General features: G+C 69.2%; 54 protein-coding genes and 1 pseudogene (2 of these 55 running past the window's edge). 28 read left to right on the top strand and 27 right to left on the bottom strand.

What is annotated here, in order from left to right:
• From K8Z61_RS11555 to K8Z61_RS11570, 4 genes and pseudogenes are all read right to left on the bottom strand, one after another.
• Positions 1-263: pseudogene (locus tag K8Z61_RS11555) on the bottom strand (leucine zipper domain-containing protein) (its annotated part extends 5 nt beyond the left edge of the window); the annotation flags it as partial.
• Positions 247-1,488, bottom strand: coding sequence for a proline-rich domain-containing protein (locus K8Z61_RS11560; protein WP_224129647.1), 1,242 nt, complete (start codon positions 1,486-1,488; stop codon positions 247-249). The pseudogene K8Z61_RS11555 and the gene K8Z61_RS11560, both read right to left, overlap by 17 nt.
• A gap of 247 nt (positions 1,489-1,735) precedes the next feature.
• Positions 1,736-3,601 carry an asparagine synthase-related protein gene (locus K8Z61_RS11565; RefSeq protein WP_224129649.1) on the bottom strand — a complete coding sequence of 622 codons (1,866 nt, stop codon included), beginning with the start codon at positions 3,599-3,601 and terminating at the stop codon, positions 1,736-1,738.
• 128 nt (positions 3,602-3,729) lie between these two features.
• A protein-coding gene (locus K8Z61_RS11570) for an IS3 family transposase (protein ID WP_374227942.1) occupies positions 3,730-4,910 on the bottom strand; the annotation gives its coding sequence in 2 pieces (ribosomal slippage) (positions 3,730-4,644 and positions 4,647-4,910; 1,179 coding nt in all).
• A 146-nt stretch (positions 4,911-5,056) separates the two neighbouring features.
• Between K8Z61_RS11570 and K8Z61_RS11575 the strand changes: the two genes are divergently transcribed.
• Together K8Z61_RS11575 and K8Z61_RS11580 are read left to right on the top strand one after the other, a co-directional pair.
• Positions 5,057-6,088: a hypothetical protein gene (locus tag K8Z61_RS11575; RefSeq protein ID WP_224129650.1), complete on the top strand. Its 1,032-nt coding sequence runs from the start codon at positions 5,057-5,059 to the stop codon at positions 6,086-6,088.
• 157 nt (positions 6,089-6,245) lie between these two features.
• The gene (locus K8Z61_RS11580; RefSeq protein WP_224129652.1) at positions 6,246-6,821 is read left to right on the top strand and encodes a CYTH domain-containing protein; all 576 of its coding nucleotides are present in this window, start codon (positions 6,246-6,248) and stop codon (positions 6,819-6,821) included.
• A gap of 460 nt (positions 6,822-7,281) precedes the next feature.
• Here the strand turns inward: K8Z61_RS11580 and K8Z61_RS19325 are convergent, their stop codons facing one another.
• From K8Z61_RS19325 to K8Z61_RS11600, 4 genes are all read right to left on the bottom strand, one after another.
• Positions 7,282-7,974: a dCTP deaminase domain-containing protein gene (locus K8Z61_RS19325; RefSeq protein ID WP_224129654.1), complete on the bottom strand. Its 693-nt coding sequence runs from the start codon at positions 7,972-7,974 to the stop codon at positions 7,282-7,284.
• Positions 7,975-8,771: 797 nt separating this feature from the next.
• Positions 8,772-10,616 (bottom strand): hypothetical protein, encoded by a 1,845-nt coding sequence (locus K8Z61_RS11590; RefSeq protein WP_224129656.1) that lies wholly within the window; start codon positions 10,614-10,616, stop codon positions 8,772-8,774.
• Positions 10,609-13,116: a sensor histidine kinase gene (locus K8Z61_RS11595; protein ID WP_224129657.1), complete on the bottom strand. Its 2,508-nt coding sequence runs from the start codon at positions 13,114-13,116 to the stop codon at positions 10,609-10,611. The genes K8Z61_RS11590 and K8Z61_RS11595 overlap by 8 nt, the downstream gene beginning before the upstream one ends.
• 9 nt (positions 13,117-13,125) lie before the next feature.
• Positions 13,126-14,508, bottom strand: coding sequence for a site-specific DNA-methyltransferase (locus K8Z61_RS11600; RefSeq protein ID WP_224129659.1), 1,383 nt, complete (start codon positions 14,506-14,508; stop codon positions 13,126-13,128).
• 178 nt (positions 14,509-14,686) lie between these two features.
• Between K8Z61_RS11600 and K8Z61_RS11605 the strand changes: the two genes are divergently transcribed.
• Positions 14,687-15,187, top strand: a complete 501-nt coding sequence (locus K8Z61_RS11605) for a hypothetical protein (RefSeq protein WP_224129661.1) — start codon at positions 14,687-14,689, stop codon at positions 15,185-15,187.
• 9 nt (positions 15,188-15,196) lie between these two features.
• Here the strand turns inward: K8Z61_RS11605 and K8Z61_RS11610 are convergent, their stop codons facing one another.
• From K8Z61_RS11610 to K8Z61_RS11625, 4 genes are all read right to left on the bottom strand, one after another.
• A complete protein-coding gene (locus K8Z61_RS11610) occupies positions 15,197-15,388 on the bottom strand; it encodes a helix-turn-helix domain-containing protein (protein ID WP_224130048.1) in 192 nt (63 codons plus the stop codon).
• 151 nt (positions 15,389-15,539) lie between these two features.
• Complete coding sequence (locus tag K8Z61_RS11615; RefSeq protein WP_224129663.1) at positions 15,540-16,505, bottom strand: hypothetical protein; 966 nt, start codon at positions 16,503-16,505, stop codon at positions 15,540-15,542.
• 928 nt (positions 16,506-17,433) lie between these two features.
• Positions 17,434-17,655, bottom strand: a complete 222-nt coding sequence (locus K8Z61_RS11620) for a hypothetical protein (protein WP_224129664.1) — start codon at positions 17,653-17,655, stop codon at positions 17,434-17,436.
• 769 nt (positions 17,656-18,424) lie between these two features.
• Positions 18,425-18,853, bottom strand: coding sequence for a helix-turn-helix domain-containing protein (locus K8Z61_RS11625; RefSeq protein ID WP_374227943.1), 429 nt, complete (start codon positions 18,851-18,853; stop codon positions 18,425-18,427).
• A 270-nt stretch (positions 18,854-19,123) separates the two neighbouring features.
• Between K8Z61_RS11625 and K8Z61_RS11630 the strand changes: the two genes are divergently transcribed.
• Complete coding sequence (locus K8Z61_RS11630; RefSeq protein ID WP_224129668.1) at positions 19,124-20,488, top strand: nucleotidyl transferase AbiEii/AbiGii toxin family protein; 1,365 nt, start codon at positions 19,124-19,126, stop codon at positions 20,486-20,488.
• A gap of 15 nt (positions 20,489-20,503) precedes the next feature.
• Entirely contained in the window at positions 20,504-21,709 is a 1,206-nt protein-coding gene (locus K8Z61_RS11635) for a hypothetical protein (protein WP_224129670.1), read from the top strand.
• Positions 21,710-22,208: 499 nt separating this feature from the next.
• On the opposite strand, the gene K8Z61_RS11640 is transcribed toward K8Z61_RS11635, so the two are convergent.
• From K8Z61_RS11640 to K8Z61_RS11650, 3 genes are all read right to left on the bottom strand, one after another.
• Positions 22,209-22,553, bottom strand: coding sequence for a helix-turn-helix domain-containing protein (locus K8Z61_RS11640; protein WP_224129672.1), 345 nt, complete (start codon positions 22,551-22,553; stop codon positions 22,209-22,211).
• 92 nt (positions 22,554-22,645) lie between these two features.
• Positions 22,646-22,999, bottom strand: coding sequence for a hypothetical protein (locus K8Z61_RS11645; protein WP_224129673.1), 354 nt, complete (start codon positions 22,997-22,999; stop codon positions 22,646-22,648).
• 180 nt (positions 23,000-23,179) lie between these two features.
• The gene (locus K8Z61_RS11650) at positions 23,180-23,401 is read right to left on the bottom strand and encodes a hypothetical protein (RefSeq protein WP_224129675.1); all 222 of its coding nucleotides are present in this window, start codon (positions 23,399-23,401) and stop codon (positions 23,180-23,182) included.
• 217 nt (positions 23,402-23,618) lie between these two features.
• Between K8Z61_RS11650 and K8Z61_RS11655 the strand changes: the two genes are divergently transcribed.
• Complete coding sequence (locus K8Z61_RS11655) at positions 23,619-23,792, top strand: hypothetical protein (protein WP_224129677.1); 174 nt, start codon at positions 23,619-23,621, stop codon at positions 23,790-23,792.
• 50 nt (positions 23,793-23,842) lie between these two features.
• Here the strand turns inward: K8Z61_RS11655 and K8Z61_RS11660 are convergent, their stop codons facing one another.
• The gene (locus tag K8Z61_RS11660) at positions 23,843-26,623 is read right to left on the bottom strand and encodes a putative Ig domain-containing protein (protein ID WP_224129679.1); all 2,781 of its coding nucleotides are present in this window, start codon (positions 26,621-26,623) and stop codon (positions 23,843-23,845) included.
• A gap of 229 nt (positions 26,624-26,852) precedes the next feature.
• On the opposite strand from K8Z61_RS11660, the gene K8Z61_RS11665 reads away from it, so the two are divergent.
• Positions 26,853-27,290, top strand: coding sequence for an NUDIX domain-containing protein (locus K8Z61_RS11665; protein WP_224129681.1), 438 nt, complete (start codon positions 26,853-26,855; stop codon positions 27,288-27,290).
• A 48-nt stretch (positions 27,291-27,338) separates the two neighbouring features.
• On the opposite strand, the gene K8Z61_RS11670 is transcribed toward K8Z61_RS11665, so the two are convergent.
• The 4 genes from K8Z61_RS11670 to K8Z61_RS11685 are packed head-to-tail and all read right to left on the bottom strand — an operon-like array spanning position 27,339 to position 31,511.
• Entirely contained in the window at positions 27,339-28,310 is a 972-nt protein-coding gene (locus tag K8Z61_RS11670) for an ROK family protein (RefSeq protein WP_224129684.1), read from the bottom strand.
• Positions 28,307-29,578: a sugar ABC transporter permease gene (locus K8Z61_RS11675; RefSeq protein ID WP_224129686.1), complete on the bottom strand. Its 1,272-nt coding sequence runs from the start codon at positions 29,576-29,578 to the stop codon at positions 28,307-28,309. Before K8Z61_RS11675 ends, K8Z61_RS11670 begins: the two co-directional genes overlap by 4 nt.
• Positions 29,575-30,423, bottom strand: coding sequence for an ATP-binding cassette domain-containing protein (locus tag K8Z61_RS11680; RefSeq protein ID WP_224129688.1), 849 nt, complete (start codon positions 30,421-30,423; stop codon positions 29,575-29,577). Before K8Z61_RS11680 ends, K8Z61_RS11675 begins: the two co-directional genes overlap by 4 nt.
• Positions 30,420-31,511: a substrate-binding domain-containing protein gene (locus K8Z61_RS11685; RefSeq protein ID WP_224129690.1), complete on the bottom strand. Its 1,092-nt coding sequence runs from the start codon at positions 31,509-31,511 to the stop codon at positions 30,420-30,422. The genes K8Z61_RS11680 and K8Z61_RS11685 overlap by 4 nt, the downstream gene beginning before the upstream one ends.
• A 170-nt stretch (positions 31,512-31,681) precedes the next feature.
• Between K8Z61_RS11685 and K8Z61_RS11690 the strand changes: the two genes are divergently transcribed.
• Both K8Z61_RS11690 and K8Z61_RS11695 read left to right on the top strand, forming a co-directional pair.
• Positions 31,682-32,914 carry an ROK family transcriptional regulator gene (locus K8Z61_RS11690; RefSeq protein ID WP_224129692.1) on the top strand — a complete coding sequence of 411 codons (1,233 nt, stop codon included), beginning with the start codon at positions 31,682-31,684 and terminating at the stop codon, positions 32,912-32,914.
• A gap of 82 nt (positions 32,915-32,996) precedes the next feature.
• Entirely contained in the window at positions 32,997-33,776 is a 780-nt protein-coding gene (locus tag K8Z61_RS11695) for a M15 family metallopeptidase (RefSeq protein WP_224129694.1), read from the top strand.
• Between the two features lie 245 nt (positions 33,777-34,021).
• Here K8Z61_RS11695 and K8Z61_RS11700 read toward each other — a convergent pair whose 3' ends face one another.
• Entirely contained in the window at positions 34,022-35,218 is a 1,197-nt protein-coding gene (locus K8Z61_RS11700; protein WP_224129696.1) for a trans-acting enoyl reductase family protein, read from the bottom strand.
• A 48-nt stretch (positions 35,219-35,266) separates the two neighbouring features.
• Between K8Z61_RS11700 and K8Z61_RS11705 the strand changes: the two genes are divergently transcribed.
• Both K8Z61_RS11705 and K8Z61_RS11710 read left to right on the top strand, forming a co-directional pair.
• Positions 35,267-35,539: a DUF2277 domain-containing protein gene (locus tag K8Z61_RS11705; protein WP_224129698.1), complete on the top strand. Its 273-nt coding sequence runs from the start codon at positions 35,267-35,269 to the stop codon at positions 35,537-35,539.
• On the top strand, positions 35,536-36,432 hold the full coding sequence (locus K8Z61_RS11710) for a Sir2 family NAD-dependent protein deacetylase (protein ID WP_224129700.1): 897 nt from the start codon (positions 35,536-35,538) through the stop codon (positions 36,430-36,432). The genes K8Z61_RS11705 and K8Z61_RS11710 overlap by 4 nt, the downstream gene beginning before the upstream one ends.
• Before the next feature lie 18 nt (positions 36,433-36,450).
• Here the strand turns inward: K8Z61_RS11710 and K8Z61_RS11715 are convergent, their stop codons facing one another.
• A complete protein-coding gene (locus K8Z61_RS11715) occupies positions 36,451-36,795 on the bottom strand; it encodes a hypothetical protein (RefSeq protein WP_224129702.1) in 345 nt (114 codons plus the stop codon).
• 156 nt (positions 36,796-36,951) lie between these two features.
• Positions 36,952-37,638, bottom strand: a complete 687-nt coding sequence (locus K8Z61_RS11720; protein WP_224129704.1) for a metal-dependent transcriptional regulator — start codon at positions 37,636-37,638, stop codon at positions 36,952-36,954.
• A 103-nt stretch (positions 37,639-37,741) separates the two neighbouring features.
• Here K8Z61_RS11720 and K8Z61_RS11725 point away from each other — a divergent pair, with 103 nt between their 5' ends.
• Both K8Z61_RS11725 and K8Z61_RS11730 read left to right on the top strand, forming a co-directional pair.
• Positions 37,742-39,115, top strand: a complete 1,374-nt coding sequence (locus K8Z61_RS11725; RefSeq protein ID WP_224129705.1) for a deoxyribodipyrimidine photo-lyase — start codon at positions 37,742-37,744, stop codon at positions 39,113-39,115.
• 79 nt (positions 39,116-39,194) lie between these two features.
• Complete coding sequence (locus tag K8Z61_RS11730; protein WP_224129707.1) at positions 39,195-40,820, top strand: glycoside hydrolase family 13 protein; 1,626 nt, start codon at positions 39,195-39,197, stop codon at positions 40,818-40,820.
• Between the two features lie 31 nt (positions 40,821-40,851).
• Here the strand turns inward: K8Z61_RS11730 and K8Z61_RS11735 are convergent, their stop codons facing one another.
• The 3 genes from K8Z61_RS11735 to K8Z61_RS11745 all read right to left on the bottom strand — a co-directional run bounded on the left by K8Z61_RS11735 (position 40,852) and on the right by K8Z61_RS11745 (position 44,232).
• A complete protein-coding gene (locus tag K8Z61_RS11735; RefSeq protein ID WP_224129709.1) occupies positions 40,852-41,325 on the bottom strand; it encodes a MarR family winged helix-turn-helix transcriptional regulator in 474 nt (157 codons plus the stop codon).
• The gene (locus K8Z61_RS11740; RefSeq protein ID WP_308116776.1) at positions 41,322-43,037 is read right to left on the bottom strand and encodes an MDR family MFS transporter; all 1,716 of its coding nucleotides are present in this window, start codon (positions 43,035-43,037) and stop codon (positions 41,322-41,324) included. The genes K8Z61_RS11735 and K8Z61_RS11740 overlap by 4 nt, the downstream gene beginning before the upstream one ends.
• A 130-nt stretch (positions 43,038-43,167) precedes the next feature.
• Positions 43,168-44,232 (bottom strand): chemotaxis response regulator protein-glutamate methylesterase, encoded by a 1,065-nt coding sequence (locus K8Z61_RS11745; protein ID WP_224129711.1) that lies wholly within the window; start codon positions 44,230-44,232, stop codon positions 43,168-43,170.
• 115 nt (positions 44,233-44,347) lie between these two features.
• Here K8Z61_RS11745 and K8Z61_RS11750 point away from each other — a divergent pair, with 115 nt between their 5' ends.
• From K8Z61_RS11750 to K8Z61_RS11775, 6 genes are all read left to right on the top strand, one after another.
• Positions 44,348-45,241, top strand: a complete 894-nt coding sequence (locus tag K8Z61_RS11750; protein WP_224129713.1) for a protein-glutamate O-methyltransferase CheR — start codon at positions 44,348-44,350, stop codon at positions 45,239-45,241.
• A gap of 5 nt (positions 45,242-45,246) precedes the next feature.
• Positions 45,247-45,630 (top strand): response regulator, encoded by a 384-nt coding sequence (locus K8Z61_RS11755; RefSeq protein WP_224129714.1) that lies wholly within the window; start codon positions 45,247-45,249, stop codon positions 45,628-45,630.
• Complete coding sequence (locus K8Z61_RS11760; RefSeq protein ID WP_224129715.1) at positions 45,627-46,136, top strand: chemotaxis protein CheX; 510 nt, start codon at positions 45,627-45,629, stop codon at positions 46,134-46,136. Before K8Z61_RS11755 ends, K8Z61_RS11760 begins: the two co-directional genes overlap by 4 nt.
• 3 nt (positions 46,137-46,139) lie before the next feature.
• Positions 46,140-46,505, top strand: a complete 366-nt coding sequence (locus K8Z61_RS11765) for a response regulator (protein ID WP_224129716.1) — start codon at positions 46,140-46,142, stop codon at positions 46,503-46,505.
• A gap of 3 nt (positions 46,506-46,508) precedes the next feature.
• Complete coding sequence (locus K8Z61_RS11770) at positions 46,509-46,997, top strand: hypothetical protein (protein ID WP_224129717.1); 489 nt, start codon at positions 46,509-46,511, stop codon at positions 46,995-46,997.
• 364 nt (positions 46,998-47,361) lie between these two features.
• Entirely contained in the window at positions 47,362-48,675 is a 1,314-nt protein-coding gene (locus K8Z61_RS11775) for an HNH endonuclease signature motif containing protein (RefSeq protein WP_224129718.1), read from the top strand.
• A 70-nt stretch (positions 48,676-48,745) separates the two neighbouring features.
• Here K8Z61_RS11775 and K8Z61_RS11780 read toward each other — a convergent pair whose 3' ends face one another.
• Positions 48,746-49,537, bottom strand: coding sequence for a DM13 domain-containing protein (locus tag K8Z61_RS11780; protein ID WP_224129719.1), 792 nt, complete (start codon positions 49,535-49,537; stop codon positions 48,746-48,748).
• Positions 49,538-49,802: 265 nt separating this feature from the next.
• Here K8Z61_RS11780 and flgB point away from each other — a divergent pair, with 265 nt between their 5' ends.
• The 9 genes in view from flgB to K8Z61_RS11825 are tightly spaced (at most 3 nt apart) and all read left to right on the top strand, a layout consistent with a single transcriptional unit that may run on beyond the window.
• Positions 49,803-50,186, top strand: a complete 384-nt coding sequence (gene flgB, locus K8Z61_RS11785; protein ID WP_224129720.1) for a flagellar basal body rod protein FlgB — start codon at positions 49,803-49,805, stop codon at positions 50,184-50,186.
• Positions 50,186-50,581 (top strand): flagellar basal body rod protein FlgC, encoded by a 396-nt coding sequence (locus K8Z61_RS11790; protein WP_224129721.1) that lies wholly within the window; start codon positions 50,186-50,188, stop codon positions 50,579-50,581. Before flgB ends, K8Z61_RS11790 begins: the two co-directional genes overlap by 1 nt.
• Positions 50,578-50,931, top strand: a complete 354-nt coding sequence (fliE, locus tag K8Z61_RS11795) for a flagellar hook-basal body complex protein FliE (protein WP_224129723.1) — start codon at positions 50,578-50,580, stop codon at positions 50,929-50,931. The genes K8Z61_RS11790 and fliE overlap by 4 nt, the downstream gene beginning before the upstream one ends.
• A 2-nt stretch (positions 50,932-50,933) precedes the next feature.
• Positions 50,934-52,505 (top strand): flagellar basal-body MS-ring/collar protein FliF, encoded by a 1,572-nt coding sequence (gene fliF, locus K8Z61_RS11800; protein WP_224129725.1) that lies wholly within the window; start codon positions 50,934-50,936, stop codon positions 52,503-52,505.
• 3 nt (positions 52,506-52,508) lie between these two features.
• Positions 52,509-53,522: a flagellar motor switch protein FliG gene (gene fliG / locus K8Z61_RS11805; RefSeq protein WP_224129727.1), complete on the top strand. Its 1,014-nt coding sequence runs from the start codon at positions 52,509-52,511 to the stop codon at positions 53,520-53,522.
• Complete coding sequence (locus K8Z61_RS19330; RefSeq protein ID WP_224129729.1) at positions 53,506-54,225, top strand: FliH/SctL family protein; 720 nt, start codon at positions 53,506-53,508, stop codon at positions 54,223-54,225. Before fliG ends, K8Z61_RS19330 begins: the two co-directional genes overlap by 17 nt.
• Entirely contained in the window at positions 54,222-55,562 is a 1,341-nt protein-coding gene (locus K8Z61_RS11815; RefSeq protein ID WP_224129731.1) for a FliI/YscN family ATPase, read from the top strand. Before K8Z61_RS19330 ends, K8Z61_RS11815 begins: the two co-directional genes overlap by 4 nt.
• A complete protein-coding gene (locus tag K8Z61_RS11820; protein ID WP_224129733.1) occupies positions 55,559-56,005 on the top strand; it encodes a flagellar FliJ family protein in 447 nt (148 codons plus the stop codon). Before K8Z61_RS11815 ends, K8Z61_RS11820 begins: the two co-directional genes overlap by 4 nt.
• Positions 56,002-56,500: the beginning of a transglycosylase SLT domain-containing protein gene (locus K8Z61_RS11825; protein ID WP_224129735.1), read on the top strand. Its footprint extends 506 nt past the window's final position; only the first 499 of its 1,005 coding nucleotides appear in the window; its start codon is at positions 56,002-56,004; its stop codon lies beyond the right edge, outside the window. The genes K8Z61_RS11820 and K8Z61_RS11825 overlap by 4 nt, the downstream gene beginning before the upstream one ends.

Raw genomic sequence — 56,500 nt, forward strand, 5'->3', positions numbered from 1 at the left:
TGGCTGGTCCCCACCGGGCAGGGGACACGTAATCCGATCACGCGACGCTCAGCAAGCGTGGGTGTGCGATGCGGTGAGGTCTTGGGGCGCGAGGATCGGTCAATCATGCCGGCCCGGCCGAGGGTCCGATAGCGGTCGGCCCATCGCTTGGCCGTGGTCACCGAGCAGTTCCATCGTTCCGCGGCCCGTCGTAGCGTCCAACCCTTGTCGACGACGAACTGGGCCAGACGCAGGCGGCCGGCAGGGTTAGCGTGGGGCACCAAAGTCTCCGTTTGTGAGATTCGAATGCTTGATCGCTTCACACCTCACCCGGAGGCCTTCGTCATCGTCTAGCGGCACGCCGTACCTTACGTCCGTGGTCAGTACAGCTAGCGGACGATTTGCAGCAGGATCGTCAGCCGGTCGGCCGGGGCGTGCACGCGCATCGCAGCACCGGAGCGGTGGAGCACCTGGGAGCGCACCCAGAACTGCGAGGTGCAGCCCTTGCGGTGGTGGACCTTGATCCGCCCCCGGTTGAAGACCATGGCGTGGTGGATCGCCGGGGTCACCTTGCGGCTGCCCGTAGTCGACCTGACACGGTGCGCAGGCGTGGCCGCTGCGGGTGAGCTGCACGACGATGAGGCGGGTGCGCACGCGGGTGCCCTTGCGGCTGACGCGGCGGCCGCACAGGTCGCGGCCCTGGGTGGTGGAGTCCTTGCTTCCGCCGGGGGAGGAACAGGTGGTGACCTTGTGGTCGGCGAGGATCTGGAAGGAGCTGCCGGCGCCGATCCATACGCGGCGAGAGATCGTCGTCCAGCTGCGGCGGTGCTTGCTGAGGATCTTGGAGCGGGAGGTGTTGACCAGGGTCCGCGACCACAGGCCGAGGGGGCGGCTCATCGACAGGTAGGAGCCGTGCGAGACCTTCCAGGCGTTGCTGCGGTGGCTCCGCCAGTTCGGCCGCGGCCGCTTGCCGGTCGCCCGGACGGTGCAGGTGATGATGCCTGTACGCGGGGCGCGGTAGATGAACCGCGGCGTCATCAGGCTGCGGTGCTCACGCACTAAGTTCTGCGTCGAGCCGGCATTACCGACGCCGCCCGGACGCGGGTTGCATGTCACCGATACGCCAGCCATCAGCACTGGGTCCGAGGTCGAGCGCGGCTGTGCGGCGTAGATCTTGGCCGTGATGAGACGGCGCTCGCCCTTGCGAACGCGCACGCGCATCGCGAAGATCCGCACGGTCCGCTCAGGCTGCACCGAGGTGGCCAGCCGCGCCGCGACGGTGCGCGGCATCACCGAGGTCGGCGTGCGCGGCGCCGAGCGGACGCTGCTGCGCTGGGCGTCGCTCCGGACCTCGCCGGCGTGCGCTGGAGTGGCGAGACCGGCATCGGCGCTCAGCGCTGCCAGCGGTCCGACGATCACGGTCACTACCGCCGTCAGCAGCAGCGCTGCCCGACGCCGGATCCGTCCGTCCTTCGCGGCCACCGAGGCCGCACGCTCATGCCCGATCATGGCCCCCCCACGCGCGGGCATACCGTAGACAGGCCGCGGGCAGGATGTTAGACGAACTGCCGAACGAACTACGTGGGTTTCGATCAGCGTGCATCTTGGGGGAGCGCAATCCGGGATGACACCTGTAAAGGCGACTTCCTGTCCGAGATTCCACTCATGAAGACCTCGCACGGTCGGAGTCACGAGCAGACATTCAGGTTTCGGTTGTAGCGCTGCTTGTATGTCACCTGGCGTGCGATCGCCTGAACTAGCGACGTACGCGATCTCGGACCCGTCGCGCGAGACTGCGGAGTCGGTCACCCGAGGAGGGCGCGGCTGGAGGGAGTGCATTCGGAACTGGCGCCGTGAGCTCGCTGGTCGCTGGCAACAGACGTGAATCAGCGGATGCCCAGAAGTCATTACTGAGTGCTGCCGCGACGGTGGCAAGGTGCCAGGTCCGCATGACCTCCTGGCGGTTGCTCGGCCGCTCGGAGAGGACCATCTCCTCGACGCGTCGTCGATCCGCGATCTGCCAGAAAGCCGCGGGAGCGTCCATGACAACCGAGACAAGCTCGGCCCTGACCTCGGGCAGATCAAGACGCCAGTTGAAGGATGCCTGGTCACCGTGGGCGCCGATGACGGGAGCGCGAGCGTCCCAGGCTTCGCGCTGGCGCGGATCCAATGGCGCCGACTCGTCGAACTTCCAGCGCCGCCCGGCGAACCGCACATTGCGCAGCTGCGGCGCAAGGTCGTCGAGGAGTTCCGCGATGAGGCGCTCGCTCATTCGCTCCGCAAGTGAGACGGCTCGCACCGATCTGACAACCTCGTGGTCGAGGTACGGCCGCTGCGCCAGCGAACCAATGCTGGCAGAGCCCCGCGCCGCCCCGGTCCAGCGGCCGGTGCGCTGCACGACGTAAAAGTCCTCGAGCGCCGCTGCGCCCGTCCGCTCGGCGTCCGTCAACCACACCTGTGCGTCAGCCTCAAAGGCAGCCCTCGTGTCTCGCGTGAGCCGCTTCGCCGAGCCAAACAGTCGTCCCCGCATGTAAGTAAGCACCGCAGCCGGATCGCTCGGATCCTTGACCGCACCTGCGTAGTAACCACGCAGGATCTCCCCGCCGCTCCCGCCGAAGGGGTTCATGGCCGGCTTGTAGACGTCATCAATGCGGCCTACTCGGTCGTACCCAGTGAGCATGCCGTCCGCGAGGACCACCGCCTCCTTGAGTCGGCCCTGGACGTCGACAGTGACCTGGGACTCCGCGACGGTCGCGCCCATGGGGGGCGTGACACGGTGCGGTACGCCGAGGGCTGCTGCCACCTCGGTCGCGACAATGACGTCGGGGTCATCCGGTAGCCCAGAGGTGCGGGTGGAGACCGAGACGTCGGCGGCGCGCAGGAGCGCGACGATGAGCCGCGAGTCGCGGCCGCCCGTCAGACCGAGCTGGACCTGCTCGCCCGCAGCCCGGAGCGGTTCGACGCTCGCACGGAGCGCCTCTGCCAACGGCAGCGGCTCTGCTGCGAACTCGACGGGTGCCACGCTCAACCCGCCGGAGGGGGTCAAGCGCACTGCGGTCGCCGGGCGCAGTGCGCGAACGCCCTCGAAGGAAGACCGATCCGTCACCGCGTAGCCGGCGCTGATGATGCTCGCCAGTCCGACCGGATCGTGATGAGGGCCGGACGGATCTGCGACCAAATGAACAAGAAGCGCGCGATTGCCCACCACCAGAAGTTCAGGGGTCTCCGCATAGAAGACCGACTCTGCTCCGGACGCGCACGTGAGACTGACGACCCCTCCGTCGCTGCCCCCGATCGCCGACCACACGCCGCCCTGACGCCCGAGGGGCTCCCCACGGAGAAGCAACTCCGCGTCGAGCGGCTGCCCGATCGTGTAGCCGGAGAACCCGAAGACGGCCTTGTCCTCGCCCTGCCGCTGGAGAAGCGGCCTGTCCGGCTGCACAGGTTCGTTGCTCCAGGTGAAAACTTGGGCCTGACGATCACCGGAGGCCCAGGAGTCGACGCCGCCTCTGCCGTCAGCGAAGGGCAGACTTCGGCGGGCAGCGTCTTGCACCCGCTCGGAAATCTCGAGGCCCGATCGACGGACGACGACGCCCAAGAACACCCGCATCAGCCACTCCATTCGTCGGTCCGGAGGCTAGCGGATCATGGCCGACATGACGTAGCGGCCAGGGCCGAGTACGCCTACGACTACTCACGCCCGACCTATCGGGGGGGCGCGCTGCAGGAACTGGTGACAGTTCGGGTGGGTTAGGCAGCGGTCATCTTGGTCTCGTACTCGATGGGGGTCAATCGGCCTAGGCGGTCTTGGCGGAGGCGCCGGTGGTAGTCGCGTTCGATCCAGGTCACGATCGCCAGCCGGAGGTCTTGGCGTGTCTGCCAGGTGCGGCGGGTGTCGAGGACCTTGCGTTGAAGGATCGAGAAGAACGACTCCATCGCGGCGTTGTCTCCGGCCGAGCCGACCTTGCCCATCGAGCCGACCAGGTCATGGCGTCGCAGTGCCCGCAGGGCGGCGTGAGCTCTCATCTGAGAGCCCCGGTCGGAGTGCAGGATGCAGCCGGCGACGTCTGCGCCTTCCATCTGCCGGCGGGCGACCGCGTGCTCGATGGCGTCGACCACGATCCGGGCCTTCATCCGTGACTGGATGGAGTAGCCCACGATCCGGTTGGAGTAGACGTCCTTGATCGCGCAGCAGTACAGCTTGCCTTCCAACGTCTTGTGTTCGGTGATGTCCATCAGCCACAGCCTGTTCGGCTCGGCCGCGGTGAACATGCGCTTGACGTGGTCCTCGTGGGCCGGGAGGTCGCCCTTCTTGCGCTTCTTGCCGTTCTTCGGCGTGCCGTAGGAGGACCACAGCCCGTTGCTCGAGCACAGCCGCCACGCGGTCCGATACGCCATCGGGGCCCCAGCACGACGGGCGTCATCGGCCAAGACCCGGTAGCCGGCGGTCGGGTCATCGACATGCGCTGCGGTCAGAGCTGCGACGCGATGGGCGCGCAGCTGCGCGGCCGGGCCGACCGGACGAGCCGCCCACCGGTAGTAGGGCTGCCGGGCGAGCTTGAGCACGCGACACGAGACCGCGACAGGGACACCCGCTTCGGCAAGCTCAGCGACGAGCGGGTACTTCATTTTGGGGAGCCACCCAGTTTGAGATTCGCCTGCGAGAGATAGGCGGCTGCCCGGCGCAGGACCTCGTTCTCCTGTTCCAACAGCCGTACCCGCTTGCGCAGCTCGCGGGTCTCGGCCTGCTCCTCACGGCTGGTACCGGGACGCTCGCCGTCCTCGATGCGGGCTTGGCGCAGCCACTTCGACAACGTCATCGGGTGAACCCCGAAATCGGCCGCGATCTGCTCAAGGGTCACCCCCGGCTCACGGCCGCGAGCGATCGCCACGACGTCATCGCGGAACTCCTGCGGATACGGCTTCGGCACAACGACATCCTTCCAGGCCACCCCCTCGGGCAAGCCAGATCAGATGTCACCAGTTCCTGCACCGAGCCCGGGCATCTACGGTGGCCGATCGGCCAGATCGCGCCAATCTGTGCCCGGGGCTCAGGCCGGCGGGGTCGACTGATGTCGTGCACTCGCCGACAGTCACCGCCCGCTACCTCGCGATGTGGCTTGCCATCTTGGTGTTCACTCCCCTAGTTGGCGTTCCAGTCTCGATCTCTTCGGCATTCGCTGCGGTCGATGCGGACTCGGTCTCAGCGACCCTGACTCCATCCGCCCAGGTCCGGCGCAACGGCGAGAACCAGAAGCTCGGCTATCTGAAGATCAGTGCACCAGGCACCTACATGGCAACGCTGTCGGCGAACATCCGAGACGACAGCGTCGATCCGATCCAGATGGCGTCGATCTCGCTCATGTGCAAGGAGCGGACGAAGACCCTAGATAAGCTCGGGACCGCTGCGAACATCTTTCGCGGCGAGACCTTTCCGCTCACCGTTCGCGTCTACTTCACCATCAAAGAGCGTGGTGCGTGCTTCGGATACGGCGCGACCATGACACTCAGAGGATCGTCGGCATCGCTGAGCAGGCGGGCCGTTCGAGCGACGGCGCTACTCACGGTCGCGGGACCAGTGTCAGCAACGACCGTAGAGTCTCGAAGGTTCATCAACGATGATCCGGGCAGCGATCGGTACACCCATCGCTCGTTCCTCGCGCGTTCGCACCAGCAGACACATGCGGCGGGCCTGACGACCTCGGCAGCGCCGGGGACCTCGGCCCTGCTGACAGGGAGCGCCTACCTCACGAGCTGCGTCAGTGATGGAGGCTCGCGTGACGCCAGCACAGGCGGCCGAGAGCTGTGCGTGCCCTCTGTCATCAAGCACGGGCAAGACGGCTCGCTCATCCGTGTTCGACTGGTGGCCCGTCAGTACGCTGCGGACGGTGGAGCTTGCGCCACGACGGTCGTGCCGGGTACGACCCGCAGACTGCGAATCAGTGCGCGGCGCCACCATCTCCCTGTATCGCTGCAGGGCAACGTCACCTTGCCATCCAACGCAAGGTGCACCGAACGCGTGTCCACGTGGATTGAATTGACCGTGCTCTCGGGACCAGCGGTCGTAGTGCACTTCCCGAACACCGTGACTGCCTTCAGACCCCTATAACCGGGGGGCGGACCTGCCCGACCTCGCCATGAGGCCGATCCTGGTTGGTCCAGCCGACGTATTCGGCGACGTCGTTCTCGACGTCGGCCACTGAGATGCGCACGGATCTCGAGCTACAGCCGAGAAAGAACGACGCTTCGGTGATAAGATAGATACGATGGCAAGAGAAATAGAAGTCAAGATCACCCATGCCGACTTTGCATACGAAGAGTTAATCGTTGCAATCTCGTCGAGGTACGAGTTGAACTTCGCCACTCAGGTCGACGAAATTTTTGCAGCCACGCCGATTGACGTGCTCAATCCCACGGCTGGTACGGTCATTTGCCGCACGCGCACAGTCGGAGACGAGGCACCCATCCTGACCGTCAAGCGCCGACGCTCACACAACCTTGACCGCGACGAGGAGGAGGTTAAGGTTGAGTCGGTCCAGGCCATTACTCGCGTGCTGGCCCTTATGGGTTTCGGGCACGTCGCGCAAATTTCGAAACGTCGCGCATGGACTCGCCTGACTGACGAGCTAACGATCTGTATTGACTCTGTCGACGACCTCGGGGTCTTCGTTGAGATCGAGGCACTCATTCAGTCAACGTCGAGCGGTGGCTACTCAGCATCCGAAATCCAGCAAGCTCTCCGACTTGTAGATCCGAGGCTCGCAGATCTTATATATCGGCCGGGCTATTCGATTGTCGAAAAGGGATACGATACCTTGCTGCTAGAGATGAATAATTCCTAAAACTCGGCCCTACAATCGATCTCGTCGGCGACGACCTTGCGCAGATCGGAATATCGGTCGTCGCGGAAGAAATCCCCAGGAGTACCGGAAATCGGATTTATGTCAAATTGCCCCAGGACGCGTTGACCCACGGACTGTATGAGTCCTATCACCCGCGCCTCATGGTCCGCATCCGTCGGCATGTCCGTATCAAACTCGGATAACGCCACTCGAGGTACGTCGAGCGCAACTGCCAAGGCGCACCAATTTCCGGTGACTGGATCGTGGTGCACCTCATCCAGGACAAGCGGGAGATTCGCAGAGATATGAGTCTCAAGACGCTCGAGGCAGACGTCATCGAGTTGTGCGATTCCTCTCCGCAACGCGAGGTACCTTGGGTCAGAATCGGCAGTCAAATTTTTTTCAATCATGATTAATCCATAATGTCATATCGGAACAGATATCTCAACAACTACATGCACTAATGAATCGCGCTATTGATTACGTCAGGTATCCCGGTTGTGACCCACGCTACGGCAACGGTTGCCGCATATGGAGCTAGTTGCCTGATCCGCTCCTTCCACCGTGGCGTTTCCAGGGAACTTGTCGGCGTAACAACGCGCAGCAGGTCATCTGTCATAACCTCATCCAATCGGAGTAGCACGAGCGAGGCGAAGCCCGTGCCGACATCAAGCTTAATGGTTCGCTTGCTTGAGTTCATGACGGCAATTTCGGGCCGGCCGACGAACTGCGGATCGATTTTGATGCTTGCAACATTGAGTCCGTCGGCAGCGAGCGAAACTCGAGAGACAACCATACCCATGACACTTTTAGACAGTTGAACTTGTTCGCGGGTCCGAATTCGAATACATTCACCAGGCGACAATTGGATTTTTCCGTTTGCCTTGACCCATTTTGTATCGAATTGATAGTCACCGGAAGCATGCAGGTCCAAAACGACTCGCTCGTTCGTCGTGAGCGCACGACCAACTACATCGAGAGCAGGATCCTCATGGTCCTGAACCCTTACGCCAAACGATGCCCACTGGTGCAACTGGAGAACCGCCAACTTCGTTCCACCTTCTAGAGCTTGTGCCGCGAGGAAACGATCTGCGTCCGCTTGAGAGCGATAATCTAACAGTGCCGCCTGCGAAGGACGGCCGCTTCGTCGCACGCCGGACCGCCCCAGCACCACTTCACCCGTTGCACTTGCGGAACGTTCGGCTCCACAGCGGCCGATGGTCGCGACTGGCCCAGCGTGTCACCCGAGGCGCACAGCGAACCGCCTCGGGATGTCCGGAAGGTTGATTCGTCGACAGGATCTCTCGCATGTCACGTCCCTCGAGGTACCAACCGAGTTACGTGAGCGCGCGGTGCCAACGGTGATCGAGTCCAGGCGGGACTACCCGCACGAGACCGCAGCGATCAGGTCAGTCGCAAGCAGGCTCGGGATCACCTCGACATAGTCACTCGGGAGATGGCTGCGTCAGGCAGAGATCGACGATGGTGTTCGACCGGTAAACCGCCGAAGGGCTCACTGAGATCAAGGCGATAAAAAGGAAAGTCAACGGGCTTCGGCGGGGCGAACGAGATCCTGAGACGGCCTCGGCTTTCTTGGCGGCCTCGACCGCCCCAACAGGCACTGATCGACTGCGTCGCCGATCAGAAGGACGAGTTCGGGGGGCAAGCCGATCTGCGGGTGCTGAACGAGCACGGCATCAAGATCGCCTCGTCGACCTTCTATGAGGCCGAGTCACGCCCCCCTCGCGCCGGCAAGTGCGCGACGCGGAGTTGCTGGCGCTGATCGGGGCTGAGAAACAGCGGCAGAAGCTCATCCGCTGCTTCGGTGCACGAAAGATGTGGCGGCACCTTCGCGCAACTGCCGCCGATGCACCTTCGCGCCTCAATCGAGTTTAGTCCAGCGCGTTCAGCCCGTCAGCGGAAAGGAAACGGGCCGATTCTCGCGCGCCATCACCCTCCGGATTCAGGTGTCACGATCGAGGCCACTAGCTCCGCCTCATCAGCTGGGCGTCCCTGATGATGAGTCGCTTGCACCAAGAGGGACCGCGTCGCTTCGTCATTGAGGTGTCCAACTCGGCGTAACCCGAAGGCGATCGAGCGCGAATCCAGGCTGATGGCCACGTTCACGGTCTGTTTTTCCATCCCGACCTTTGGTCCGATACAGCCCGTGACTCCCCTTACGATGAGCTCCGCACCGGAGCCAGTAGCCGATTCGAGGCCGGCATCGGCGGCCGCGTCAACCAGCGAAGCAATCTCGTTCTTGAGCAGCTCGAAATGCTTCGACCACGCCCACGAGGCTGCTGGCGGGCAATTGTCTGCTTGTCCAAATCGGCTATACCCGTCGGGATCGAAGACGCAAAGATCGAGGGCGAGCACCGGCAGATGCACGACCTCGCCGAGCTTGATGTGACGCGGCTTGTGGTCGAAGAAGGTCGCGAGTTTCACGTTTTCCGCACGATTCGCAACTTTCGCGTCGAATGACTTCACGCGGGCCAGGACCCAGTGGGCTGGTACGTTCTCGCCCCGCTTGCCCGTCCCTCGGACCATCACTTCGCACGGCTGCGCGAGCAGAATCAGGTGGTACTTGCTCTCTGGCTTCCTGCCTGCCAAAACCTCGTGGGGGTCGACGATCTGGAAGATGTCCCCGGGCTCGATCGGCTGAGCCAAACCCGCTAGATCAGACGCGCTATCGAACATCTCGGACGCTACGAGCCCGGCCACCTCGTCTTGATCAAGGTCACCTCCTGCGCTCGGGATGAGCAGCAGCGCCTCATGCAACGGGTCCAGCGTCGTAGCCGTCAGATCGTCGGCTCGTAGCGCTGCTGCAATCGCTCGGCGCATCACCGTCCGGAGTGGACGCATGAGGTGATCCGGTTCGTGGGCTCCCTCTGTGACCGCAGCCGCAAACATGCTCAGGAGCTGGAAGTCAGAAGTGCGACCGAGCAGCTCGACGGCTGCGTCGTGTCCTGCTTCAAGGGCCTGCCCCAGGACATGACGCAGACTGCCAAGATGCTGTCGCATCAACACCCCGAGCAATCGATGCGCGAATCTGCGGGGATCCTGCGAAAGTTGCGACTTGCTCAGCACAACAAAGGCGTTGCGGTCGAGATCGTTCGCTTCGGCGATCTCTTCCTCAAGACCCCGTTCGTCCGCCGCGGTCTGGGCTGAATGCGTTAAAAGACAGCATCGGAGGTCGCCTACTCCTTCGCCAGCGAGGAGATCGCCGACGATGCCATCGCCAGCATTGGTGGCGGCACCCTCTCGCGAAAAGTCGCGATCAACTAAAACCAAGGTGGTCACGCCGTCTGCCACGACGGCGCGGCCGCCAGCGGCCTGCCACTCGGCCAACGTCAGAGCCTGGTAACCGTGGTCGGCGAACAACGTCTCCAGCGCCGGTCGACTCGACACGTCAGTCACGTCCTCGGGGTCCACGACACCCGGCGTCTCGTCCTCGACTTCTGAAAGCACGCAGAGTTCCGTCAGGCGGGACTCTGCGGCCAAGGGAAGGTCACCCCGCACGACGTCGACGGCAGCATCAATCTCCAGCACCTCACCGTCGGCATCCATGAATAGGTCGCGCAGCACTGGGTCATCAACGAGGTCTGTAAGTGGCAACGCTGCCGTCTGAATCCGAGCAACGACTACTGCGGGGTCGAAAGGGACTTCCTCATCATTGAGAACATGTTCGTCGTCGATACTGATGACGCGTTCTACACCCAGTAGATCGAGTACAGAACTGACCGCCATCCGCACGCTCTCAGTATCGTTTGGCAGTTCCTCGGCTGGCTCAGTCACCACTCGGCTGCTCCGTCGTCAGGCGGCTGAATTCGATGTGAAACTCTCGTCGGCGACCGTCATCTCCGCGCGCTGGCGAAAGCTCAATAGTGGCGCCCTCGGGTTCGAGGAGTTGGCGGACGATGAAGAGCCCAAGGCCCCGGCCGTCGCCACGCTTACTAGATATGAACGGCTCAAAAATCAGGCCCTCGAGGTTGGGGTCGATGCCGGGTCCGCTGTCGGCGATCGCGAGGAATGGCCGCTCAATCGAAACGAGGACGGACCCTGAGTGGCGCGATTGGTTGATCCAGTATTCGCTATTCAATATCAGGTTATCGAGCACCTGTGAGAGTCGGCCCGGACTGATGTCGACAACAAAGTCCTCGACAACACCGACGCTCATTCGGATGTCGTACCCGAGGTTCGCCCAACGACTGGCGAAGTGCTCAGATACTTCTGCTAGGAACGTTGACATCGTGACCGCCTGACGCCGTTCACGACGATAACGAAGCGCGGGATTCAGGTGCGCAATCTGACGTGTAAGGGCGGAGGTCGCCGACATGACGTGCTCGGCGTAGGTACGAACCGTCAGCTCATCGACAGGTGACTTCAACCGACGTAGCAACCCTTGCGTGCGCTGTCGCAAGCGATCGACGACCTGACTGACCTCGTGCGACAAGGCTTCGGCGGTCAATCCCAGCGCCACCGTCTCCCACGCCTCGGCCAACTGTGCTTGAACGGTGTCGAACTGCTCGCGAATTACGACCAGCGCATCCCGCTGCCGTTCGTATGACTTACGCATTCCGTCGATGTCTGCTGACAGGTGGTTGATCGTGCCGAGGAACTGGCGGAGTTGGTCAGCCGCTTGCGCGAGTTGCTCCCGATCACCCGGGAACAGTGACTCCTCGGACTCAAGTTCGCGCCCTTGAGCGGTTTCGAGCGCTTGTTCCACCGTTTTACGGGTCTGATCGAGGCTCGACAGCAGCTTATCGACCTGCGCCCGCTGCTGCTCGGTGTGTTCAATCAAGACTGTCGGACTCGGCTCCACCTCTCCGCCGACTGATGCAGCGGTGAACTCCGCCAGATATTCGTTGAAGCTGCGCCGCAGAAACGTTTGAACCGACTCCGTGAAGCGCCGCCACCGCTCCATGATCGCCAAGAAGCTCCGGTACGCGAGGGTGTCGCGGAATTGCTCTCGACTGCTCGTCTCCTCGAGTGCAGGGTTTCCCGCTGCCGTCAGATCGATAAAGCCGATGATGTTCTCGGGTCGCAGGTTGTAGAACGACGCGCCCGACGACCACCGCGACGCTAGGTCGAGCCAGTCCTTCGAGATGGGGATGCCGAAGCCGTCTCGGTAGATGCGGACGCCGTTTATTTCCTTAACGAAGGTGCTGTAGTCACGGGCTGAATTGAACACGTCGGGCACGTCGTCGCGCAGGCGCACCATGTCGACCTCACCCGCAAACGGCCCAGGGTCAACCGGCACCCCGTCCTCACGCGCTACGCCGTCGATGTCCATAAGGGGGAACCGTCCGCTAAACCGAACGAAGTGGTCGTCGCTGGCATGCAGAGTGAAGCTCTGCACCTGATCAGCCTTGCGGTCCAGAAGCCATGCCAGGAACGCGGCGCCACCGTCTTGGGCCATGGCACGATCAAACGTCGCGCGTTTGTCAGCGCCGCCCCTGTCTGGCCGGAAGTAGTCCTGAGTGGCCGAACCATGGACCATCAAGACTTGGTCCTTATAATTCAGTTCGTAGCGGAGCATCGCGTTGGACCGCACCGCGGTCGGCCGCTCCAACAGGTCGATCGGCTGACCATCGACGTTCAGCGTCAAGCTGAAGCCACGCTTGCCAAAGGGCGAGATCATGGCCGATAGCCGACGCTCAAGATCTCGCAATGCGTCACCACGCCAGTGCCCGAGGTCCCGAAGACCACGAATCGTCAGGGTCGTGCCATGGGCGTTCAGCGGTGCCGATTCGCTCGTCAGCTTGAACCGAACACTGTCGAGACGTTCCGCAGATTCGTACTGATCCCACGGGATGCTTAACCGGTGCGCCACGCCGCTGCCCTGAACCACCGTGTAGAGGTCGACAACGCGGCCGAGCCGCTGGGTTCCCAGACGGCCGAGACCCTTGTCGCCAACCGGCGTTCGCCCCTTCTCGGTCATGCCGTTGCGACGCTTGAGCTCGCGCTTGGGGCTGCCGGAGACGGTCAACCACGCCTGGACGATTTGCTCGCGTGACATGCCGGTGCCGCGGTCGATGACCGAGATCGCTCCTCGAAGCAGTTCGGCACCATTCGCATCCGGGTCAGTGACCTCGCCGCCGTCGGCCGTGGTGACGATCTGGGTATCCACAGAGATCCGAGCTGTGGCACTGTCCGCGTCGTAGGCGTTCTTAGCCAGTTCCACCAAAGCCTGGACGTCGTCCTGAATCATCTCTTCGCCAAGCCGAAAGACGACAGATGGATGGACTGAAAGGGTCAGCCCATCGATTGGTCCGTCATGCTCCGCTCCGCTCACGATGACACACTATTGGTAAGTAGCGTAAGCCTGCGGAGCGGCGCCGTCCGCGCCACCCTGAAGCACCAAGATGGATTCCGTGCCCATGGTTGCAACGCTGTCATTGCGAATCGCCATACGCTTCCGCCCGTTCGGGATCGAGCGCGTGAGCGTCACGACCTCCGAGCAACCACGAGAGGCGGCCAGCTCAGCGACGATCCGCGTCGTCGGGACACGGTTCCCAGAGATGCTGCGCTCTCCGAGGGTCCAAAACTGGAACGCCTTCGGACGCAGCTGACCGTTAATCTTCTCCATCGCCTCGTCAAGATCGCACACGAAGGTCGCGAACCGCCTCAGCCCATCACCCGGCAGGTCCGTGAGCAACTTGGCTGTGGCGCGCACGGAGTCGGACCGTTCCATCAACGCACTGAGCCGCTCCGCGAGATCTGATGGAGCATGTCCTCCGAGGCTGGCGGCGTCCGTTCGATAAGGGCTGTCAATCAGCTGCTCCAGTTGATCCTGACCATCGAGGTCAGCGGGGTCAATCCAGCGCAGAGGCAGATACGCGTACTGGCCGTACGGCACGGTGGTGCGGTTGTCGCCGTACGGGGGTGAGGTCATAAGGACGTCGGCTTGATTCGGCGACGGAGCGAGTTGACGTACATCGGCTCGTCGGCAGTCGATAGCACCCCTGTAACGGCCGCCCACCTGCAGCAGGGAGGCTTTGGCGAGAGCCGCCCGCTCGACGGACGCCGCGGCGACGTTGTCGGCAGCGATCTGCTTGAACTCGGCCAGCGCGTCCAGATCGCGAGCCGCGAGTGTCTTTTCGTCATAGACGTGCAGCTTGAAGGTCGAGGTCCGGGAGTTGCTGACCTGCCGCACCGTCGCGGCGAGACACACCCAAAAGAATCGGCGGACATCGGAGCCTGGCAAAGCGCGAATGGCACGATGCAACCGCGTGAGCTGGACGGCGACATCCTCGGGGAACCACTTGTCGCGACCACGGAAGTCCAGGCGATCGGATCGAGCATCGTCGATGGCCGCATCGATCACGGACTCCAAGGACCGACGGAGTGTTGACTCTGACAGGGGGCGCGCCTTCACTCGGAGTAGCAACACCGCCAGCGGGTTGATGTCCGTTCCACGGAAGTCAAGCCCACGCAACATCGACTCGGTGAGCACGGTCCCGGATCCGGCAAACGGGTCGAACACAGTGCCACCGTCTGGCTCTACGGCAAGCCATGCATCGAGCAGCGCAGCCTGCACTTGGGGCACCATCATTGCCGGATAGTTGAAGAGGGCATGCCCCATCGTCCTTCGGCTGTTGGTCGCGAACGTCCAGAAGTCTGGGTCGCCAGCCATCGGGGCGATCAGCAGCTCGCGCAGGTCATCGGGTGCTGACGGGCTCGCCACGGCATCCTACCTCGCTCCTCGACCAGGTCACAGCCGCGGTGGCCTAGGCCTCCGCGGCTGCAGGTAACTGACTGCCCATCCGTGTTCAGGTGCAGGCACTGCGAGAGTACCAACCCAAGTCCAGTCTGGGCGGGATATTCCCCTGCCACCAGCACGTGTCGCAACTAGCGTCAGGCAGGTGCGAGTCGATGCGTTCGGTGTGCCAGACACCCTGCTGGGTCCATTGCCGGACGAGTTCTATGGGGCTGTCGGGCGCATCATCTGCTTGTCCGCACTCCTAGAGAACAAGATGCTCTCGCTGTATCAGGCGTTGACGGGCTCGCAGCAGGATGAGCACACCCGCCTACCGCTATCTGAGTTAGTCAATCGCTGTTCGGCGGTCGTGTCCGCCGCCGGACCAAGCGACACTCGGGACCGCATGAGCACATACCTCGTCCTTGTCGATTCAGCCACAAAAGATCGGAACGACTACGCGCACAACTTGTGGCCGGCGCAACCGGACGGGCAGTTCTTCGGCTGGCGCCCCGGGCGCGCCACAAGAGCCTCCGACAACGAAGACCAGATGACGAGCAAGAACTTCGCGGACCTCCAAGGCACGATCGACCTGCTCGTTGCCTCCCTCGCCGAGTGGCCACACTGCTTCGCGCTTGTTTCGGGAACTCCCGACGAGTTCAGATAGGACGGCGTCTTAGGGCGGGGTGAGTAGGTCCAGCGGCTGAAGTTGGAGCGTGATCGCGATTCGCTCGACGCTCTTGAGAGACAAGTTGCGTTCGCCCCGCTCCAGGCCCCCTACGTAAGTGCGGTGATAGCCCAGGAGGTCAGCGAACGCTTCCTGCGACAACCCGCGGGCACTGCGGTAGCGCCTGAGGTTCTCCCCCATTGCGCGTTGCAGGTCGCCCTCAGCCACGACTCAAACCGTGGCGGACCGCTACTTGAGGGTCTACAGACTTATAAGTAGCATCAGGTGTTCCGACGAGCGATGGAGGTAGCAGTGAGCGGTGGTTCCTGGACGTACGACGAGCGCGTCAGCTTCAAGCAACGGGCGTGGACGGCCCTCGATGCGGCGCTGGCGACCGTGAGGTCTCTTCGGCGGCGAGAGTCCACACGAAGGTGAAGCCGGTGCCGGCCTGAATCCAGCCGGGTATATCAATGGTCAGCTCCCTGCCATCTGCTTGGGCGGGGAGCTGACTCACGTATGGGCGCCTACTGGTGGGCACCATGTCAGTCACGCTCATGCGCGAGATGTCGGCCGAGGAGTAGTCCACTTGGACAGAGACGCCCCTTGCCGGCTGGGCGATCGCGAGGAACAGGCGATGGTTCGCGGGATCCGCAATGGTCCGATACGTGTGGCGCACCCGGACGGGTCGTTGTTCGCGAACGATGTCGTCGCCGATCGAGACACTGTAGGTCTGCCCAGACTTGCGTTGCAGGCGCCTCACCGGACGCTCCTCACCATCAACGCTGAAGGCGAGCAGTTCGAAGCTTGACGGGTCGCTCGGGTCGAAGCCGGGGCGGGGCGTCATGAGCCAGGTTGAGGTTCCCGGGACGTCGGTGACGAGCTCATGGAACTCATCAAGGTCGCCGGTGCAGGCGAAGCGTTGTACCGATCGACTGGGCACGACGGTGTACTCCCAAGAGACTAGGATACCCAGCCGTGAGACGTCAGCCCGGTGGTCCCGGTCGCCGGAGGAAAGTCGAACTTTCACTTCAACGTCGTACCAACGCTCCGGTGTCCGAACCGCCTGGTCGCGGATGTCTTCATAGACTTCCTGCGCGAAACGATCGTCTCCCAGCCGGAGTGAAAGAGCATTGGCTATAAGCTGATCGAGCGTGGCGTCCGTCGCAACACCGCGCATATTCTCCGGGCTGTCCGTGAATCCTGCAACGACAGCGTCTCGGAATGCCGGCGCTGACTCACTCAGTAGTCGACGAATGCGTTCATCCTCACGCATCTCTTTGTCGCGGGCATCAGCGAAATCCCATGCGATTCCAAACATGCCTGCCGCTGCCAAGGTTCCACCGATCTCGCCGATGGGTCAGAACGAAAGCCATTGCCAACCACCCCGGAGGTCAACGTACTTCGAGAAACTGAGCAGCGCTACGCCAAGCATGAATGATGCGAGCGCAACAAGTACTACCTTCAAGTGATAGATCCGGGCGAGTGGGTTGTCATTCGAATTCATACTGCTTAGGTATTATGAGGCAAATGACCAGTTGTGCCAACTGGCATTCCGATCGACGTAGTAGATTTCAACCGGGCAAGCCCGCAGACTACTAAGCGCCAGCCTCCCAATCCCGGCTCCGCGACCGAACAGTTCCCCGGGCGTACGGTAGACCAGATTCACTCTCGCGATACCCGCCATAGACGGTCCTTGGTTGCAGTCAACTGGCGGCGAAGCTCCTCGGACTCGCTTGACATTGCCACCAGCCGGCTGACCAGGAATCCACCAACAATGGCGACGATGCCAGCGGACGATTGTGCGGGCGTCGCGAGGAGCGGGCCGGGATCACTCATAGATCGAGTCCGTGAGCCCTTGCCAGCAAGTTCGCCGCATGTGGATGACCGCGCTCTTGCAAGATCGGAATCCAGACGTGCATAGGCGGAGTATTGCTTTGATAGTGCGGTCCTGGTCCAGTCCGAAAGCCCGCCACCAGGTCCAGAACTGAGACCGCAACCGGGACCACCGGACAACCCGCCACCCGGGCCAGAGCTCAGCCCCCCGCCTGGGCCTGACGACAGGCCACCGCCCGGGCCACTGCTGAGTCCTCCTCCTGCTCCTGATGACATACCACCACCGGGTCCTGATGACATCCCGCCGTCCGGGCCTGTCGATGCACCATCACCGGGACCGGTTGAGAGACCACCGCCCGGTCCCGTGCTAAGTCCACCGCCAGGTTCGGTTCAACGATCACGTGGCCACGGCATCAGAGATTATCTTTCAGCCACTTGCCACCTCTATCGGTGAACCCGAACCATGCAGCGGCATCTCCGGTCACATCAATCACCAACAACTCGTCGTTGCTGTCGATCAAGCCGCTATTAACCAACTCGTCGCGAAGCCCAGTCGCCGACTTGTTCGTCTTCACCAGCCAAGTGCTGTCGAGGTGGTGCCACCATGCGCCTTGGCTCTTGATCAGCTCGATCAACTGATCATACTTTTGCCCCTTTGCGTTGAGATCATACCCAACGAGTAGCGTGTTCATACGCTTTCTCCCTCCGCTCGCCGCAGCAAGCCTTTAGTCAATTTGGTTTGTCTTTTCCCACCCGTGACTGTTGGTGTTTGCCAGGCATTCTCTGTGACCCTTAGGTCCTCATGGGTGTCCGCACGTCCTCGTAACCGTGCGCTCTTCATTAGAGTTGATGTAAGGCTGATTGCATTTTACTGCTTTCCGCTTGAGCTTAGCAAGCACAAGCGATTGGATACTGTTTTCGTAATCAATGGAGAGCAAAGTCATACCAAGAACAATCAATCCCAAATATCTATAGCATCACCATGAGTTGAGGCAGCTCTACCTCAGGTTTCCAGAAACCTTCATCGTGCTCAGCCCAACCAACCAGTGGGTCGTTCACGACCACTACTAAACCCAAAGCGCCGCGTCCGATAAGCAGGTCCTCCTCGAGCGAGACTGTCTGAATAGGGAACGGCCGTCACTCCCCCAGGCTGCCGGCAAGGCCTACCACCAGCTGCGCCGCTGCTTCCAGATCGCCAGTCACTACGGCCAAGGCGACCCACTGCGCTTCGTCCGAGCGCTCATGAGTCTGACCGCTTCAGACCAGGCTCTCCTGAACGGCGACCGGGATCTCCGTCCACGCGCTCGTGTGGCCAGTGCCGGACATCGAGTTGCTCACCCAAGCACGAATTTGCATCGCCGAGGCGACGCAGTCTGTCATCTCCGACGACATCGATCAGGCTGCCTAGCCCCGCAGCCCGGATGACCGCCACCCAGGCGCCCGCAGCTCAACGCCGAGCTTCTTCAGCTGCCGCCCTACCGTGCTGGCGTACACCCCAAGTCGCTCACCGATCTCAGTCGTCGTTAGACCCGACTCGTATAGCTTCACGATCTCCTCGAGCTGCTTCTGCGTCAGGCGCTGCCGCGTCCGCACCAGCACCCCCGCCTCAACCAGCACCGCTCGAATCGTCTGGTGATGCAGTCCGTGTTCCGCCGCTAGCGCCTTCACGGTCTCACCGGCCACGTAGCGCTCGACCATTCGCTCGCGAAGCTCGGCCGTCTGTTTCCCTAGTTCAGAACGAGTTTGTGGTCGATCCGCCAGCTCCGCAGGAGAGTCGGAAGCCGTGGCTAACTGGGGTGGATCAAAGTTGGAAAGACTTGAGACTAGGTGCACCAAATTCTACTAATATTGTAGACATTCACCCCTGTTAGTTACGTCCAACTCGCAGCCTCCGGTACACGGAGGCTGTTGTCATTCTTGCAAGCGCCGACATAGCCACCCCTGTTGGGAGTTTGACTCCAGTCAGGTCGATTTGGCTCCGGTACATGATTTTGAGCCACATTCGGAAGATCACGACCCCTGAGCGTTGTACCGGTCCTGTTGTGAATAACGCGTCGCACCTGGGTCTTCCTGCTGTCATACTGTGACTAGAGGAGTTGTTAAATGATCAGTAAAGACGAGTTGCTCGCACAAGCCGCAGTGTTCGACCTTAACGAGGCGGACGTTCAACGCGATTATCTCTTTGGATGGCTCATCTCGGGCATCTTTCGAGAGTCAGAGCTCGCCGACCATGTGGTTCTGAAGGGCGGCAACGCTCTACGCAAGGGCTACTTCCCGGGCACCAGGTTCTCCGACGACCTCGACCTGACGAGCGAGCAGGGCATCGGGGCTGAGCACCTCCTCGAACAAATGAACGGGGTATGTCGGTTCGCCGAGGCGCAGACGGGAGTTCGCTTTGATATCGATCGCAACCGCGTCACCAACGAGCGAATGATCGATGAGACCAAGCGTCTGTTCAAGCTCAAGCTGTACTTCAAGGACTTTATCGGTGCACAGGACCACATCACACTGAGCATCCGCATGGACGTGTCTGAGTTCGACCGCCTTCACCTTGCTCCGCAGACCCGGCAACTCATTCATCCTTACTCGGACTCGGACGCTTGTGCCGCCGAGATTCGATGCATTAAGCTCGAAGAGGCACTGGCCGAGAAGATGAAGTGCCTGCTACAGAGGCGCTACTGCTACGACCTCTTTGACCTCGTCTACTGCGCGTTTGTCAGTCAAGACATCGAGATCGACCGCCGGGAGATGCTCGATGTCTTCCTGCGCAAGACCGTCTTCAGTCGCAGTCCAGGTTCAGCTCGTGCCTTGCTGCTGGACCTGCCCCTTGACCTGTTTCGCGGCTACTGGGGCAAGGTCCTTACGCCGAAAGCCAGCCGCTTCTCGTTCGACGATGCGGTTGCCCAGCTGCGGACTGGTCTCGACTCAATCTTCGGTACCAGCGGCTCTCAAGCACTTGCAGCCTCTGCCGCGTTCTTCCCGTCCCGATGGCGGAACATCATCCTGCAGGCTGGTAGTGAGCAACGCCTGCTGCGCATGACCTACAACAACGCGACCCGACTAGTCGAGCCGTACTCCTTGGACTACAGGGTTCGCAAGTCTGACGGTGTCGGCCAGGAGTACTTCTTCGGCTACGACACCACTGGCGGTCGGTCCAGCGGACCCTCGATCAAAAGCTTCCTACACCAAGGCATCCAGGACATGGTGATCGAAGATGAGAAGTTCGAGCCTCGGTTCCCGGTTCAGCTCAGCAAGTCGGGTGACAGCGACCGGGCCGCTTACTTCGCCGGCACGCGCTCGACGTCAACGCGACGCTCGTCGACCTCAGGACCAAAGCACCGCGTGCAATGTCCTTACTGCAGCAAGACGTTCACGCGAAAGGTGCGAACCACAGCGCTCAATCCACACATGGACCGGTTTGGTAACCGCTGCTACGGGCGGCGCGGAATGTACCTCGGGTACTTCTAGGAGACGAGGACTGAGATGCGCTTCCCATCCACGCCACAGATCGAGCAGGAGATCGCACGAGTCCGTTCGCTGACACGCGACCTACTCGCTGGCTACGTAGCTTGGGGCCCCGAGCTCAAGTATGGCGACACCTACCAGGCGGTCTACGGTGACGTGTTTGACTTCGTGAACTTCCGCATGGAGTCCGTCGAGAGTTGCCTGACCCTGCTCGACGACAGCAAGGTCTCCGACTCGCTCGCGCTCTGCCGAAGTCTGCTCGAGAACTACATGGTCTTCGCGCTGATCTGCCGCGGGCGCAAGTACGTCATGGTCCAGGATCTGACCTCTCTCGATACTGAGAAGTTTAAGGAGGAGCTGGCAAAGGCCGAGGCAGCTTGGCAGAAGAGCGCGACAGACGGGACCACCTCGCTGATCGCGGTTCGCAAGTACCCGGACGCGAACCGGCATATCGAGTACGTCTACGACGACATCCGGTTCGACGACGGTGAGCCCGCACCAGTGTCCATTTACTATTTCCATCTCGATGAGTTCAACCCGGAGGCTATGCGGCTTAAGGATGAGGACTATTTCGAGTACTACCCGATGCCACCTGACGTGCGCCGTAGCGACGCCAAGTATCGCCGCGAACAACTCGCGCGCTACCGCTACATTCTGTCCTACGACAGCCTCAAGCGATCGCTACATCTGAACGGTCTGCTCGACCGCGCCGCGCTGCTTCGGTTGGAGGCGCATTACACATTTCTCGGCCAGTACCTCCACCCGACCAAGGGCGCCATGCGCCGCCTGCGCAACGACGACAATTGGTACGACGGTCGTCCTCAGATCGGCATGGACCGCTCATACCGGCAGTCGGCCGAGCTTCTGGCCAGCGTGTATGTCTTGCAGCTTGCGATCAGCTTCATCGAAGAGATTGTGAACTACTTCGATGCGCAGCCGAAGCGGGACGTGGTGTTCTCGGGGACGACCCACCTTCACGAGCTTCTGGACGATGCAAAGTCATCAACGTCCTACTTCTGGTTCTTAACTAACGAGCCGTCTGAATGGGATCGCTACAACTGGTGTGTCCACTTCGCCTCGAAGGAAGACATCGAGTCGTGGGGTGGCTACCTGAATTCGCCCACTGAAGACATCAAGTTCAACAAAAGCATCTTGGGCAATCTCGAAAGCGCGCTACGACGAGTATCGAACGTCAAAGCCGGCGACTACATCCCGCCGATCTAGGCCTCATACTGCCTCCACTAATCGGAGACCAGTCATGCCAAGAACAACAGATAACGAATATTTGCAGCGCCGTCGAGACGTTCGGCAGCTCTGGTCCAGATTCTCAGAAACCTTCATGGTCCTCAGCCCCACCGACCAATGGCGCGTCCACGACTATTACCAAACCCAGAGCACCGCGACAGATGACCAACTGCTCCTCGAGCGAGACAGTCTGAGCAGAGAAGGGCCCTCACTCCCCCAAGCCGCCGGCAAGGCCTACCACCAGCTCAACCGCTGCTTCCAGATCGCTAGCCACTACGGCCAGGGCGATCCACTGCAATTCTTTCGAGCCATCATGGCGCTGACCAAGTCGGAGCAGGCGATGCTCAAGCAGGAGACCGGCATCTCGATCCACTCACTTCGTCAGACCAGCACCGGACATCGAGCAGCTGACCCGGGCATTCATCTCTATCGCCGAGGCCCAACGGGAGGCCACCGACCAAGACCTCGACCAAGCGGCCTAGCTTCGCTCGTCTGCTGGCCGCCACCCGGGCGCCCGCAGCTCGATGCCGAGCTTCTTCAGCTTGCGCCCAATCGTGCTGGCGTAGACACCGAATCGCTCACCGATCTCGGTCGTCGTGAGTCCTGATTCGTACAGCCGCACGATCTCGTCGACGTCACCCTCGGCGAGTCGCTGCCGCGTCCGCACCATCGCGCCAGCCTTCGCCAGCACTGCCCGAACCGTCTGGTGATGCAGCCCATGCTCAGCTGCGAGCGCCTTGACCGTCTCGCCAGCTGCGTAGCGAGTGACCAGCTGAGTACGTACCTCGTCGGCCTGTTTCTGCAGGTCAGCTCTGGTTTGCACCTGCTTCGTCTCGGCCGCCGAGGCTCCGGGAGTGCTTGTTAACTGGGGTGGTTCAAAGTTCGAAAGACCTGAGAAGAGGTGCACCCGCGGCGTCACGCGCCCGCGGCGCCGTCCGGATCCTCCCCCGCGGTCGAGGCGTCCGGCATCACCACCACCCCGCCGAAGCGGGCCTCGTCGATGCGGAACGGCCGCCCGTCGATCAGCACCCGGTGCCCGTCGGTGACCTCCGCGCAGATCTCGCCGGTCGACCGCCCGACATCGTCGACGTAGTGCGCGACGAATCCGCCGCCGAACCCGGTGTTGAACCCGGCGACCCGGCGTCCGGTGCCCGGCTCGACCGCGCGGGACTCGCAGTCACCGCAGACCCTCCCGCGGTATCGCGGGGAGCCGAGGTCCTGCACGGCGCCGCACACCGGACACGGTGAGACGAGGGGCTCCTCGCTCACCGAGGCGTCCCTGGGACGTCGACCAGCAGGCTCATCGAGCGCTCCCGGGGCGCGGCCCGATCGGCGTCCGGGTGTTCGGGGCCGTGCGGACCATGGGCTCCTCCTGCGTTCGTGGGCGCGGGGAGGTTTGCCCGATGGCCGCCGCGTCGAAACGTCGGAGGCACCGGGCGGCGCGACGGGTCAGAGCAGGCCGACGACCACCAGGACGGCCGCGACGACGGCGGCCCACACGGCGAGGTTGAGCGCGACCACGACGAGGAGCAGGGCGAGCGTCACGCCGTCCGTCCCGGCGTCGACGGCGAGCGGGGCGGCGTCGCGGCGCCCGGCCGGGGCGTCGTCGACCACGAGCCGCAGGGGGCTGCTCGGGGACGGAGGGATCGAGGGCAGGGGCTGGGGAGGCATCTGAGGAGTCCTTTCGCCGGGGCGCGCAGTCGACCCGGTCGATTCCACAACGAGCACTACGGTCGACGGTGCCGCGCGTCCGGTATCCGGTCTGGACCAGTTCACACCCGTCCACCCGCCTCCGCAGGCGGCGCGGAGCCGGTCTGTGGCGCAGAACACGGGCGCGGACCCCCCGACCGGACGTTTCCTCCCCGGCTCACGCGGGAGGCTGACCCCCATGGGGTTGGGGAGCCACTTCGGACGGATGCGTCGCGCACGACGCTGCCGACAGCGCTACGGGTACGGCAACTGCCCGCACCGGGAGCGGCACAGCCCCGGTCCGGTGCCCCAGGAGTCCACCGACATCTGGTACGCCGCGCTGCGCGACGAGCACCGCGACGACCCCCGCTGACCGGCGCTGACCGGCGCCGACCGGACCCTGCCCGGCTCCGCGCGGCCCCGTCAGCCGGCTCCCAGGGCGTAGACGCGGGTGGCCGTCCGGCCCTCGCCGTCCCTGGCCTGCACGGTGACGGGGCCGGTGCCGGGTGCCGACGGGATCCCGGCGAGGACGCCCGCGGACGACAGCGTCAGGCCGCTCGGCAGGGTGCCGTCGACCACGCTCCAGCTCACCGCGCCGTACCCGCCGCTGGTGCGCAGGACGGTCGAGAGCGCCCGTCCGACCGTGACGGCGGGCAGGGTCGCGGTGGTGACCGTGAGGACGGCGCGCGGCGTGATCCGCGCCGTCACGACGACCTGGCGGCCGTCGGCGTCCCGGATCGTCACCGGCACGCTGACCGCGGCGGCGGTCGTGGGGGTGCCCGAGAGCGTGCCGCCGTCGAAGGACCAGCCCGCGGGCGGCTTGGCGCTCAGCTGGTAGGGCCCGGTGCCGCCGGAGGGGACGACCGTGGCCGAGGCCGCCGTCCCGACCGTGGCGGCCGGGGCCACGACGGTGGCCGTGAGCGCGGGGACGACCCGCACCGCCCAGGTGGCCGTGGCGGTCGCGCCCGTGGCGTCGCGGACCGCCGCCGTGACGCTGAGGTCGCCGACGGCGAGCCCACGGGCGGTGAGGCGGCCGCCGGCGTCGATCGTGACGCCGGGGGGCAGGTCGACGCCCGACCAGGTGTACGGCCGCGTGCCGCCGATCGCCGCGAGCGGCACCGTGGTGACGGCGCCCGCGACCAGCGAGCCGTTGCTCGGCAGCCCGGTCGTCGCGACCCGCACCGGGCCGCTGACGGCCAGGGTGAACGTCGCCTCGCGCGGACGGCCGTCGGCGTCGACCACCCGGACGCCGAACGTGGCGACGTCGGCCTGCGTGGGCGTGCCGGTGATCTCCCCGCTCGCCGAGACCGTGGCCCAGTCCGGCGCCCGCAGCGTCGTGACCGTGTAGGGCGCGACGCCTCCGGTGAGGCGCAGCGTGCCCCGGTAGGCCACGCCGGTCGCGGCCGTCGCCGGCGTCGGGGCCGCGACGGTGGGCGGGGCCGCGATCCGCAGCGCGAGGTCGCGGGTGGCGGTGAGGCCGCGGGCGTCGGCGACCTTCACCGACACCGTGAACGACCCGGCCGCCGAGGGGCGGCCGGCGAGCACGCCGGCGGGGCTGAGCGTCAGACCGGCGGGCAGGCGTCCGGACGCGAGGCTCCAGGTGACGGCGCCGGTCGCCGAGCTGGCGAGCGTCGCGGAGTACGGGACGCCGAGGGTCGCCGCGGCCAGGCTGGTCGTGCTGACCACCGGGGCGTCGCTGTAGGTGCCGCCGAGCCGGAGCGTGTAGGTGCCGAGGGAGCCGTAGTCGCTGAAGGCGGCCGTCCCGGTGCCCTCGACGGTGGCGTAGTAGGTGCCGGCGGGCAGCGCGAGCGCGGTCAGGGAGGCGCCCGTTCCGCTGACGACGCTGGGGCCGCCGACGACGAGGTCGGGATCGCTCGTGGCGATCTGCGCGCCGGTGGAGTCCAGGACGCGCAGGGTCGCGTCGAGGTCCGGGGCGACGGGGCTGGTGTCGACCGAGACGTCCACGCTGGCCGGCGCGGCCAGGGTGAAGGAGAAGGCGTCGACGTCGGCGCCGGTGGCGATCACGCCGGTGCGACTGGGACCGGCGACGGCGTCGCCGAGCGCGGTGGCGGTGGCGGGGGTGTCGCCGTGGTCGTCGGCCCGCGTCGTCGCGCCGTGGCCCTGCATGACCGCGAGGGCGTCCTGCTGGTTGTTGGCCCCGGCGTACTCGCCCCGGGCCCACTGGCTGAGCGGCTGGTAGTAGCCGACGCCCATGATCGGGGCCCATCCGTTGGCGCCGCCGTAGTAGCCCTGGCTGCTCGTGCCCTGGTGGGTCAGGCCGAGCGTGTGGCCGGCCTCGTGCGAGACGGCCTCGGCGATGTTCTTGGCGCTGTAGCCGAGGCCGCGGGTGAACGCGAAGGCCGGCTGGTAGTAGTCGTGGTTCGTGTAGTCGTCGAGCACCCCGAGGTAGGCGACGCCGCCGCAGCCGCACCTCGACTGGCCGACCGTGTCGTTGGTGATGACCACGCGGGTGCCGTAGGCCTGGTCGGCGGCGCTGGTGCGGTTCAGCGCGTCGGCCGCCGGCTGCTCGGTGGTGACGTCGACGTCGAAGGGGGCGTAGTCCTCCGCCACGATCGCCCACACGTTCTGGAGCACCACCTTCTCCGCGTCGGAGAACGCGGGGGTCGCGTCCATGCTGAACGCCGGGAGGGCGACGGTGGCGGCGCCGCCCCACTGGCCGGCGTTCCAGGCGGTGTTCGTCAGCGTGAAGCCGTCGGCGTCGAGGTAGATCGTGCGCGGCGCGCCCGGACGCGAGTGCAGCTGGAAGGTCGAGCCCAGCGGCGCGACGGGATCGGTGGTGGTGGTCGCCGCGCCGGCCGGGACCGCGTCCGCGGGCTGCGGGCCGAGCACCGGGTCGGCGACGCGGTCGAGGTAGAACGCCTTGCCGCAGCGGTCGAGCCACAGCTCGTCGGGCACGCCGGCGGACGCCTCGTCGGCGGCCGCGGCCTCGACGCTGGCGGTCAGCTCCGCTGCGTCGCCCGGGTTCGCCGGCTGGTCGGGGATCGGCGTGCCTGCGGCCTCGAGGGCCGCGGCCGGCGTGGGCTGCGCGAGCACCGGCGCGCAGGGCGCACCGGTCGCGGCGGAGGCCGGCGGCGCTGGGACGCCGAGCGCGGCGACGCCGGGCAGGAGCAGGACCAGACCGGCGAGGGTGCGGCGCAGCGGCGCGACGCGGCCGGCGGGGTGCGTGGATGACGTGGGGTGCATGGGGGCTGCTTCCTCACCTCGGGCGGCTTCCTGCCGCCGGGCCTGGAGGTGTCGTGGCTCGTCCGTGAACGGGGGGACCTCCAGGGTGACGCGACGACGGCCCCGGCGTCATCGGGAGCGGCGCGGAAATGGCCGAACGGACAGCCCGGAGTGGTCCTGCCGGGCCCCGGGGGATCCCGCACGCCCCTGCCGCTCGGGCCGGCCCGCACGCCGGGGCTAGCCTGCCGGCATGCACCGCTTCGGCTCCGTCCTGCCGGTCGACGCCCGCGGCTGGCTGCTGCTGCAGGAGCGGGACGGCCACGCGCGCATCGACCCCGACCGCTGGGGCCTCTGCGGGGGCCACCTCGAGCCCGACGAGGAGCCGCTGGACGGCGCGCTGCGCGAGCTCGCGGAGGAGACCGGCGTCCGGCTGCGCCCCGACGACCTCGTGCCGCTCGCGGAGGAGCCGGTCTTCCACGAGGCCTACGGCACCTGGGACACCGCGTGGGTGTACGCCGCGGCGGTCGACCTGACCGACGCCGACGTGCACGCCACCGAGGGACGGCGGATCGTGTTCGTCGACCCCGAGCGGGCCCTCGGTCTGCCGCTGAGCCGCCTCACCGGGCAGGTGCTGCCGCGGTTCGTCGGCAGCGCGCTGCACCGGCGGCTCGGCGTCGAGCGCGGCTGAGCCGGCCCAGGCTCGGGAAGGGGCTCGGGACCGCGCCCGGGACGCGGCTCAGGACGCGGCGCGGGCGAGCGCCGCCGCGCCGACGATGCCGGCCTCGGCGTGCACGGTGCTGGCGACCAGCCGCGGCAGGTCGCGGTGACTGCGGCCGGGCAGGGCGCGCTCGAGGGCGGCGCGGGCGGCCGGCAGGTAGAGGTCGGCCTCGGCGGCCAGTCCCCCGCCGACCACGACGGCCGCGGGGTCGATGACGGCGCACAGCGTCGCGACGCCCTCGCCGAGCCAGCGGCCCAGATCGGTGACGAGCTCGCAGGCCAGGGGGTCGCCGGCCCGGGCGGCGGCGATCACGCAGCGTCCGCTGACCAGCTCGACGGACGCGGGATCGCCCTGCGCCCGGTGGGCCAGCAGGCCGGCGGCCTCGTCGGGACGCTCGACGACGGCGCGCCGGGCGCGACGCGTCAGGGCGCCGCCGGAGACGTACTGCTCCCAGCAGCCCCGCTGGCCGCAGCCGCACGGCTCGCCGTCGGGGACGACGCGCAGGTGGCCGAGCTCGGCGGCCATCCCCTGGCTGCCGCGGAGCAGGCGGCCCTGGGAGACGATCGCGCCGCCGAGGCCGGTGCCGAGCGTCAGGCAGACCAGCTCGCGCACGCCGCTGACCTCGCCGAAGCAGAACTCCGCCCAGCCGGCGGCGTTCGCGTCGTTCTCGACGACGACCGGCAGCCCGGTGAGGGCCGCGAGGCGTCCGCCGAGGTCGTGGTCGCGCCAGGCGATGTTGGGCGCGAACCGGACGGTCGCGGCGTCGCCGGCGACGAAGCCCGCGGCCGCGACGCCGACGGCGCTGACGGCCTCGGACCCGCCGACCCGGCGGCCCAGGCGGGCCACCAGGTCGGCGATCGAGGCCTCGATGCCGCCGGGATCGGCGGCGGGGGTGTCGACCCGGTCGTGCACCAGGACGACCCCCGTGGCGTCGACGACGCCGGCGGAGATCTTGGTGCCGCCGACGTCGACGCCGATGGTGTGGGTCATCCTCGTCCGCTGCTCGAGCGGGCCCGGCGCGAGACCGAGTCGATAGCCACGGCCAGCAGCAGCACCAGACCGGTGACGACGTAGCGCACGGAGGCGTCCACGCCGATCAGGTTGAGGCCGAACTGGATCGAGGTCAGCACGAAGATGCCGAGCAGCGCCGACCACGCGGAGCCGCGACCGCCGAAGAGGCTGGTGCCGCCGATGACGGCCGCGGAGATGGCGGTCAGGTTGGTGTCGGTGCCGCCCGAGGACTGCGAGACCGACGTCAGCTGGCCGGCGGCGAGCAGACCGCCGAGCGCGGCGAGCACGCTGCAGGAGACGAAGACCGAGATGTAGACGCGGTCGACCTTGATGCCGGCCCGGCGCGCCGCCTCCTCGTTGCCGCCCACCGCGAAGACGTGCCGGCCCCAGCGGGTGCGGCGCAGCGCGAGGTCGACGAGGACGACCAGCACGACGAAGAGGATCGTCAGGTACGGGATGCCCCGGTCGATGCCCAGGTAGTACGCCGCGTAGAGCAGGCCCGCCAGCAGGGCGACGGCCTTGACCGCGAGCAGCGTGAGCGGCTCGGTGGACAGGCCGGCCGCGCGACGTCGACGCCACGTGAGCAGGCGGGCGCCGACGTAGAGCAGCACCGCGAGCGCCATGAGGCCGTAGGCGGCGCCGCCGGTGACGAACTTCTGTCGCGCGAAGACGATCAGGCCCGAGGTCGGCGGCAGGTTGACGCTGCCGTTCTCGCCGAGCGTGCGCAGCTGGAGGCCGAGCAGCGCCAGCAGGCCCGCGAGGCTGATCACGAACGACGGCACGCCGACCTTCGTGTACAGCAGGCCGTAGACCAGGCCGACGGCGACGCCGGCGCCGATGGCGGCGGCGATCGCGATCCACAGCGACTGCGCGTGGTAGGTGACCAGCACGGCCATGATCGAGGCCGACAGGCCCGACATCGAGCCCACCGACAGGTCGATCTCGCCGAGCAGCAGCACCAGGACGATGCCGAGCGCGATGATGCCGACCGGCGCGGCGAACTGGGCGATGCTCACCAGGTTGCGCGAGGAGAGGAAGGTCTGCGCCTGGGTCTGGAAGACCACGGCGATGATGACCAGGCCGACGACCACCGGCAGGCTTCCGAGCTCGCCCGAGCGCACCCGGCGGACGAACGCCAGGACGGCGCCGACGAGGCCCTGCTCCTGGATCAGCCGCTCGTCGAGCAGGTCGGCCGGAACGCCGGCCGCGGTGGGGTCGGCGACGGGATCGGTGACGGGCGCGCTCACGCGGGGTCTCCCTTGTGCAGGCCGACGGTGGCCGGCTCGGCGGTCTCGGTCTCGGTCGCCCGGCGCTCGGCGCGACGGGTGACGGCGTTGTCGGACGCACCGGTGATGGCGGCGACCAGGTCGGCCGTCGAGGTCTCCGCGGTGCGGAACTCGGCGGCGTTGCGCCCCAGGCGCAGCACGACGATGCGATCGCTCACCTGCTGCACGTCGGCCATGTTGTGGCTGATCAGGATCACGCCGAGGCCCTGCTCGCGCAGTCGCTCGACCAGGTTGAGCACCTCGGCGGTCTGGGCGACGCCGAGGGCGGCCGTCGGCTCGTCGAGCATGACGACCTTGGGCGCGCCCACGAGGCTGCGGGCGATGGCCACGGTCTGCCGCTGGCCGCCGGAGAGGCCGGCGATCGCGATCCGCACCGAGGGGATCTTGGCGGAGAGGCTGCGCAGCAGCCGCCACGCCTCGGTCTCCATGGCGACCTCGTCGACGAACCCGCCGCGGCGGATCTCCCGGCCGAGGAACAGGTTGGCGACGACGTCGAGGTTGTCGCAGAGGGCGAGGTCCTGGAAGACCGTCGCGATCCCGAGGTCCTGCGCGGCGGCGGGGCCGTCGATGGTGACGTCGCGGCCGTCGAAGCTGATGGTGCCGCCGTCGGGCTGGTAGACGCCGGACATCACCTTGACCAGCGTCGACTTGCCCGCGCCGTTGTCGCCCACGAGGGCGACGACCTCGCCGGCGCCGACGTGGAAGTCGACGTCGGTGAGGGCCTGCACGGCACCGAACCGCTTGGAGACACCCCGGAGCGCGAGGACCTCGCGCTCCGGGGCGACCGCGACTGCGGAGTGGCTCACTTGATGCCCAGGGTGTCGCAGAACGACTTGTAGTCCGCGGTGCAGATGTCGCTGGCGGAGTAGAAGCCGTCCTTGACGACGGTGTCGGCGATGTTGTCCTTAGTGACCACGACCGGGTCGAAGATGAAGGACTTGACGCCCTGGAAGTCGGTGGTGTCGCCGACGTCCTCGCCCTTGGCGACCGCGACCGCGACCTCGGCGGCCTTCTCGGCCTCGGTCTTGATCGACTTGTAGATCGTCATGAACTGCTCGCCCGCGGCGATGCGCTGGATGGCGGCGAGCTCGGCGTCCTGGCCGGTGATCGGCGGGAGGTCGGTGGCCTTGACGCCCGCGCCGGTGAACGCGGCGATGACGCCGCCGGCCTGGCCGTCGTTGGCGGCGTAGACGCCGGCGATCGTCGACGGGTCGTGCTTGGTGAGCTGCGCCGTCGTGAACTTCTGCGCGTTCTCGGGGCTCCAGTCGGGGTTGTCGTACTCCCCGCCGTCGAAGATCTTGACGCCCGAGGCGTCGATGATCTTGTGCGCGCCGCTCTTGAACTGGGCGGCGTTCGGGTCGGTGGGGGCGCCGTTGAGCATGAGGATGTCGCCCTTGTTGCCCAGGGCGTCGACCAGGGACTGCGCCTGCAGCTCGCCGACCCGCTCGTTGTTGAACGACATGTAGTAGTCGGCGCCCTCGATGAAGCGGTCGTAGGCGATGACCGGGATGTTGGCGGCCTTGGCGTCGGAGACCATGCCGGTGGCGCCCTTGGCGTCGACCGGGTCGAGGACGATCGCGGCGACCTTCTGCGTGATCGCGGACTCGACCTGCTGCTGCTGCTTGGCGGGGTCCTGGTCGGCGTTGGCGTAGGTGACCGTGCAGTCGCCGCACAGCTCCTTGACCTTGGCCTCGAAGAGCGGCTTGTCCTGCGACTCGTACCGGGTGGTCTTCGTCTCCGGCAGCAGCAGGGCGATGGTCTTGCCGCCCCCGCCCGAGGCGGCGTCGCCGCCGTTGCCGGTGCTCGAGTCGTTGGCGCCACAGGCGCTGAGGGAGCCGAACGCGATGACACCGACGGTGGTGCCAAGCGCGAGACGACGGATGGCTCGTGCCACGTGGGGTCCTCCTGTTTCGTGGGCGCCGACAGCGCCTCGGTGGCATGGAGTGTTGCCCGTCACAGGTTTGTCGTCAAGAGATGAATGCAAAACCGTGATCTTCCGGCCTAGGCCAGGTTTTGCTCCTGACTCTTGACGGAGACCACCGTCACACCCCTACAGTCCCCGGCATGACCTCGGCCCCCGTCACCCCGGCGCATCCGCCTGCGCGCGGCGACGTGGCCCCCGGGTCGACCTCGTCGCTGCGCGGCGCCAACCAGCGTCGGGTGCTCGCGGTGCTCCAGGCCGCCGCCGGCGCCGAGGCGCTGAGCCAGGCGGCGCTGGCCCGCGAGACCGGCCTCGCCCCGGCGACGGTCTCCAACATCGTCCGCGACCTCGCGGCCGCCGAGCTGGTCGAGACCACCGTCGGCGCCGGACGCCGCGGCACCACCGTGCGCATCGCGCGCAGCGCCGGCCTGGTCGCGGGCATCGACATCGGGCACCGCCACGCCCGGGTCGTCGTCGGCGACCTCACCGGCGAGGTGCTCGCGCACGACCGCCGTCCGCTGGGCGCGGCGCACCCGAGCGAGGAGGGGCTCGACCTCGTCGCCGCCATGCTCGAGGGCCTGGTCGCCGATCTCGGACGCGAGACCGACCCCGGCCCGCTGCGCTCGATCGGCTTCGGGCTGCCGGCCCCCATCGCCCGCACCTCCGACGGCCGCGAGGTCGTCATGGAGTCGGCGATCCTGCCCGGATGGGTCGGGCTCGACGCGCGCCAGGCCGCCCAGGAGCGGTTCGCGACGCCCGTCCACGTGGAGAACGACGCCAACCTCGGCGCGCTGGCCGAGCACACCCGCGGCGCCGGCGTCGGCCACGGGACCATGGCCTTCGTCAAGGTCTCCTCCGGCATCGGCTCGGGCCTGATCATCGGCGGCGAGCCCTTCCGCGGCTCGCTCGGCACCGCCGGCGAGATCGGCCACCTGACCCTCGACGAGCAGGGCCCCATGTGCCGCTGCGGCTCCCGCGGCTGCCTGGAGGCCTACGCGTCGGTCGGCTCGATCGAGACCCTCCTGGCCGAGCGGCTGCCCGAGGCCACCTTCGACGAGGTGGTGGCCGCCGCCGCGGACGGCAACGTCGTCGCGGCCCGGGTCTTCGAGGACGCCGGCCTCCACCTGGGCTGGGGCCTGGCGATGCTGGCCAACCTGGTGAACCCCAGCGCCATCGTCGTGGGCGGCGACCTCGCCCGGGCCGGCGACCTGGTGCTCGACTGGGTGCGGGTGGGCCTGCGGCGTCACGCCCTCGCCTCGGTCGCCCAGGACACCGTGGTGTGCGCGAGCACGCTCGGCGACCGCGCGTCCGCCATCGGGGCGCTGGCGCTGGCGGTGCGCACGGTCGAGCTGATCCCGGCCGGCGGCATCGGCTGAGCGTCCCGGATTCCGGGGATCGACCCCCGGCCCTGCACACTGGACGCCGTCCCCCGCCGTCGCCTGCCACCGGAGGTCCAGCATGCACCAGCGAGGCGTCCTCGCCTGGTGGGCCGGAGCCGTCGCCGTCCTCGGCCTGCTCGTCGTCGGCGGCCCGCTCGCGCACCTGCTGACCTCTCCCCCGCCCGCCCTGGTGGCCGAGGCGCTGCCGGCGCAGCCCGGCACGACGCCGGTCGGCGAGGTGGCTGCGCTGCCCGCCGCCGAGGCCTCGCCCGGCGCCGGCGTCGGCTCCTCCGCCCGCCGCGGCGCGGCCAGCGGGTCGGCGGCGCCCCTCGGCTCCGACGGCGGCACGTCCGCACCGCAGCCCAGCGCTGCGCCGACCAGCGGGGTCGGGCGCACCTGGCTGCAGGGCAGCGCGCTGAGCCAGCGGATCGGTGGCTACTCCTACCGCTGGTACGACGACGGCCACATCGAGCCCGACCCGGCCTGGGTGCGGGCGAACATCCGCACCGAGGCGGTGCCGATCCTGGGGCAGGTCACCTGCCACCGGCTGATCATCTCCCAGCTGCGCGCCGCGCTGACCGAGATCCAGCGCGAGGGACTCGCCCCGCTGATCCGGCCCGACGAGTACGCCGGCTGCTACAACCCGCGGTTCATCGACCGCGACCCCTCGCGTCCGCTCTCGCTGCACGCCTTCGGCATCGCCTTCGACCTCAACACCCGCACCAACGCGCTCGGCACCGCCGGCGACATGGACCCGCGCATCGTCGCGATCATGCAGCGCTGGGGCTTCGCGTGGGGCGGGTACTGGACCTCCCGGCCCGACCCCATGCACTTCGAGCTGTACGCGCTCAAGGGCTGACGCCGCGTCCGGTCGTCCGCGTCGTGGGCGCCGGCCGCCCCCAACGCTTGTAACGCGGGGTTCGACCCCACTGGTCGCCCCTCATGAGGGGTGCACAGATGGTGGGAACCCCGCGTTACATCGGGTCCGTCCGACCCCGCCCAACGCTTGTAACGCGGAGTCCCGTCAACTGACCACCCCTTGTGACTGGTGGTCAGTTCACGGGACTCCGCGTTACATGGGGGCGGGCCGGCCGAGGGCCCGGCTCAGACCACCTCGAACCGCATCCCGGCGGCGACCAGCCGGTCGAGCAGGGACGCGCCCATCGCCTGGGCGGTGGTGACGCAGCCGGCGGTGGCCGGGTTGTCGTCGAAGGCCAGGCACAGGGCCGACTCGGCGAGCATCTTGGCGGTCTCGTCGTAGCCGGGGTCGCCGCCGGAGACGCGGGCGTGCAGGGTGCGGCCCTCGGTCTCGGCGACGACGTCGACGGTGAACCACGAGCGCTCCCGGCGTCCGGCCGAGGGGCCCTCGCCCTGCTTGACCCGCGAGAGCAGGGCGCGACGCAGCGGCGGGACGTTGGCCACGACGCCGATCGCGCCGACGCCGGCGGCTCCACCTGCGGCGTAGCGCAGCGTCCGCGTGCCGGCGAAGTGGCTGTAGGAGAACCGCGGGCCGTAGGAGTCCAGCGCGGCGGCGCTGCGGACGATCACCTGGGGGTCGAGCGTGGGCAGCGGGAGCAGCCAGTAGCCGAGCAGCCGGTCGCGGCCCGGACGCCCGGCGACGGCGCGCACGCTGCGTCCCTCCGGACGCGGCTCGACGGCGCGGCGGGCCCGGTAGGCGGCGCTCATCTGACGGGCCCGCGCGAACGCGCCGACCGCGGAGTGGAAGGTGCCGCCGGAGAAGGTGGCGTTGCTGCGCACCACGCCCCGCACGTCGACCGGCGCCGTGATCGGCCCCAGCTCGCGGAGCGCGAAGTAGACCCCCAGGTCGTGGGGCACGGAGTCGAATCCGCAGGCGTGGACGATTCGCGCCCCGGAGGCGACGGCGCGCTCGTGGTGGCGCACGTACATGGTGTCGACGAACTCGGGCTCGCCGGTGAGGTCGACGTAGTCGGTGCCGGCCTCGGCGCAGGCCGCCAGCAGCGGCTCGCCCAGCTGCAGGTAGGGCCCGACGGTGGTGGCGACGACCTTGGTGCGCCGCACCAGCGCCGCGAGCGAGGCGGCGTCGTCGACGTCGGCCTCGAGCAGCGGCAGCGCGGCGAGCGCCTCGGCCCGCTCGGGGTGCCGGCGCACCAGCCGCTCGCGGACGGCCTCCAGCCGGGCCGCGGAGCGTCCGGCCAGCGCCCACCGCAGGTCGGCGGGGCCGTGCGCGGCCAGGTAGTCGGCGGTCAGGCCGCCGGTGAAGCCGGTGGCGCCGAACAGGACGACGTCGAGGTCCGCGGCGGGCTGGGAGGGGTCGCTCATGCGGCTCATCCAACCACCGGCCCCCGCGGCCCGACGTAGGCTCTCAGCATGTGCCGCAGCATCCGTCAGCTCCACAACTTCGAGCCGCCGGCCACCGACGACGAGGTGCACGCCGCGGCCCTGCAGTACGTCCGCAAGATCGCCGGCACGAGCGCTCCCTCGCAGGCCAACCGGGCCGCCTTCGACGCCGCCGTCGCCGCGATCACCGAGGTCACCCGCGATCTCGTCGACTCCCTCGTCACCACCGCGCCGCCGAAGGACCGCGAGGTCGAGGCGGCCAAGGCGCGGGCCCGGGCCGCCGTCCGGTACGCCCGGCCATGACGCTCTCCCCCGTCGTCCGCCCGCTGGCCGGCGTCCGCTCGGTCACCGGCGCGAGCCTGCCGCGCGAGCCGGAGGCCGCCGACCCGGCACGCGCCGAGGAGGCCCTCGCGCTGCTCGCCCCGCGGCGGCTCGTGGTGCTCACCGGCGCCGGCCTCTCCACCGACTCCGGCATCCCCGACTACCGGGGCCCCGGCGCTCCCGAGCGCACGCCGATGACCTTCCAGGAGTTCTGCTCCGGCCCGGAGGCCCGCCAGCGCTACTGGGCGCGCAGCCACGTCGGCTGGGGCCGGATGCGCCGTGCCGACCCGAACGCCGGCCACCGCGCGGTGGCGTCGCTGGACGCCGGGCTGGTGATCACCCAGAACGTCGACGGCCTGCACGAGCGCGCCGGCACGCCACGCCTGGTCGCGCTGCACGGCCGGATCGCCGACGTCGTGTGCCTCTCCTGCCGCACTGTGACGCCGCGCTCGACCCTGCAGGAGCGGCTCGCCGAGCTCAACCCGGGCTGGCTGGCCGAGCACGCGGACGCGCAGGTGCGTCCCGACGGCGACGTCCTGCTCGACGACACCGCCGGGTTCGCGGTGCCCGACTGCCCCTGCGGCGGGGTGCTCAAGCCGGACGTCGTGTTCTTCGGCGAGAGCGTCCCGCGCGAGCGGGTGGCCCGCTGCTTCGCGGCGGTCGACGCCCTGACGCCCGCCGACGGCGCCCTGCTGGTGGCCGGCTCGAGCCTGGCGGTGATGAGCGGCCTGCGCTTCGTGCGCCGTGCCGCCAAGGCGGGGGTGCCGGTGGTGCTGGCCAACCGCGGCCGCACCCGCGGCGACGAGCACGCGACGTGCGCCGTCGAGACCGACTGCACGACGTTCCTGACGCGGCTCGCGGCCCTGCGCTCCTAGCGCGTGGGCCCGGACGGGTCAGCGCTCGTCGAGCTCCTTGCGCCACTCGGCGAGCATGTCGAGCACCGACTGGGTGGACTCCAGACCGCGTGCCTCGGGACCGCCGTCGGCCTCGTCGAGCCGCTCGCTGGCCTGCTCGGGCGGGAGCCGGACGCCGCGCTCGACGACGTAGAGGGTGTCCTCGAGCTCGAAGCGCAGGTCGGCGACCCAGCCGGAGTGGTACTCGCCGTCGACGTCGAGCAGGACGAGGTCCTCGCCCGGCTCCAGGGCGCGACGCAGGCGGGACTCGACGTGGCTGACGATCAGCGGACCGCGCATGGCGGTCAGCTCGGCCCCGGTGTAGGGCAGCTCCACGAGTTCCACGGTGAGAACACTCTCCGACATCACTACGCCCTCCCAGACGTCTCATGCCCATGGGGGCATCGGTGCTTCGTCAGGGACAACGCGGCGGATGGGCTCAGGTCACGCCCGGGACCGCTGGTCCAGACCAGTGGCGGGCGCTCGGGGGGAGGGGTCGGATCACAGCCGCCGCACGAAGATGTGGTCGGCGGCCTCGGGGGCGATCTCGGCGGACTCACCGGAGGCGCCGACCAGCACGCCCTCCTCGGTGGGCACCACGGTGACCGTCGTGTCGGGCAGGGCGCCCACGCGCCGCAGCGCGCTCATGAGGTGCTCGTCCTTCTGCATCTCCTCGGAGATGCGGCGGATCAGGACGCGCCCCTCCCCCGCGCTCGCGGCGGCGGAGAGGGACTCGACCCCGGTCATGAAGTCCTCGGCGACCTCGTCGCCGCCGAGCTCGTCGAGACCGGGGATGGGGTTGCCGTACGGCGAGGCCGTCGGGTGGTCGAGCAGCTCGACGAGGCGTCGCTCGACGTTCTCGGAGATGACGTGCTCCCAGCGGCACGCCTCTTCGTGCACGAGCTCCCAGGGCAGCCCGATGACGTCGGTGAGCAGCCGCTCGGCGAGTCGGTGCTTGCGCATGACGCGGGTGGCCAGCCGCCGCCCCTCGTCGGTGAGCTCCAGGTGACGGTCGCCCTCGACGGTGAGGAGGCCGTCGCGCTCCATGCGGGCGACCGTCTGGGAGACGGTGGGGCCGCTCTGGTGCAGGCGCTCGGCGATGCGGGCTCGCAGGGGGACGATGCCCTCCTCCACGAGCTCGTAGATCGTGCGCAGGTACATCTCGGTGGTGTCGATCAAGTCGCTCACCTCCCCATTCTTGCCTAAGCGGATGACAGGGCGGTGACGGCGACGCTGCGGCGGGCGTCCCGAAGGGGTGAGCGGGTGGGTGCGGCCTGGCAGGGTGAGAGGCATGGCCGACCGTCCCACCGCCGTCATGTGGTTCCGGCGCGACCTGCGCCTGGCCGACAACCCCGCCCTGTGCGCGGCCGCCGCGGACGGCGCGGTGCTGCCGCTGTTCGTGCTCGACGACGCCCTGTGGAGGCCGGCCGGACCCAGCCGCCGCGCCTACCTCGCAGCGTCGCTGCGCTCGCTGGACGCCTCGCTGCGGCAGCGGCAGACCCGGCTGAGCGTCGTCCACGGCGACCCGGTGCGCCGCGTCGTCGAGGCGGCGCGGGCCGTGGGCGCGACCCGCGTGCACGTGGCCGCCGACTACGGGCCCTACGGCGCGCGGCGCGACGCCGCGGTCGAGGAGGCGCTGGCCGAGCACGACCTCGAGCTGGTGCGCACCGGCTCGCCCTACGCGGTCGCGCCCGGCCGCGTGCGCAACGGCTCGGGCGAGCCCTACAAGGTGTTCACGCCGTTCTCCCGCGCCTGGGCCGCGCACGGCTGGCGCGACCCCGTCGAGGCGCCGACCGGCTCCGGCTGGGTCGAGCTGCCGGAGAGCCGGACGACGGGGATCCCCGACGTCGCCCTGCCCGACGGCCTGGAGCTGCCCGAGGCCGGCGAGCGCGCGGCGCTGGAGCGCTGGACGGAGTTCCGCGAGCGCCTCGGCGACTACGCCGACCACCGCGACCTGCCGGCGATCGAGGGCACCTCGCGGATGTCGGCCCACCTGAAGTGGGGCGAGATCCACCCGCGGACGATGCTCGCCGACCTGGCCGGGCCCGTCGCCCACGGCAGCGGGTCGGCCCAGACCTACCGCTCCGAGCTCGCGTGGCGGGAGTTCTACGCCGACGTCCTGCACGCCCGCCCCGAGACCGCGCGGGAGTACCTGCGCGGCGAGTACGCCCGCATGCAGTACGACGAGCCGGGCCGCGCGTTCGAGCGCTGGCAGGAGGGACGCACGGGCTTCCCGATCGTCGACGCCGGCATGCGCCAGCTGCGCGCCACCGGCTGGATGCACAACCGGGTGCGGATGATCGTCGCCAGCTTCCTGGTCAAGGACCTCCACGTGGAGTGGCAGCACGGCGCCCGGCACTTCCTGCACTGGCTGGTCGACGGCGACCTCGCCTCGAACAACCACGGCTGGCAGTGGACGGCCGGCAGCGGCACCGACGCCGCGCCGTTCTTCCGGGTGTTCAACCCGACGTCGCAGGGCCGCAAGTTCGACCCGAAGGGCGCCTACGTGCGGCGCTGGGTCGAGGAGCTCGCCGACCCCGGGCAGGTGCCCGACCCCCACGACCCCGACGCCGACACCCGCTCGCTGGTGGGCTACCCCCGGCCCATGGTCGACCACGGCGCCGAGCGCAAGGAGGCGCTGGCCCGCTGGGAGGCGATCCGCTGAGCGGCCGACCCGCCCGGCGGACCCGGGCGGCCCCGTCCGGACGTGCGCCGGGTCACGTCGGTCTGGAACAATCTCCGACATGTCTTTGAACGATCCAAACGCCACGCCGTGGTGGCGCGACGCGGTCATCTACCAGGTCTACGTCCGCAGCTTCGCCGACAGTGACGGCGACGGCATCGGCGACCTGCCCGGCATCACCGCACGCCTGCCGCACCTGCGCGACCTCGGCGTCGACGCGCTGTGGATCACGCCCTTCTACACCTCCCCGCAGAAGGACCACGGCTACGACGTCGCCGACTACTGCGACGTCGACCCGCTGTTCGGCTCGCTGGCCGACGCCGACGCCCTGATCGAGCGGGCCCACGGCCTGGGGCTCAAGGTCGTCGTCGACCTGGTGCCCAACCACTCCTCCAGCGCGCACGCGTGGTTCCAGGCCGCGCTGGCCGCCGAGCCGGGCTCGCCCGAGCGCGCGCGCTACCTCTTCCGCGACGGCCGCGGCGTCGACGGCTCCGAGCCGCCGAACAACTGGCGCTCGGTGTTCGGCGGCCCCGCCTGGACGCGGGTGCCCGACGGCCAGTGGTACCTGCACCTCTTCGACTCCTCCCAGCCCGACTTCGACTGGCGCAACCCCGAGGTCGGCGATCTCTTCGAGTCGGTGCTGCGCTTCTGGCTCGACCGCGGCGTCGACGGCTTCCGGGTCGACGTCGCCCACGGCCTGGTCAAGGAGGCCTCGCTGCGCGACCAGGTCGTCGAGGAGGGCGAGGAGCCGGCGTCCGGCGCCGACGTCAACGGCGAGCAGGAGCGCTCGATGGTCGAGCGGGTGCTGCGCGACGAGCCGATGTGGGACCAGCCCGAGGTGCACGACGTCTACCGCCGGTGGCACCGCGTGCTCGCGGAGTACGACGGCGACCGGATGGACGTCGCCGAGGCCTGGACCCAGACGCCGGAGTCGATGGCCCGCTTCGTGCGTCCCGACGAGATGAGCCAGTCGTTCAACTTCGCCTGGCTGGTCTCGCCGTGGTCGGCCGAGGCCTTCGCCGAGGTCATCACCGGCACCTTCGACGCGCTGGCCGAGGTCGGCGCCTCGCCGACGTGGGTGCTCAGCAACCACGACGTCATCCGCCACGTCACGCGCTACGGCGGCGGCGAGCAGGGTCTGGCCCGCGCCCGCGCGGCCACCATGACCATGCTCGCGCTGCCCGGATCGTCCTACCTCTACCAGGGCGAGGAGCTCGGCCTGGAGCAGGTCGACGTCGAGCCGCAGTTCCGGCAGGACCCCTCGTGGTTCCGCACCGGCGAGGTCGGCCGCGACGGCTGCCGCGTGCCGATCCCGTGGTCGGGCGACGCCGCCCCGTACGGCTTCGGCCCGGGCGGGGAGCAGCCGTGGCTGCCGCAGCCGGACGACTGGGCGCCGCTGACCGTCGAGGCGCAGGCCGCCGACGAGGCGTCGACGCTGGCGTTCTACCGCCGCACGCTGGCCGCGCGACGCGACCTCGTCGGCACGAGCGTCGAGATGCTCGACCTGGGGGCGGACGTCCTCGGCTTCCGCCGCGGCGTCGGCGAGCGCGCCGTCACCGTCGTGCTCAACTGCGGCGCGACCCCGGCGCCGCTGCCGCAGGGCGAGGTGCTGCTGTGCAGCGACGCCTCCGGGCTGCCCGCGGATGCGACCCTGCCGGCCGACACCGCCGTCTGGCTGCGGGGCTGACACCGACCCGACGGACGCCGGGCGTCGGGGCTCAGGCCCCGGCGTCCGGCTCGTCGAGGGCCAGGTTGTAGGCGGCCAGCTCGTCGACGAACGCGGCCAGCCGGGCCGGGCTCCACGAGCCGAGCCGCTCGTCGATGAACGAGCGGCGCTGCCGCGAGACCTCGTCGAGGCGCCGCAGGGCGTCGTCGCTGACCGAGACGAGGTGGGCCCGGCCGTCGGCGGGGTCGGGCGTGCGCTCGACCAGGCCGAGGTCGATCAGGTGCTGCAGTTGGCGGCTGATCGCGCCCTTGTCGATCTGGAAGTGGCAGACCAGCGACGCCGCGCGCACCGGCCCGGTCTCGGCCACGTGCGCGAGCAGGAGGTAGGAGGACGACTGCAGCTCGGGATGCACCGCCCGTGCGCGTTCGGCGATGATCCGCCGCAGCCGGCGGACCAGCCCGCCGACCTCCTGCTCCAGGCGGAGCAGGAGGTCGGTGCGCGCGGGGGCGTCGGCGTGCAGGCTCATCGGGTGCGGATGCTACCGGCCAGCTCGCCGGTGGCCTCGGGCGCGGCGGCCGCGAGCCCGGCGTCCTCGTCCAAGCCGGCGGCCCCGTCGGAGGGCACCAGGTCGTTGGTGGTGCGCAGCGGCACCTCCCGGATGAACAGCACGCACACCAGGGCCAGCACGGCGAACGGCGTGGCGACGAGGAACAGCTCGCCGAACGACTGGCCGAAGGCCGACTCGAAGACCGCCCGCACCGGGCCCGGCAGGGCGCCGAGGTCGGGGATCTCGTGGCTGCTGTGGCTGTCGGAGGCGACCCCGATGGACGCCAGGCCGGCCTGGGCCTTGTCGGCCACCCGGCTGCTCAGCAGCGCGCCGAGCACGGCGACGCCGATCGAGCCGCCGAGGGAGCGGAAGAACGCCACGACCGAGCTGGCCGCGCCGAGCTCGCTGAGCGGCACGTTGTTCTGCACCGCCAGGACGAGGTTCTGCATCGTGGCGCCCAGGCCGATCCCGAGGACGGCCATGAAGGCGCCGACGACGACCAGGCTGGTGGTCTCGTCGATCGTGCCGAGCAGGCCGAGGCCGACCACGACGAGCACCATGCCGCCGACCAGGTAGCGCTTCCAGCGGCCGGTGGCGGTGATGATGCGTCCGGTGCCGATGCTCGAGACCAGCAGGCCGCCCACCATGGCGATCGACATGAGCCCGGCGTGCGTCGGGGTCATGCCGCGGGCGGTCTGGAAGTACTGCGAGAGGTAGACCGTCGAGCCGAACATCGCGACGCCGATGAGCGTCGAGGCGGTCGTGGCGAGCGCGATGGTGCGGTCGCGGAACAGGTGCAGCGGGATGATCGGCTCGCGGGCCACGCGGCCCTCGACGACCATGGCCGCGACGAGCACGACGACGCCGGCGACGACGAGCACGGCGGTCGTGGCCGAGGCCCAGGCGAACTGGTTGCCGGCCAGGCTCACCCACACCAGCAGGATGCTGACGCCGGCCATGATCAGGGTCGCGCCCAGCACGTCGACGCTGGCCTCGCGGCGGACGACGGGCAGGTGCAGGGTCTTCTGGAGCAGCACGAAGGCGACCAGGGCGATCGGCAGGCCGACGAAGAAGCAGCCGCGCCAGCCGAGGGCGGAGTCGACGATCACGCCGCCGATGAGCGGCCCGGAGACGGTGGCCAGCGCGAACACGGCGCCGATGTAGCCGGAGTAGCGGCCCCGCTCGCGCGGCGGCACCATCGTCGCGATGACGACCTGCACCAGCGCGGTCAGGCCGCCGACGCCGAGGCCCTGGACGACGCGGGCGCCGATCAGGGTGCCCATGTTCGGGGCCAGGGAGGCGATCACCGAGCCGACGACGTAGACGACCAGCGCGGTCTGCACCAGCAGCTTCTTGCTGTAGAGATCGGCCAGCTTGCCCCAGACCGGGGTGGTGGCGGTCATCGCGAGCAGGGTGGCGACGACGACCCAGGTGTAGCCGGTCTGGCTGCCCTGGAGGTCGGCGACGATCCGCGGCAGCGCGTTGGTGACGACCGTGCTGGAGAGCATCGCGACGAACATCGCGAGCAGCAGGCCGGAGAGCGCCTCGAGGATCTGCCGATGGGTCATCGGCTCGTCGGCACGCGGCGGCTCGTGGCCGGCGGCGTGCTGGGGCTGCGGGTGTCGCTCGCCGCGGTGCGCGCCGGCGTGGTGGGCCGGGGCCGCCGCGGGGCGGGGATCGAGGTGGGTCACGTACGCGTCCTTCATGCTGACCTAAAGGTTGTCTAGGTCAACGTTATTCCGCGGACGCGCACGCGCCCAAACGCGCCAATCCCTCCGGGTGCCCCGGCGGGTGCCCGGCGGGTGCCCCGGCGGGACGCCGTCAGCCGGCCAGCGAGCTGCGCAGCCGGGGCGTCAGCGCGGTGAGCGCCGTCAGCCGGGCGGGGATGTCGCCGAGCGGGAGGATGTCGTCGGCCAGGCCGGCGCCGACCACGGCCCCGGGCATGCCCCAGACGACCGAGGAGTCCTGGTCCTGGGCGATCACCACGCCGCCCGCCTTCGAGACGGCCTCGCAGCCGATCCGTCCGTCGTGCCCCATGCCGGTGAGCACCAGCGCGACGCAGCCGGCCCCGTAGATCGCGGCGGCGGAGCGGAAGAGCGCGTCGGCGGCGGGCCGGCAGAAGTTCTCCTTCTCGCCCTGGTCGAGGGTCGCGACGACCCGGGCCTCCGAGCGTCCGAGGCGCAGGTGGAAGTCGCCCGGCGCCACGAGCACGCGTCCGGGCGCCACGACGTCGCCGGCGCGCGCCTCGCGCACCTCGAGGTCGGTGAGCCGGTCGAGCCGCTGGGCGAGCTGGGCGCTGAAGACCGGCGGCATGTGCTGCGCGATCAGGATGGGCAGCGGGAAGGTCGCGGGCAGCGCCGTCAGCACCTGGCACAGGGCGTCCGGGCCGCCCGTGGAGCAGCCGATGACCAGCGCGGTGGGGCTGGGCAGGTCCGGGCTGGTGCGGCGATGCCGCACCAGCGCGCCGCCGCCGACGACGCGGCGGGCGCCGGCCAGCGCCTTGATCCGCGGCACGAGCTCCGCGCGCACCTTCGCCATCGACTCGGTCACGCTGCCCGCCCCGGTCGGCTTGGCCACGTAGTCGGACGCGCCGCGCGAGAGCGCCTGCAGCGTCGCCGCGGCGCCGCGCTCGGTGAGCGTGCTGAACATGATCACGGGCAGGCGCGGATGCGCGCGGTGGATGCGCTCGAGGGCGCCGAGCCCGTCGAGCCGGGGCATCTCGACGTCGAGCGTGACGACGTCCGGCCGCAGCCGATCGACCATCACGATCGCCTCCTCGCCGTCGCAGGCGGTGCCGACCACCTCGATCTCCGGGTCGCCCGACAGGACGGTGGAGATCAGGCGCCGGAGGACGGTGGAGTCGTCCACCACGAGAGCCCTGATCACGCCGGGCCCATCGGCACCGACGTCGACCCACCTGAGCGAACGCACTGGTCTGGTCTCGACCATCCGGCTGCCGACGATCCCTCAGGTGACCCCCGGTGGCACCGATGGTCCGGACGTGATCTCCGAGACCAACTTCGGCTTCGTCGCCGACCTGCTGCGTCGGGAGACCGCCATGCTCTGCGAGCGCGGCAAGGAGTACCTCGTCGAGGCGCGCCTGCTGCCGCTCGCCCGCCAGGCGGGTGACCCCGACGTCGACCACTACGTCGACCGACTCCGTCGCGACGCCGGCGAGCGCGCCCGCGCCGTCGACGCCCTGACGATCAACGAGACGTCGTGGTTCCGCGACCTCGCCCCCTACCAGGCGTTCGTCGACGACGTGCTGCCGCGCCTCCTCGCCGCCCGGGTCGACACGCGTCGCCTGACCATCTGGTCGGCCGCCTGCTCCTCGGGCCAGGAGGCCTACAGCCTGGCGATGCTGCTGGACGAGCACCTGCCGGCCGGCTGGACCGCCCGCATCCACGCCACCGACGTCTCGCCGACGATGGTCGAGCGGGTCCGCGCCGGCCGCTACTCGCAGGTCGAGATGAACCGCGGCATGCCGGCCACGCGCCTCGTCAAGTACTTCCAGCGGGTCGGCAGCGAGTGGGAGGTCCAGCCGCAGCTGCGGACGATGGTGACCACCCAGGTGATGAACCTGGCCGCGCCGCTGCCGCCGCTGCCGACCTTCGACGTCGTGCTGCTGCGCAACGTCCTCATCTACTTCGACCACGCGACGAAGCAGTCGATCCTCGACCGGGTCCAGGCGACCATCGCAGAGGACGGCTTCCTCATGCTCGGGTCGACCGAGACCACGCTCGACCTCGAGACCACCTGGACGCGCGAGTCCGCCGGTCCCGCGGGACGGGTCGTGCTGCACCGCCCACGCCACGGACGCGCCGTCAGCCGGCCGTTCCCCGATTCGTCATCCCCCGCGGCGAGCCCTCACCTCACGCTCAGGACAGGAGCCTGACCACCATGCACGCACTGATCATCGACGACTCCAGGACGATGCGGTCCATCCTCAAGCGCATCGTCCACGAGATCGGCTTCGAGACCACCGAGGCCGCCAACGGCCAGGAGGCCCTCGACGTCCTCGAGGCCGGGCTCGTCCCCGACCTGTGCCTCATCGACTGGAACATGCCGCTCATGGACGGCTACACCTTCGTGACGCGGGTGCGGGCCGACGAGCGGTGGCGCTCGATGACGCTCATGATGGTGACCACCGAGAGCGAGCACGGGCAGATCGTCCGCGCGCTGGCCGCGGGCGCCCACGAGTACGTCATCAAGCCGTTCACGGCCGACGCCATCGTCGAGAAGCTCGAGCTCCTCGGCCTCGCCGTCCGGGAGGTCCCGGCATGATCGCCATCGACGAGCCCACGATCTCCGACGTCCACGCGGTCGTCGAGGAGGTCTGGACGAGCTTCCTCGGCTCCGACGAGCCCATCCAGATCGGCGCCTCGACCGAGACGACGAGCCTCGTAGACCGGCTGATGCTGGACGACGACACCTGGACCGCCGCCATCACCGTCACCGGCGCGTGGGAGGCGATGATCCTGATCAGCGTGCCCGTGCCCGCGGCCGGCCTGATCACCGTCGGCATGCTCGGCCTGGACCCCGCCGAGGCCGAGACCTGCGGCCTGGAGGACCTCACCGACGCCCTCGGCGAGCTCGTCAACATCGTCGGCGGCGGCGTCAAGAGCCTCATGCCCGGCCCGAGCGCGCTCTCGCTGCCGCTCGTCGCCCAGGGCGCCATCACCTCGACGTCGAACCTCGAGGAGGTGTGCGCCGTCGACCTCACCTGGCACGGCCACCCCATCCGCGTGTCCATCGACGTTCCCCGCACCACCCACGGCATCGGAGGCTGAACCGTGTTGATCCTGGTCGTCGACGACTCCCGCGTCATGCGGCAGATCGTCATCCGCACCCTGCGGCAGTCGGGCCACGGCGGCCACGACATCGTCGAGGCGGAGAACGGCCGTGAGGCGCTCGAGCTGTGCACCACGCGCAGCGTCGACCTCGTGCTCTCGGACTGGAACATGCCGGAGATGAGCGGCATCGACCTGCTGGAGTCGCTGCGCGAGCGCGGCTCCACGGTGACGTTCGGCTTCGTCACCTCGGAGGGGTCGGACCTCATGCGCTCCCGGGCACAGGCGGCGGGGGCGCAGTTCCTCATCGCCAAGCCGTTCACCCCTGAGGCGTTCGACGCCGCCCTGAACGCCGCCAAGGTGGGCTGAGGCGTGACCACCCTGATGACGCACCTGCCGGCGCCGAAGGAGGTCAAGGACCTCATCTTCGGGCTGCTCGACAAGCCGATCGCCCTGCGTCCCGGCCCGCCGTTCGCGGTGAGCCCGCTCTACCCGGCGAGCATCGCCTCGTTCGTGGACGACTCGCTCGTCGTGCGGGCCGTCGTCGCGCTCGACCTGCCGCTCTCGGCCTACCTCTCCGCGGCCCTGGCCCTCGTGCCGGTCGCCGGCGCGGAGGCCGCGATCGAGGAGCAGCGGCTCAGCCCGCCGCTGGCCGAGGCCCTGCACGAGGTGTTCAACGTCTTCGCGACGCTGTTCAATGTGGGCGACTCCGCCCACGTACGCCTCTACAACGCCACGCCCTCGGGCGAGCCGCTCGCCGCCGACGCCCGCAGCCGCACCCAGATCCTGGGCCGGCGCGAAGACCTCGTCGTCGACATCACCGGCTACGGCACCGGACGCCTCGCGATCGTCCTCTGCTGAGCCCCGGCGCCCTGCGTGCCGACGGCCCGCGACCCTCCCTCGGGTCGCGGGCCGTCTCGCCGTCGGGCGTCACTCGGTGGTCGAGTGGGGCTCCGGTGGTCGAGCTCGTCGAGACCCCCGCACCCGACCGCTGACGGCGGCTAGTGGTCGACCAGCCCCGGTCTCCTCACCGCTCGCCTTGGTCGCCGTGGCGGTCATGGCACTCGGTGGTCGCTCGCCGTCTCGGTACAGCGGGTGTCCCCCTTTCGCCGTCGCCGGCTTCGGCGTTGCTTCTCTCAGTTGTCTTTGGTTGGTGCCTTGAAAGCCTGCTCTGATCTGGGGATATCCCCTTCTCTTCGAACGCGTGTTCGCATAGAATCAGGCTATGCCCTCTCGGACCCCCCGGCTGCTGCGTGATAGCGATGCCCTGCGCGCTGCGATGGCCGCACGTGCTGCCGAGGAGCAGGCGGCCCGTGACGTGTTCATCGCCGCCGCGGACTGGGCCATCGCTCATGTCGCCGGGTCCGGCGACGTCGCGGGATACGTCATCGACACCGGGATGATGCTGCCGCTCGCGGGTCCTGGGGCTCCGGAGGTTCAGGAGCATGCGGTCACCGAGTTCATCACCGCACTCGGCATGACCCAGCAGGCCGGGTCCTTCTACGTGGGCCACGCGCTCGAGGCCTGCGTCCGGCTCCCTCGCGTCTGGTCCCGCCTCGTGAAGGGCGAGCTGACGGTGTGGCAGGTCCGCCGGATCACCGAGGACACCATCCCGCTGTCGGCCGAGGCAGCCGACCTGGTCGACGCCCGGATCGCCGCCTACGCCCACCAGGTGTCGCAGACCCAGATCTCGAACATCTGCCGGGTCGCGCAGGAGCACGCCGACCCCGACGAAGCGGTCCTGCGTCAGGCGCGTGAGGCCGAGCACCGCTGCTTCGAGGTGTGGATGGGCCAAGCCGGCTTCGACGGCACCATCGACATCTCAGGCCGCCTCGACCAGCCCGACGCCGCCGACCTCGAACGCGCCATCGCCGCGCTGGCCGAGCAGCTGAAGAAGGCCGGCTCGGAGGAGACGCTGAGCGTCCGGCGCGCGAAGGCCGCCGGGATGCTCGCGCGTGGGGAGCAGGCCCTCCCGCTCGAGGCCGACGGCGGGCCCGGAGCCACCGCGTCAGCGACGCCGTCCCGGTCGCGGCACCTCACGCTCTACGTCCACCTCTCCGTCGACGCCGTCACCGGAGCCCTCGGCGACGTCGCGCGAAGCGAGGCGTCCCGCTCACCGCTCGGCATCGACGTCATCAGGACCTGGTGCCAGACCGCCGGCACCAGCGTCACCGTGCGGCCGGTCCTCGATCTGGCGGCCGAGCGCTACAGCGACGCCTACGAGGTGCCGGATCTGATGCGGGAGCAGATCATCCTCAGGGACCACACCTGCGTGTTCCCGTACTGCCGCCGGCCGGCGAGATCCTGCGACGCCGACCACGTCCAGTCCTACGAATCCGGCGGCCCCACCAGCTCCTCGAATCTCGCGCCGCTGTGCCGCAAGCACCACCGCCACAAGACCCACGACGGCTGGCGCTACAAGCCCGCCGGACCCGACCAACCCGGCGTCTACCTCTGGCGATCACCGAACGGCGTCCGCTTCCGACGCGACCGCCACGGCACCACCCTCCTCGACCCACCCGAGCCCGACGGCGGCTGAGCGCCACCGCTACGCACCGCCCCGCAGCCCGACACCACCCGGTGATCGGGCCACGGGCATGCCCGGGGCCTCAGCCGGCGAGACCGGGGAGGGGCGCGGTGCCGAAGGCGACGTCGAAGCGGTCGCACCAGATGACGGCGCTGCGGATGCCCTCGAGCGAGGCCGAGTCGGGGATCGCGTAGGTCTGGTTGCCGCGCGTCGCCTTCAGCTTCCCGAGGCGGACGTACGAGCCGTCGTCGTAGCTCCCCCACGAGCCGCCCGACGGGGCGGACGAGAGCCACACGTGCACGTCGGGGCCGTCGCTGGTCGAGAGTCCCTCGAGGCGCAGCACCCGCTGACCGTCCTCGAGTCGCAGCAGCACCGCACGGCCGGACGTCTCGTGCTCGGCGTCCTCGAAGTCGCCGGACGAGAGCTCGCGCACCACCGGCACGGCGGACGGGGACGGCGTGGCGGACGCCTCGATCGTCGGACTCGACGCCGGGTTCGACGGGGCGCCCGAGACCGCGCCCGGGAACGGGGCCGCAGATCGGGTGGGAGCGGCGGGTCGGGCGTCCACCGGGTCGCCCGCCGAGGGCCGGCCGCGCGGCGTCGGCTTCGGAGTCGGCGTCGGCGCCGCGACGGCGGGGGTCGAGGACTCGACGGCCGAGGCCGGGGAGGACGGCGTGCCGACGGGAGCGGACGGGGAGCCGGGGACCCGAGGCGCGAGGTCGGCGGCCTGGGGCGCCGAGGTCTGGCGGACGCCGAGCGGCGCCGTCTCGTCGATCGTGCTGGAGGTGAGCAGCCGCCAGGGCTGGAACCACCAGCCGCCGAGCGCGAGCAGCGCGACGAGGGCGACGACGAGGAGGGCGGGGGGTCTGCGCATCACGGCGGGCTCCGGACCGTCGGGGGAGGGTGGTCTGCCCTCGACGGTAGGGCGGAGCCGGGGTCCGGAGCAGGGGTCGGACGCCGTCGTCACCGCACCGTAAGAAGTCGCCCGGATCCCTCAGGTGCCGTCCGGGACGGCCGATGCCACCCACGAGCGAGGACTGCTCGACACCGCCGACGGACCGGCACCCGCCCCTGCGAGCCGCAGGGGGACCGCCCCAGCGCGCTTCCGCGCTGACCGTTCCGTCGGAGGTCAGATCCCCGTGTCCGTGCCCCTGTACGCCGCGAGCGACGCCGTCTCGTCGGTGCTCGGCTACGCGCTGGACGGCATCGCGCAGCGCCAGCGCGTGATCGCCGACAACATCGCCAACATCGACACCCCCGGGTTCCGGGCGACGGCGGTGGACTTCGAGTCCTCGCTGCAGGCGGCGATCAGCGGCGCGGGCCCCGACGGCGTCCAGTCCGCCCTCGCGAACGCCACCCCGGCGCTGCTGCCCACCAACACCCCGGTCGGCGCCAACGGCAACGACGTCGACCTGCGCAAGGAGACCCTCGCGGCCATGCAGTCGCAGTTCCAGTACCAGATGGTCGCCCGCGCGGTGACCGACCGCTTCGACCTCGTGAAGACCGCGGCGGGAGCCGTCTGATGGGCGCCTTCGACGCGCTGAGCATCGCGAACTCCGGGCTCGGCTTCCACCAGACCTGGCTCGACGCGCTGTCGTACAACATCGCGAACGCCAACACGATCCGCCCGACCTCGCAGTCGGCCTTCCAGGCCCAGATGGTCGTCGCGCAGCCGCTGGCCGGCGGCCAGGGCGTCGCGGTCGGCGGCCTCGCCTACTCCGACGCGCAGGGCGTGATCGTCAACGACCCGAACAGCCCGCTGGCCGACGCGAACGGCAACGTGCGGGCGCCGGCGATGGACATGTCCGCCCAGATGACCCAGCTGATCATGGCCCAGCGCGGCTTCCAGGCCAGCGCGCAGGTCACTAAGTACGCGCAGGACACCTACTCCACCGCCATCGGGATCGGTGGCCGATGAGCGTCAACGGCATCGAGGCGGTCGGCTTCACGCCGATGGTCCCCACCCAGGTGGCCGCGCCGGCCACCGGCCCGTCCGCGCCGACCGCGCCCACCGGCCCGAACGCCCCCGGCGCGCCGAAGGTCGAGGGTCCCGACTTCGGCCAGCTCGTCGCCGACGGCCTCCAGCGCCTCGACGGCGTCCAGCGCACCAGCGACCGGCTCGCCGTCCAGGCCGCCAGCGGCACGCTCACCAACCTGCACGACTACACGATCGCGGCCACCCAGGCGGCCGTGACGACCCAGGTGACGGTGGCCGTGCGCAACAAGGCCGTCGAGGCGTTCAACGAGATCATGCGGATGCAGGTCTGAGGATGAAGGACTCCCTGACCCGCGCGCTCGCGGGATACCGCGCCCAGTTCTCCGCCTTCACGGCCGGCCAGAAGGTCGTCGCGATCGTCGGCACCGCCGCCCTGCTGCTCGGCGGCTTCATGGTCTACCGCTGGGCCTCGGCCCCGACCTACGCGCCGCTCTACGCGAACCTCTCCTCCGCGGACGCCTCGGCGATCACCCAGGAGCTCGACTCCACCGGGGTGCCCTACCAGCTCAGCGACGGCGGCAACACGATCCTCGTGCCGCAGGACGCGCTCTACCAGGCCCGGCTCGACGTGGCCGGCAAGGGCCTGCCGTCCTCCAGCAAGGCCGGCACCGACCCGTTCGCCAACAGCGGCATCGCCAGCTCGGACTTCGAGCAGCAGACCAACGTCCGGATGGCGCTGGAGAGCGACCTCGCCACCACGATCGAGCACATCCAGGGCATCTCGACGGCCGTGGTGCACCTGGCGATCCCGCAGAAGCAGGCCTTCTCCGACAACCAGAGCCCCACCACCGCCTCGGTGCTCGTGCAGACCGACCCGGGCGCGAGCCTGACCCCCGGCCAGGTGCAGACCATCGTCCAGCTGGTGTCCTCCAGCGTCGACGGCCTGGACCCCAAGAACGTCTCGGTGGCCGACTCCACCGGCCGGGTCTACACCAACCCGGGCGCGGACGGCTCCGACCCGATGATGCAGGACCAGCAGGTCGCGGCCGTCCAGAACGACCTGCAGACCAAGCTGCAGGCGATGCTCGACCGCGTCGTCGGCCCGGGCAACTCGACCGTCCAGGTGACGCCGGTGCTCGACTTCGACAAGAAGGTCACCGACATCACCAGCTACACCCCCGACAGCAAGAACCCGGTCTCCTCGCAGACCACCTCGGAGGAGAAGTACCAGGGCCCCGGCGCCGCGAACGCCGCCGGCGGGGTCGTCGGCCCCGACGGCCAGCTGCTCGGCGCCAACGCCGCCGGCTCCTCGGCGTCGAAGTACGACAAGAAGGCCACCACCCAGGACCGCGCGATCGGCAGCACCGTCCAGCGGGTCGAGAGCACCCCCGGCCAGATCAAGTCGCTGCACATCGGCGTCGCGATGGACGCCGCGGCGACCAAGAACGTGCCGCTGGCCAGCATCCAGAAGCTCATCGCCTCGACGGCCGGCGTCAACGTGCCGCGGGGCGACACCATCCAGGTGGCGCAGGTGCCGTTCGACCGCTCCGCGGAGGCCGCTGCCCAGCAGGAGCTGCAGGCCGCCCAGGCGGCCCAGTCGTCGGCCTCGCGCAACGACCTGATCCGCAAGGGCGCCCTGGCCGGCGTCGTCCTGCTCGCCCTGCTGCTGGCCCTGATCAAGAGCCGCAAGCGCGCCAAGGCCCGGGCCGAGGCGACGACCTACCTGGTCGAGCAGCTGCGCGAGCAGGCCGCCCAGCAGCAGGTGCTCGAGCAGAGCAACGCCCTGGCCCTCGAGGCCGCCGAGCACACCCCGGAGGACGACATGCGCGACGAGCTCTCCGCGCTCATCGAGCGTCAGCCCGAGGACGTCGCCTCGCTCCTGCGCGGCTGGCTGACGGAGCGCTGACCCATGGCCACGACCCTCACCGGCGCCGGCGCCCGCAAGGCCGCCGTCCTGCTCGTCCAGCTCGGCAAGGCGAAGGCCGCCAGCGTGCTGGCCCACCTCAGCGAGAGCGAGGTCGAGGCGGTCTCCAGCGAGATCGCCCGGCTGGAGTCCGTCAGCCAGGGCGAGGCCGGCGCGGTGCTCCAGGAGTTCCACGACATGATGACCGCGCGCGGGCACATCGCGCGCGGCGGCCTGGGCTTCGCCCAGCAGGTGCTGGAGCAGACCATGGGCTCCGAGCGCGCCGCGCAGATCATCGAGCGGCTGCACGCGGCCGCCATCCAGATGCCCTTCCAGTTCCTGCACCAGGCCGACCCCGCGCAGCTGCGCTCGTTCATCGTCGACGAGCACCCGCAGGTGATCGCGCTCGTGCTCGCGCACATGACGCCCGACAAGGCGTCCCTGCTGCTCTCCGGGCTGCCGCCGGAGCAGCAGGCGCAGGTGGCCCACCGGATCGCGGTCATGGACCGCACCTCGCCCGACATCATCCGGGCGGTGGAGTCGACGCTGGAGCGCAAGCTCTCCTCGATGCTGCAGCCCAGCGACATGTCCCGCGTCGGCGGGCTCGACCCGCTGGTGAACATCATCAACTGCTCCGACCGCGCGACCGAGCGGCAGATCATCGAGGGCCTGGAGTCGCTCGACGGCTCGCTCGCCGAGGAGATCCGCAGCCGGATGTTCATGTTCGAGGACATCGTCCACCTCGACGACCGCTCCATGCAGATGGTGCTGCGCCAGGTCGACACCAGCCAGCTCGCGCTCGCCCTCAAGGGCGTCTCGGAGCCGGTGCGCGACAAGGTCACCCGCAACCTCTCCAGCCGGGCGGCCGAGGGCCTGGTCGAGGAGATCGAGCTGCTCGGGCCGGTGCGCCTCAGCCAGGTCGAGGAGGCCCAGCAGGCCGTCATCCGCTCGATCCGCCAGCTCGAGGAGCGCGGCGAGATCCTGGTGCGCCGCGGAGGCGACAGTGACTTCGTCGAGTGAGTCGCCGGGGCTGCCCGGGCTGCCCGAGAGGGTCGTGCGCGGCGACGGTGCGACGGGCGCGGCCGTGCTGGCCACCCCCGACCTGCGCCGCGGCGCGTGGACGCGGCTCGGCGACGCCGGGGTGCTCGGCGACGCCGTCACCGAGCACTCGCTGGCCGGACTCGCCGAGAGCGCCCGCGTGGCCGCCCAGGCCCAGGGCTACGCGACCGGCTGGGGCGAGGGACGCCGCGCCGCCGCGGAGCTCGCCGCCGAGGCCGAGCGGGCGGCCGAGGAGGCCCGCGCCGCCGCCGAGGCCCGCCGCGCCGAGGAGCACGCGCTCGCGATGGCCGCGCTGACCCGCGCCGCCGCGGAGCTGCAGCGCACCGCCGCCCGGCTCGCCGCGGAGCTCGAGGACGAGGCCCTGCGCCTGGCCCGCGAGCTGACCGCGCAGATCGTCGGACACGAGGTGCGCAGCAGCGCCGACCCCGAGGGCGACGTCGTGCGGCGGGCGCTCGCCGTCCTGCCCGCAGGCCTGCCGGTGACGGTGCGCCTGCACCCCGCCGTCGCCGCCTCCGCCGCGGCCCGGATGCTCGACGACCACGACGTCACCGTGCGGGCCGACGCGACGCTCGGCCCCGCCGACGCCGTCGTCGAGACGCCGACCTCGATCGTCGACCTCGGCATCGAGGCCGCGCTCGCCCGCGTCCGCGAGGCGCTCGCGTGAGCCCCGTCGGCGCCGCCACCCTGGACGCCGCACGCGACCGGGCCCGGCGCGCCGCCGCGCCGCTGCGGCTCGGGCGCGTCGAGGAGCTCGTCGGGCTGCACCTGCGCGTCGTCGGCCTGCGCGCCGCGGTCGGCGACCTGCTCGAGATCGTCCCCTCGGCGGGGGCCGGCGAGCCCGTGCTCGCCGAGGTCGCGGCCAGCGCGACGTCCGGCCTGATCGCCCTGCCCCTGGGCCGCACCGCGGGACTGCAGGCCGGCGACCCGGTGCGGCACACCGGCGGTCCGCTGCGCATCCGCGTCGGCGAGGCGCTGCGCGGACGCGTGCTCGACGGCCTCGGCCGTCCGGTCGACGGCGGTCCGCCCCTGGACGACCCCGCCCTCGGCCTCGCGCTCGCGGACGTCGACGGCACCGCGCCCGACGCACTCTCGCGGCCCCGCATCGACACCCAGCTCGGCCTCGGCGTGCGCGCCCTGGACGCCCTCGTGCCGTGCGGACGCGGCCAGCGGCTGGGCATCATGGCCGGCTCCGGCGTCGGCAAGTCGAGCCTGCTCTCGATGATCGCCCGAGGCACCGACGCCGAGATCTCCGTCATCGCCCTGATCGGCGAGCGCGGCCGCGAGGTGCGCGAGTTCGTCGAGAACGACCTCGGCCCCGAGGGCCTGGCCCGCTCGGTGGTCGTCGTCGCCACCTCCGACGCCCCGCCGGTCGAGCGGCTGCGCGCGGCGTTCGTGGCCACCCGCATCGCCGAGTGGTTCCGCGACGCCGGGCGGCACGTCGTGCTGATGATGGACTCCCTGACCCGCGTCTCGATGGCCCAGCGCGAGATCGGGCTGTCGGCCGGCGAGCCGCCCGCCACCCGCGGCTACCCGCCGTCGGTCTTCACCCTCATGCCGCGCCTGCTGGAGCGCGCGGGCACCTCGCCGTCCGGCTCGATCACCGGCCTCTACACCGTGCTGGTCGAGGGCGACGACCTGCAGGACCCGATCGGCGACACCGCCCGCTCGATCCTCGACGGCCACATCGTCCTGACCCGTCGGCTCGCCACCGCCGGCCACTTCCCGAGCATCGACGTGCTGGAGTCGATCAGCCGCGTCACCGGCGCCGTCACCACCCGCGAGCAGCGGGCCGACGCCACCGTCCTGCGCCGCATGCTGGCCGCGCACCGCTCGGTGAAGGAGCTCGTCGAGATCGGCGCGTACGTCTCGGGCACCGACCCCGACGCCGACGCCGCGCTGGCCCGGATGCCGCGCATCGACGCGTTCCTGCGCCAGGACATGGACGACCAGACGCCCACCTCAGAGACCTGGGCGCTGCTGAACGGCCTGGTGGCGCCGTGAGCCGCACCCGGCACGACCCCGGCCTGCACGCCGTCGCGCGGGTGCGCGGCGTCCGCGAGCAGGACAGCCGGCTGGGCCTGCAGCAGGCGCTGCGCGAGCTGCGTCAGCGCGAGGCCGACCTCGCCGCCCTCGAGGCGTCGCTGCGCGAGCACGGCGCCCGGGTCGAGGGCGACCTCGGCTCGTTCGCCGCCCTGCGGCTCTCGCTGCTCGGCCTGCGCGAGCGGATGGTCGAGGCCCGGGCGCAGGTCGCCGCCGCCGAGGGCGTCGCGCGTGACGCCCACGCCCGGTGGAGCTCCGACAAGGCGCGGCTCGGCGCCGTCGAGGGACTGCTGGAGCGACGGGCCGAGGAGCGTCGGGTCGAGGCCGGACGCGCCGAGGCCACCGAGCTCGACGACGTCGCCGGCCGGCTGTGGCTGCGGGCCGCCCAGGAGGCCACGGCATGAGCCTCTCCGACGTCACCGCGCGGATCGCGCAGATCCAGGGCCAGCTCGCGGCCTTCGCGCCCGCGCCGACGGCCCCGGGCACCGCGATCGGCAGCGGCACCGCCTTCGCCGCCCAGCTCGCGGACGCCTCCGGCACGGCCGCGACCGGCCTCCCCGCCGCGGGTGGATCGGCCGGCTCGGGCTCCGGCGACGCCGTCGTGGCCGCCGCCAAGCGGTACCTCGGCGTCCCGTACGTGTGGGGCGGCACCGACCCGCAGAAGGGCCTGGACTGCTCGGGGCTGGTGCAGCGCGCCTACGCCGACCTCGGCGTCGACCTCCCCCGGGTCTCCCGCGACCAGGCGAAGGTCGGGACGCCGGTGGCGTCCCTCGCCGACGCGCGCCCCGGCGACCTGCTCGCCTTCGGCTCCCCGGTGCACCACATCGGCATCTACGTCGGCGACGGGAAGATGATCGAGGCCCCGCGTCCGGGCCTCGCCGTGCGCGTCACCGATCTCT

The organism is Nocardioides sp. TRM66260-LWL (assembly GCF_020075545.1).
Taxonomy (GTDB): Bacteria; Actinomycetota; Actinomycetes; order Propionibacteriales; family Nocardioidaceae; genus Nocardioides.

What these genes read in the sequence shown, in the direction of transcription:
- K8Z61_RS11560 (WP_224129647.1), bottom strand. Translation starts at nt 1,488, where the DNA reads ATGATCGGGCATGAGCGTGCGGCCTCGGTGGCCGCGAAGGACGGACGG.
- K8Z61_RS11565 (WP_224129649.1), bottom strand. Translation starts at nt 3,601, where the DNA reads ATGGAGTGGCTGATGCGGGTGTTCTTGGGCGTCGTCGTCCGTCGATCG.
- K8Z61_RS11580 (WP_224129652.1), top strand. Translation starts at nt 6,246, where the DNA reads ATGGCAAGAGAAATAGAAGTCAAGATCACCCATGCCGACTTTGCATAC.
- K8Z61_RS11610 (WP_224130048.1), bottom strand. Translation starts at nt 15,388, where the DNA reads ATGGGGGAGAACCTCAGGCGCTACCGCAGTGCCCGCGGGTTGTCGCAG.
- K8Z61_RS11615 (WP_224129663.1), bottom strand. Translation starts at nt 16,505, where the DNA reads ATGTTTGGAATCGCATGGGATTTCGCTGATGCCCGCGACAAAGAGATG.
- K8Z61_RS11630 (WP_224129668.1), top strand. Translation starts at nt 19,124, where the DNA reads ATGATCAGTAAAGACGAGTTGCTCGCACAAGCCGCAGTGTTCGACCTT.
- K8Z61_RS11635 (WP_224129670.1), top strand. Translation starts at nt 20,504, where the DNA reads ATGCGCTTCCCATCCACGCCACAGATCGAGCAGGAGATCGCACGAGTC.
- K8Z61_RS11650 (WP_224129675.1), bottom strand. Translation starts at nt 23,401, where the DNA reads ATGCCTCCCCAGCCCCTGCCCTCGATCCCTCCGTCCCCGAGCAGCCCC.
- K8Z61_RS11655 (WP_224129677.1), top strand. Translation starts at nt 23,619, where the DNA reads ATGGGGTTGGGGAGCCACTTCGGACGGATGCGTCGCGCACGACGCTGC.
- K8Z61_RS11660 (WP_224129679.1), bottom strand. Translation starts at nt 26,623, where the DNA reads ATGCACCCCACGTCATCCACGCACCCCGCCGGCCGCGTCGCGCCGCTG.
- K8Z61_RS11665 (WP_224129681.1), top strand. Translation starts at nt 26,853, where the DNA reads ATGCACCGCTTCGGCTCCGTCCTGCCGGTCGACGCCCGCGGCTGGCTG.
- K8Z61_RS11670 (WP_224129684.1), bottom strand. Translation starts at nt 28,310, where the DNA reads ATGACCCACACCATCGGCGTCGACGTCGGCGGCACCAAGATCTCCGCC.
- K8Z61_RS11690 (WP_224129692.1), top strand. Translation starts at nt 31,682, where the DNA reads ATGACCTCGGCCCCCGTCACCCCGGCGCATCCGCCTGCGCGCGGCGAC.
- K8Z61_RS11695 (WP_224129694.1), top strand. Translation starts at nt 32,997, where the DNA reads ATGCACCAGCGAGGCGTCCTCGCCTGGTGGGCCGGAGCCGTCGCCGTC.
- K8Z61_RS11700 (WP_224129696.1), bottom strand. Translation starts at nt 35,218, where the DNA reads ATGAGCGACCCCTCCCAGCCCGCCGCGGACCTCGACGTCGTCCTGTTC.
- K8Z61_RS11705 (WP_224129698.1), top strand. Translation starts at nt 35,267, where the DNA reads ATGTGCCGCAGCATCCGTCAGCTCCACAACTTCGAGCCGCCGGCCACC.
- K8Z61_RS11710 (WP_224129700.1), top strand. Translation starts at nt 35,536, where the DNA reads ATGACGCTCTCCCCCGTCGTCCGCCCGCTGGCCGGCGTCCGCTCGGTC.
- K8Z61_RS11725 (WP_224129705.1), top strand. Translation starts at nt 37,742, where the DNA reads ATGGCCGACCGTCCCACCGCCGTCATGTGGTTCCGGCGCGACCTGCGC.
- K8Z61_RS11730 (WP_224129707.1), top strand. Translation starts at nt 39,195, where the DNA reads ATGTCTTTGAACGATCCAAACGCCACGCCGTGGTGGCGCGACGCGGTC.
- K8Z61_RS11735 (WP_224129709.1), bottom strand. Translation starts at nt 41,325, where the DNA reads ATGAGCCTGCACGCCGACGCCCCCGCGCGCACCGACCTCCTGCTCCGC.
- K8Z61_RS11755 (WP_224129714.1), top strand. Translation starts at nt 45,247, where the DNA reads ATGCACGCACTGATCATCGACGACTCCAGGACGATGCGGTCCATCCTC.
- K8Z61_RS11760 (WP_224129715.1), top strand. Translation starts at nt 45,627, where the DNA reads ATGATCGCCATCGACGAGCCCACGATCTCCGACGTCCACGCGGTCGTC.
- K8Z61_RS11775 (WP_224129718.1), top strand. Translation starts at nt 47,362, where the DNA reads ATGCCCTCTCGGACCCCCCGGCTGCTGCGTGATAGCGATGCCCTGCGC.
- K8Z61_RS11780 (WP_224129719.1), bottom strand. Translation starts at nt 49,537, where the DNA reads ATGCGCAGACCCCCCGCCCTCCTCGTCGTCGCCCTCGTCGCGCTGCTC.
- K8Z61_RS11790 (WP_224129721.1), top strand. Translation starts at nt 50,186, where the DNA reads ATGGGCGCCTTCGACGCGCTGAGCATCGCGAACTCCGGGCTCGGCTTC.
- fliE (WP_224129723.1), top strand. Translation starts at nt 50,578, where the DNA reads ATGAGCGTCAACGGCATCGAGGCGGTCGGCTTCACGCCGATGGTCCCC.
- fliF (WP_224129725.1), top strand. Translation starts at nt 50,934, where the DNA reads ATGAAGGACTCCCTGACCCGCGCGCTCGCGGGATACCGCGCCCAGTTC.
- fliG (WP_224129727.1), top strand. Translation starts at nt 52,509, where the DNA reads ATGGCCACGACCCTCACCGGCGCCGGCGCCCGCAAGGCCGCCGTCCTG.